The organism is Pseudoalteromonas sp. S558, assembly GCF_005886635.1.
In the GTDB taxonomy this organism is placed as follows: Bacteria; Pseudomonadota; Gammaproteobacteria; order Enterobacterales; family Alteromonadaceae; genus Pseudoalteromonas; species Pseudoalteromonas aliena.
Genome location: NZ_PNDU01000018.1, coordinates 1 through 57,671, shown reverse-complemented (window position 1 = coordinate 57,671; position 57,671 = coordinate 1). Strand labels below are relative to the sequence as shown.

The window sequence follows — 57,671 nt, the reverse complement described above, 5'->3', positions numbered from 1 at the left end:
GTGATGGCAGTCATCAATTTTCAACCACGTTAAAACAGCACAATGCAGCAGTTAAAACGTATATATTAAATAAAAAGAATTAATTTTTTATGAAACCAAAATTTATCGTCATTGAAGGCCTAGAAGGCGCTGGTAAATCTACGGCAATTTCATTATGCCAAGATTTCTTAAACAAAAAAGAGATCGACTTTATAAACGTACGCGAACCAGGTGGTACACCGCTAGCTGAGTCACTACGCACCCTTGTAAAAGCAGAACACACTGAAGAAATTGCATTTGAGACAGAGCTGTTAATTATGTATGCGGCACGTTCGCAGTTGATGCATAACGTAATTAATCCAGCGCTTGAGCAAGGCAAATGGATACTTGCGGATCGTCATGATTTATCGTCTCAAGCCTATCAAGGTGGCGGGCGTGGTATTAGCTCAAATACACTCGCGTCGTTATCGTCAATGGTATTAAAAGGGCTAAAACCTGATTTAACTATTTACCTTGATATTGACCCTGTTATTGGCCTTGAACGCGCGAAAGGGCGAGGTGAGTTAGATCGTATAGAACAAGAAGCGATTGAGTTTTTTCAACGTACACGTATGCGTTACCTTGAGCTTGCTAGTGACGATAGTTCAATTCAAACAGTTGATGCAAATCAAGATATTGACAAAGTGCATCGTGATATCACCAACGTATTACGTACATTTTTTGAAGGGTTAAAATAACATGGCATTGCCTTGGTTACACGATACACAGCAACGCTTAGCGCAAAGCTTTCGTGGCCATCGCTTTCATCATGCGCAATTATTTTGCGGCCCTATTGGTGTTGGTAAATTTGAGTTAAGTGATCAGTTAGCTAATGCACTATTGTGCCAAAATGTAGTGGCGCAATCAGCGGCTCCTAACAGCATTTTAGCCCCGTGCGGACATTGTAAGAGTTGTTCGTTAACGCTCGCGGGTACACATCCCGATAAACGTTTAACGCAGGTAGATGGGAAAAGTATAGGCGTAGATGATATTCGGGGTATTAGTGATTTTATGCATCACTCTGCAGCGCAAAATGGCAACAAAGTTGTTGTCATCGAAAACTGTGAAAAAATGACAACAGCCGCAGCAAATGCATTATTAAAAACATTAGAAGAGCCAAGTAATAGCCGATTTTTAATACTGACCACAAGCCAAGCTGCGCAACTTCCAGCGACTATATTGAGCCGTTGTGCTAAAACCGATGTAAAAGTAACAAACACACAGCTTGCCCAGCAATGGCTTGAAGCATTGCAAATTACCGGTTATAGCTGGTTGCCTCTTTTTTACAACCAGCCGTTACAAATAAAGCAGTGGCAAGAACAAAATCAGCTACAAAGTATTGATATGCTCTATAAATTTGCAACTGAGTTTAAACAAAGTCATAATTTCAAAGCGTTAGTCGATATTATAAATAAACAGCCTGAGCTTGTTCGTATATTTACTTTGTTCTTAAGTGAGCAATTAAAGCAGCAGCTGTTGCAAGGTATGAACTTTGAAGCGTATCAAGTTGCGCAACAAGCACTGAGCGAGTTTTTGCAAAATAATACAAAGATCCTTGGCCTTAATTTATCGCTGGCAGTATCGCGATTAGCGTACATATTACGTAATCAATAAACAGGACTAAACATGCAAGAGCTATTAGTTGATATAGATGACCTCGATGAGTTATATCGCTGTTATATGCCTTACCTAAACAAAGGGGGCTTGTTTGTACGAACGAATATGCGCTACGAAGCGGGTCATTCATTGGCGCTTAGAGTCACATTACCTGATGCACTAGAGGATGACGTAGTCACCGGTAAAGTATCGTGGATCACGCCTCAAGGCGCACAAAGTTCAAACCCGCCTGGCATAGGTATTAGCTTTTTAGATGATAAAACAAACCTAAATACCAAGATCGAAAAACTACTGGGGACTATGTTAAACTCCGGTAATCCAACTTACACCATGTAGTAATAACAGGCCCAATTTTGATAGTAGATTCACATTGCCATTTAGACCGTCTTGATTTTGATAAACTCGATTTAAACCTTGACCAAGTGCTTGATAAAGCGCGCGCAAAAAAGATTGAACATTTTTTATGTGTAAGCGTAACACTTGATCAGTTTCCAAGTATGCTCGATAAAATTAAGCATTATGCTGATGTATCAGCCTCTTGTGGTGTTCATCCGCTTGATCAAAAAGACGCGCTTAATAAACAATTATTAACCGAACTCGCATCTCATGAAAAAGTAGTTGCGATTGGCGAAACAGGCCTAGATTACTACTACGCAAAAGACACACACGCAGTGCAACAAGCTAGTTTTGTTGGGCATATTGAAGTGGCTAACGAATTGCAAAAGCCGTTAATTATTCATACTCGTGATGCACGCGACGACACCATTAATTTAATGCGTGAGCATAACGCTGAAAATTGCGGCGGTGTATTACATTGTTTTACAGAAGATTGGGATATGGCTAAAAAAGCTATAGACATGGGCTTTTACATTTCTATTTCAGGCATTGTTACGTTTAAAAATGCGGTAGAGCTAAAAGACGTTGTTAAAAAAATTCCACTCGATCGTTTATTAATAGAGACCGACTCGCCTTATTTAGCGCCAGTACCCCATCGCGGGCAAACTAATCAGCCAGCGTACGTAGAAGATGTCGCTTATTATATAAGTGAATTAAAGGGTATTAGTTTTAACGAGTTAGCTAAAGCGACGACTGACAATTTTTACTCTTTATTTAAATTAGCAGCTAAAGGCTAACCCTATGATGACTAAAACGGGGCAACTTCCTATTTTACTAATGGGGCCAATGGTGCGCCGTGCGGAGCAAGCGGGTGTGTGCATTCAGTTTGCTACATCCGAGCCTGCAAATTGTCGTATAGATCTTATAAATAATGAAAGCTACAGTGAACAGCAAAGTATTGCGCTAGGCGAACACTTATTTTTACACTTTGTTGTTATAAAACCTATAAACGAGCAGTTTCCTCTCGATACACAGCTCCCTTATGCGCTTTTTATCGATGGTAAGAGCATTGATTTATCTCCTTGGTGTTTTGAAAATCAGCCAACTCCCGCGTTTGTAATTCCCAATAAACTGACTGATATTTTGCATGGTTCGTGTCGTAACGCACATCACCCAGCAAAAGATAGTTTAGTATCGGCAAGTAAATGGCAAAACACTCAGCGCAGTAAGAATGAACAAGGCGCGCAGCTACTTTTGCTCAGCGGCGATCAGGTGTATGCCGATGATGTAGCAGGGCCTATGTTGTTGGTTATTTATCAATTAATAGATCAGCTTGGCATATATAAAGAGCAACCACTTGAGCTTGCTTTACCCAGCGATATAAACGAGCAGCTTTATAATAGGCATCATTTTTTACCTAAAATGCCTTGGCAAAATCGTTCTAAGTTAGGCGTAGGTTATTGGTTAAAAAAAGACGAACCGCACTTTTCAAGCGTCAAGGCTTACAATCACCTTATTTATTTTGAAGAATATATCGCGCTCTATTTGCTGAATTTTAGTGCGGCAGCTTGGGCATGTGTTGATCTAGAGAAGACGCAATATACAGAGCAAAATAATAAAAATCAGACTATTTTCAATGCTGAAAAAACGGCTCTAATTGATTATGCAGAAGGTTTGAGTGAGGTAGAGCGGTTATTTGCCAATGTATCTACGTTGATGATGTTTGACGATCACGATGTCACTGACGACTGGAATCTTACTGCTGGGTGGGAGCAAGCAATAAGTCAAAATAAAAGTAGTAAACGTATTGTGAGCAATGGCTTAGCCAGTTATTGGTTGTTTCAAGGAATAGGTAATGATGCACTCACTAAAACAAGTGCATTAATACAACCGTTCAAAGATAGCTTAGTTGATGAGGATGTTTGGCAATTTAAAGCATTTGACAAGTCCTTACATGAGTTTAACTACTGGCATTACGAACTAACTACAACACCTAAAGTTGTTGTGCTAGACACCCGTACACATCGCTGGCGCAACGAGTCAAACTTTAACGAACCGTCTGGTTTACTGGATTGGGCGCGTTTAACTGATCTTGAAGAAAGCCTGTTAAGCCACGAACAAGTTATTATTGTATCGCCCGCCCCCGTGTTTGGTGTTAAATCAATAGAAGCGATTCAAGCCATGTTTAATATTTGTGGGCAACCGCTTATGGTTGACGTAGAAAATTGGATGGCACACGAAGGCTCGGCTAAAAAATTACTTGATACGTTTAGACGCACAGACACACCAAACGAAACACTTATTCTATCTGGAGACGTACATTACTCGTTCTGTTTTTCGGTGCAAAAGCGTTTTGGTGATCACCCCAACCGAATTTGGCAACTCACTGCCAGTGGCATTAAAAATGAGTTCCCTCGTAAACTTATAAACGTACTTGATAAGCTCGACTCCATTTTATACGGTCCAAAAAGTCCATTAAACTTTTTTACAAAGCGCTGGCATATGGAAGTAGATAAACACCAAACTATAGACGAAGGGCAAAAATATTTAGTGAGTGATTCGGCTATTAGTTTAATAACCTTAGAGCAGGGGAATTTATCCCGCTATCAGCTTATCCATGGCGACGGGCATTTAACTGAGTTTGATTTAGAGCATAACTAATAAGTATCCATGAACGTAAAAGCGTAGATTTTAAACGCCAGCAAGCTGTGCGTCTACAAGTGAGTTTAACCACAGTGTTAAACTTTACCGGTAGACGTTGAGCTTGCTCACGTTAGAAGTGAAGCTTCTCATTACTTAAAAAATTGGTCTCACCACCGAGAGTACAGAGGCGCCTTGCGCTACACAGAGAAAAGCTAAGTTAAATTTGTTTGCAGTTACTAGCTCCTAAAATTACTTCTCTTTTTCTTCTCCGTGTCCTCAGTGGTTAATTTATTATTGATATACCAGCGAGTTCGATTAAATATAAAAGCGTTGCTTTTAGACGCAAGTAAATTGAACCTTAGCGGTAGACGCAGAGCTTGCTCGCGTTAGAAGCGCAGCTTCTAATCACTCTATGTTAGGTAATTACTTGGCTTTGTATTTAACCATGCTCTTTTCGGTTTCGCTTGGGTGCAGGTAATTTATTGGTTAATATCGCTAAGCATAAAATAGTGATAAATAGCATTGAATTTGCGCCGGCCTGCAGTGAATAGTCAACCGATGAGTGTAGTAGCATCGCGACTATGGCTGTGGCGCAAGCAAAGGCCACTCCCTGAAATAGCGCCGTTTTACGCTTTCGCATCGTCGTAATACACAACCATAAACAATAAAGCACAAGCAAACCAAGTAGTGATGTAGCGGGTATGCCAAGTTCGGCTGCAAACTGAACATAATCATTGTGAGCGTTATCATAGTAGCCAGAGTAGGGCTCAGATTGATACTTAGGGAACGCGGTATAAAACGTACCACCGCCGGCGCCTAAAAACGGATGATCTAATATAAGCGGAATTGAGTCGCGAACTACTTCGTCACGAGTTTCTGAATGCAAGCTAGTTTCAGTGATCCGCTGCTTTACTTTTTCTACATCAAATATGGCACCAATAATAATTAAATCAATAATAAAAAAGCTAACAATGAGTAATTTGAATGATCGAGGTTTTTGTTTGTATATAAATAAAGCGAGTGCGCTTATTATCATCAGAGCAATAAAAAAGGCCGAGTTACCCATGCGGCTGCGGGTTAAAATAAGTGCAACAATAATTATAATTAAAGACACTCGCAATATAATTTTGGAACTTAATAATATTTCAGCCCAAGCTCGCATGGTTTGCTCAAAAGTTTGTTTATAATCACTATTACTTCTTTTTAACTCGCTGATCAAAACACCAATACCTAAACATAAGCACAGAGATAAATAGTTTGCTAAAAAGTTAGAGTATGTAAATGTCCCAATTGCACGATCAGTATGCTTATAACTAAACAAAGGGCTAACGATATCGGGTGATAGGTTTAAGTAACTGGCATATAAGGCTTGGAATACACCCGCACAAATAATGGCATAAATGAGTTTTCTGATGCGAAGAGCATTATTACAGTAGATAAATATTAACCAGCAAAACAGTATCATAAAGCCAGTTTTAAGAAGCATTTGCTTTGTTTGAAAAGCATCTACACTGGTGCCTAATAACTGTATGCCACACACCAAAACAACAACGCCAAGCACACTAAATAAAGGCCAAGAGTATAACGGAGGATAAAGCGCCTGCTTGTCGTTCATAACACTATTAACTAAGTGAGTGCAAAACGTAGCAGCAATTAAAATGCCCATAGCTAAAATAGCCCAAGGCCTATAACTGCCTAAAGGGAGGGGAAGTAAAAATAGTATGGTGCAGATACAAAAGAATATGAAACGATTCAAAATAAACTCTAAAGCAAAAACGCAGCCTCAAGGCTGCGTTTATATTATTATTTAAGTAACGATTAGTTACCGACTTCAGAAATCCCAGTATCGCCACCTGTACCGCCTGCGCCAGGAGACACAGGTAATGTTGGTAAAGCTACAATCACTGGAGGTGCAGGTTGAGTGCCTACAGGACCTGCAGCAGTTGCTTCAGAGGCTACGGTTGCATCTATACCCGCTGTTATTGCTGCTATGGTAATAGTATCAGAGTCAACACCGTAGGCAGACAGTGCAGCTAAAAAGTTAGAAATTAATGGGCTATCTACCCCAAAAGAGGCAATAACAGCCGAAATCATCCCGTCAATATTTGCAGGAGAACAGCTTCCGTAAGGGATTGTTTCATCTAGCTGATTTTTTTCGTTGTTTTTACAAATACGTGTAATGGCTTCTAGTAAGTCTTTTTCTAATTGTTCAGGAGACGTTTGCGCCGTAACGTTGCTTAAAATGTTTATTAAGCTATTCATACTTTCGTTTTGAACCTTTGCAGCAGTATCCGTTTGTGCATAGGTAGGTAAGCTTATAAATGCCGAAGCACTGGCAACTAGGCCGGCTAAAATAATTGATTTCATTTCTCATCCATTGATTTACTGACTAATTGCAAAATTTTATCGCATCCGAACAGAAAGTAAACTTTTTATTTTCACTTTCGCCATTTAATTTAATGATTTTTGACGGGGGCATAATTAAATTACCCTGCAACCCGTCACAACCCAAGCTTTCTAATATTTTTAAGGTTTCTGGCTTTTCGATTAAACAGGTTATTACTTTGATACCAAAACCATGACAAATGTTATTAACGGTTTGAATAAAAAATTGGCTCTGGGTATTCGTAATTAAGTCTTGTATATAACTGCCGTCAATTTTTACATATTCAACATCAAGACCTTGTAGATACCTAAACGAGGTTAAACTAGTGCCAAAGTGCTCAATACATACATTGATACCAATTTCTTTTATCGCATCAATATGCAAAGACGCGACGTGTACATTGTAAAGTAAACTAATTTCATGCAGTTCAAATAATAGGTTGTTTTTGAGTACAGCTTTGGTTTGCGCATACAGTGTTAGCCACTGAATGAAATCGGTTGAGTACAATGATGCCTTGCTGATATTCAGGGCAAATATATCATCAGGGTGTTGCTCTTTAACATTAACAAAGTTACGGATTATTTTTTTATCTAGTTCTTCAGTGAGATTCAATTTTTCAGCCATGGCGAATAAATGGCCATTATTTACTTTCTCACCCTCGTGCGTAAAGTGAGCAAACACTTCAAAGTAACATTGCTTGTCATTCGAGTTTGCTCGCTTAACAGGTTGTACTGAAAAACTGACTTCGCCAGAATTAATAATAGATTTAATAAGTGCGCGCCATTGATTTACGCTTAATAAAGTATCTTTATCGATTTTATTAACGTTAGTGCCTTCACCAATCGTGCAGCCAGTATCGAGTGACGATAAAACGTCACCCATAGAAGAGCCATTATCAACTTGAATAAGTGCTAAATTAGCAAATCCATTAATGTGTAAGCTATTTTCTTTTTGACCAAATGCATCGGTTAACTCTAAACGGGCTTTATTTAAGAATAAAGTGTCGTAGGGAGCGAGTACAATAAAGGTACTTCCGTTTAACCTAAATACTCGTGTATTCGATAAGTCAGTAACAAGAGTTTTAAGCGTTGCGGCTGCATCAAGTACATGTTCGTCACCGTCTTGATAGCTTACAGCTTGATTTATATTAGCCAGCGAGGGTAGTGTAAGCATCATCGCTGTAATTGGCGTGTCTTCACTAATACTCCCAACAACAGAGTTAAAGTGATTTTCAAACGACTTTCGATTACCAAAACCAGTTAACTGATCAATGTAGACCTCTTCAGTAAGCGCTTGGGTTTGTTTTGTTAAAGAGTCAAATGTACTTTGTAAATTAATAACCATGTTATTAATGGCTTTAGTTACTGTACGAAGTTCTCTGGCAACTGGTATCTCGTTATTTAATGTAAAACGCTTGCGAGTAACTAACTTTGCTTGGTCTTCTACCGCTTTTAAAGGTTTGAACACAGCACGTAAGATTAAAAATGCGATGGCAAGTGATGCCATTAACAATAAAAATGAGCCATATAAGCTACGTTTAGTGTGCTGCCAAAGTGTTAAGTAAGATTGCCCCGTATGGCTTGTTACTTCAAGCACACCTGCCATTAGCCAACCATTATTGATTTCAGACTGCATAGTCGGGGCATTTAATTCACACATAGCTATAAACCAATCAGGCACCGATTCGACCCGTTTAGGATTAGCAAGCTCAAAAACAATATTGTTTTGCGCGTCAGTAAATTTAATATGATTATAATACCCAGAGTCAAAAATAGCCGTTGCCATTGTTTGGGCAATCATGATGCTATCTTCTTCTAAGTAGGGTGATATAGAAAGCCCTAAGCTCGTTGCGGTATCTTGAGCATGGCTTGCCATTTGAGTTTGTAAATAATTACGGGTGGTATCAACGTCTGTAATAATACGTATAAAAAATGAAATAAACGAGATCGCTACTATAAGCCCATAAACTTGGGTTTTTAAGCTTAATCCATTTTTAGTAAGCAGAGACATAACTGGTAGTTCCTTTATAGTTATTTTTAACAGGAGAAAGCTGGCCTTGCTCAATTCTCTCTAGCATAGTGTTCCAAGCCGATACGCCACGACTATTCTTAACCTTATTACCCAACCCTTTTGATTTAGCTAACCATAACCCTTGACCATTAAAACTATAAATAGGGGTTAAATCGTTGCGCTTATTTGCGGGTAATAATTTTGTGTTGAAATTGCCTAATACATAAGGAATTTGATTTGGCTTTTCAAAATAGATAAGCACCATATGAGGCTGATTCACTGTACGTTGACGCACGTACATAAACCTGATTTTATCTTCAGGTATTCCCAAGGCAATTAAAGTAAAGTACTTTGCAATGACATAATCTTCGCAATCGCCCATACCCACACCTAAACTCTCAAGTGGTGTTGCCCAATAATCTTTTTGCAGCCAAAGTTCATCATCGGTTTTATATTTAATATTTTCATTAAAAAAGTCATTAACTAAATGAATTTTTTGCCACTCACTTTCAGTTTTCGATTCATCAATAAAAGCGAGCCATTGTTGTATACGACGATGGCCTTGTTCACCATAGTGTTGCTTAGCAAGGGCGATTATATCACTGTTGCGTAAATACAAAAGCATATCTTGTGCGCAAGCCAAAAATGACACTAATATAAAAATGCAAAGTCCAAAGCGCACAAGCAAATCCCTAATAAGCAAACGATGCCATTATAGTAGCATTAGTTTTAGAAAGGTAGTTCATAAAAGCGCTAAAACTCAACACTGAAACATTTTTGCAACATAAAACAATCGTAAAGGGTGTTATTTTTATTGAGCGAATTAGTGTGTTGTGTATAATGCACGCCCACAAGGTTGTGGTGCTCGTAAAGTAGATAGTATTTATCTTTTACGCGGCCTAAGTTATTTACTGTCTAAAGTAACTAAAAAGGAATTAAAGTGAGTGTATTAAAAGCAGTATTACCAGTTGCAGGCCTAGGTACAAGAATGTTACCAGCAACAAAAGCAACGCCTAAAGAAATGCTTCCCCTCGTTGATAAACCTTTAATTCAATATGTTGTAAATGAAGCCGTACAAGCTGGAATTAAAGAAATAATACTTGTTACACATGCTTCAAAAAATTCAATAGAGAACCACTTTGATACTAGTTTTGAACTAGAGGCCACGTTAGAAGCGCGTGTAAAACGAAGCTTATTAGATGAAGTGCGATCAATAGTCCCTAGGGGCGTTACTATTATATCTGTTCGTCAATCAGCCCCATTAGGATTAGGCCACGCAATTTTAGAAGCTCGTCCTATAGTTGGTAATAATCCATTCGCAATTTTATTACCCGACGTGATTATAGACCAATATAAGTCGAACCTAAAAACTGATAATTTAGCGCAAATGATCACTCGCTTCGAAACAACAGGCCATAACCAAATAATGGTTGAAAAAGTGCCTGCTGAACAAGTTCATAATTATGGTGTTGTTGATCTAGCTGGCAAAACAATAATGCCTGGTGAAAACGCAATAATTAAAAATATGATAGAGAAACCTACTGGCGACGATGCCCCTAGCAATTTAGCTATTACAGGTCGCTACGTAGTCTCTCCAGCTATTTGGGATTTACTCGAATATACTCCCCCAGGTGCTGGTAATGAGATACAACTTACTGATGCGCTACTTCAACTTCGCCACCTAGAACCATTAGAAGCTTACCACTTAAAAGGTAAGTCACATGATTGTGGTTCAAAATTGGGTTATATGCTTGCAAATGTTGAGTATGCAATGCAATCGAGCGTTATGGGTGAAGAATTTACCAAACAAGTTAAAAGCTTAATGGCTGCAAGCATTAGTTAAAACAACAATGAATTCGTTAAAATTAAGGAATAACATGGCTATTAAAGTATTAAGTATTTTTGGTACACGTCCCGAAGCTATTAAAATGGCACCATTGGTTAAAGCATTAAAACTAGCTGACGGCATCGAAGCAAAAGTATGCGTAACAGCGCAGCACAGAGAAATGCTTGATCAGGTGTTAGACTTATTTGAAATTACCCCTGAATATGATTTAGATATCATGAAACCGGGGCAAAGCCTGTACGACGTAACAACAAATATTCTTTTAGGCTTAAAGCCAATACTTGAAGAGTTTAAGCCTGATTTAATTCTCGTTCATGGCGATACAAGTACAACACTTTCGGCAAGCCTAGCTGCCTTTTATCAACAAATTCCTGTCGGGCATGTAGAAGCAGGATTACGTACAGGCAATTTAGCATCTCCGTGGCCTGAAGAAGGCAACCGTAAATTAACGGGAGCAATTACCAAACTACACTTTGCGCCTACAGATACCTCCGAGCAAAATTTATTAAACGAAGGCGTAAACGCTGATGACATCATTGTCACCGGAAACACGGTTATAGACGCATTATTACAAGTAGTTGATAAAGTAAAAACGGACGAAACATTAATTCAGACTCTTCAAGCTAAATTTCCAGAATTAGATGAAAGTAAAAAACTAATTCTAGTAACCGGACACCGACGTGAAAGTTTTGGTGGTGGATTTGAGCGTATTTGTGAAGCCCTTGCTGAAATAGCCACAGCTCACCCAGAAGCGCAAGTTCTCTATCCAATGCATTTAAACCCAAATGTACGTGAACCGGTAAACCGTATCTTAAAAAATGTTAAAAACGTACAACTTATCGAGCCTCAAGACTACTTACCATTTGTGTACCTTATGAGCAAAGCACACATAATTGTAACCGATTCCGGCGGTGTTCAAGAAGAAGCGCCAAGCTTAGGCAAACCTGTATTAGTAATGCGTGACACAACCGAACGCCCAGAGGCCGTAGCTGCTGGCACTGTTAAACTTGTTGGAACAGATAAAAACCGCATTATTAATGAGGTTAAAAACTTACTAACAAACCAAGCTGATTATGAAACGATGAGTCGCGCACATAATCCTTACGGTGATGGTAAAGCGTGTGAACGTATTATTTTAAAAATTAAACAGCACTTTAACGTGTAATAGACGTTTTACAGACTTATTTATATAGGATTTATTATGACGATTAAAACAGTATCAGTAGTAGGTTTAGGGTATATAGGATTACCAACAGCAGCCGTAATTGCATCAAGAGGGGTTAACGTTATTGGTTTGGATGTAAACCAAAAAGCAGTTGACACAATAAATGCAGGTGAAATCCATATTGTAGAACCTGATCTAGATATAATCGTAAGAGGGGTTGTGTCTACCGGTAATTTACGTGCAACGACCACACCAGAAAAAGCAGATGTGTTTATGGTAGCAGTACCTACACCATTTATACATAGCGAAAGTGGCGATCATAAAGCTGACTTAAGTTATATAGAGTCAGCAGCAAAAACAATTGCACCAGTGCTCGAAAAGGGCAACTTAGTTATTTTAGAATCGACTTCACCAGTAGGCGCAACCGAACAACTAGCTCAGTGGTTAAGCGAAGCCCGCCCCGATCTAACATTCCCACAAGACAAAGGCGATGCCGCCGATATTAATATTGCACATTGCCCTGAACGTGTATTACCAGGTTATGTCTTACAAGAACTTGTTTCAAACGACCGTGTAATTGGTGGAATGAGCAAAGCATGTAGTGAAAAAGCCGTAAAATTATACGAACTTTTTGTACGTGGTGAATGCATTGTTACTAATGCAAGAACAGCCGAAATGGCAAAACTAACTGAAAACTCATTTCGTGATGTAAACATCGCATTTGCTAATGAGCTATCTGTAATATGTGACAAACTTAAAATTAATGTTTGGGAACTGGTAAAGTTAGCTAATCGTCATCCTCGCGTAAACATTTTAAACCCAGGTCCTGGTGTAGGCGGGCATTGCATCGCGGTTGATCCTTGGTTTATTGTTGCGAGTTGCCCAGATGAAGCCAACATTATAAAGCAAGCGCGCCTGACTAATGACGCTAAACCGTATTATGTTATTAGCAAAATAACTAAAGCGGCCGACGAGTTTAAACGTCCTGTTATTGCATGCTTAGGTTTAGCATTTAAAGCAGATATAGACGATCTTCGCGAAAGTCCTGCACTTCAAATCGTACAAGAATTAGCTTCAAAAAATGTTGGTAAAATATTAGCGGTAGAGCCTAATATACATGAGCTTCCTGAAAAATTAGCGTCAAAAGGTGTCGAACTTACCTCTCTTGATTCAGCGTTAGAGCAAGCAAATATTATTGTCGTGCTTGTTGATCATAAACAATTTAAAGCAGCGGATAAAACGCAATTTGCTTCAAAAGTTGTCATTGATACTCGCGGTATAATTTAAGAGATTCAGATGATTACCTTTAAATCGATTAAAAGTGATGTATGTAAAGGTGCTTTATGCACCTTACATTTAGCATTATTAAATAATTTAGCCGTATGTTTTATTAAGAATAACTATTATGCCTAAGCAACATATAGTACTAATTATGCCTCTCTCAACTTACGAATGGGGCACTGAAAACTGCGGTGGGGTAGACAGTGTTTGCCAGATGTTTGGAGAATACTTGGTTAGCCAAGTAAACCCCGAGTTTAAATACACTATTATTGGTTTAGATCCGCAAAGTAAAACACCTTACACAGGCGAAGTTATTAGCCTAGCTGAGCATGTCGATTTTATTTGGTTACCTTGTTCTAGCAAGCATACGGGTTTTAAAATACCTGGAATAGTATGGCAAAATTGGCATATTCGAAAGCTGTTAAAAAAGCTAAAACCTGATTTAGTTCATACACATTTCTGGAGTTCTTTGCTAGGTTGTGGACACAATGGAAGATCGGTTGTAACAATCCACAGCTATAAAAAAATTGGCCGTCATAGCTTTGGTTTTTTGAACAACCTCTTGTATGAAAAAATAATTCCTCTTCTGACAAAATCACTAGGGGATAAAAAAATTGTTGTAGGAAAAATACTTAAAGATGCCTTACTTAAAGATGGTATTGAATCTGAAATAATATATAACCCTATTGATGAAAGTTTTTTTTACGCTTCAAAAAAACCACCTAGATCAAGCAATAACTCGCTACAGTTTATTACTTGTTCTTTAATTAATCCTAAAAAAAATATTGAGCAAGCGATTTTTTTAATCGCTAAATTAAAAAATAGTGGCTTTCACTGCCATTTAAATATTGTGGGCGGGGTATCCAACGCACTTTATTCACAAAAACTTATAAATACTGTTGAAGAACAGGGGCTTTGTAGTGAAATAAGCTTTTTAGGTAAAAAAAATAAGCGAGAACTTGTTGAACTTTATAGTCATGCGGATTGCGGTATTTTTACTTCAAAAGAAGAAACGTTTGGCTTAGTTCCATTGGAGATAATTGCTTCGGGGCTTCCTTTATTGTGCACTGAGGTCGGTATTTTAAGTGAAAAAAAATCTTTTTTTGAGTCATTGGGGATTTTGTATTTAAGCGAAAATACGACCGTTGACCAAATCAATAAATGTATCAATGAACATGATTCTGAATTTTCAGTAGATGTACTCAAAAATGAGTTTAATTTATCTGAAATAATTAAAAAATATCATTTTCTTTATAACCAACTGCTTGAAAAAAAGTAACAGGATAAATGATGTTTAAAGCTCTACTAAAATATGCACCAGTTCAAGTTTTTGCTGCAATCAGTGTTTTTGCTTTAATAAGCATTCACACTAAGCTATTAACCACTACAGAATACGGTATGTTGGCATTAATGCTGCTTACCGTCGAAATTGTCAGAGCCGTTGCTGCTCAGTGGATTAATTCGAGCATGCTGCGTTTACTCCCAAGTAAAAGTAGCGATCAACATTCGTATTTTGCTGCTATCGCGTGTTCAATAATACTGTGTTGCACACTACCCGCATTTGCGTTAGTTATTGTAGGTTTACACTTAACAGAACTATTAAGTATTAATACATCAATAGCGACATTTTTGCTTTTTTTAACTAAAGCATTGTATTTATTTTATCTTGAATTAGCGCGTGTTATGGAACGTTTAAATCAATATAGGATAGCGGTACTAACTCAATCGATAATGTCGATTGTATTCACCGGTGCTTTGTTGTTTATACATACTGATATTTTACTTGCACTATACGCATTATCTTTTAGTTATGTTGTTGCGGGTATTAGCGTTTTTAAACGTTTAAGTGTAGGCTTCTCTAAGCTTAAAACAGTGGATGCTAAAGCTGTTTTTGCTTACGGTTTACCGCTAATGGCAAGCGGCTTAGTTGCTGCAATATCAAGCCGTTTAGACCGATATTTTATCGCAGATTACCTAGATTTAGCACAAACAGGTATTTACGCTGCTATATCAAATATTCTTCTTGGTATCGGTGCGCTTATTTTTATGGTTGTCGCTCTACCAAGTTATCCTGAGCTAACAAAAAAAATCAACGACAAAACAGCGCTTTATAAAGCTCATGGCGAGTACTTAACTTTACTTACTTGTGTCGCAATGCCTGCTTTAGTTGGTTTTTGTATTCTGGCAGAGCCCATCACTCAGCTATTATTAAGTGACGAGTATTTGGCGCAAGGTCCTACAATTATTTATATTTTGTGCGCAGGTGTATTTGTTATAAATTTAAAGGCGCATTATATAGATCATGGTTTACAGTTTTCTTTAAATACTAAATATTTGCCAAGAATCAGTGTTTTTTCTTTAATTATTAATCTTTTCTTATTAGTTACTTTGATCCCTCTTTATGGCTTGATAGGCGCAGCAAGTGCTTTTTTAAGCGCAAGTTTGGTCTCATTCGGGCTAGCGTTATGGTTATCTATTAAAAAAGGATATAAATACCCTATACCAAATCAAGTATATAAAATTATTTTTTCAACAGTATGTATGGCTATTTTGCTACCTGAGCTTCGTGTTTATAATTTTATCTCAATTGACTTACCCATTTTAAATATTATTTTTGATGTAATGATAGGTGTATGCATATTTATATTGGTGCTTGCCCTACTAAATCATAAAAAATGTAAAACATGGATTTTAAATAAATGAGAAGTGAAAATATTTATAAAATAATGTTTTTTACTTTTTTATGCTCTTTTATTTTTGGGGGGTATGTACTTGAAAGCTTGGGTATTCAATATGTATCTGAAGGAGGTAATCCATTAGTAAAAATACACATCTCTACTTATATTTTGATGCTTACTGTTGGTTTGCTTACCTTAAAGCAGGGTATAAATGCACCTTTAATTAATCTTAAAGATCTTCGAGGGACATGGATACTAAGCTTATTATGTATTGTTGGAGTAATACTTTATGGCTTATTTCGATTTGGTACATCAGGAATGGCTTACATAGTAGATACTATGGTTTCGGGTTTATTAGCTATTTATTTATTAAGTCAGTTAAAGTTAGAACATAAAAAAAAGTTATTGCGACTGTTAGCGTACTTATTATTTATTAATGCAGTGATTGCTATTTTAGAGTTTATTTCGGGTAATACTTTAGTCGATGTTGATTTTTCTAGCTTTAGTCATTTTCGCTCAACGGCGTTGTTAACTCATCCATTAAATAATGCATTAATTACGGCTGCTTTAGCGCCACTTTTAATGAATCAAACTCGTTTTCCTGCCTCGCTATATTTTACAGTGATTTTTTTAGCCTTGTTTGCTTTTGGCGGCAGGGCAGCGGTCGGGGTTTTTCTTTTCGGCACATTTATACTCGTCGCTCCTAAAATACCTGCATTTTTAACGAAGGGTATTAAAATGACAAAAATGCGATTTGCCGCGTTACAAGCTCTCACTTTTTGCGCGGTCATTTTTACTTCGCTGATTATTATTTTTACACCTATAGGGTCACGTATTTTAAGTAAGTTACACGTTGATGGCAGTGCACAAGCGCGGTTTGATGTGTTTATTATACTGGAGCAATTAAGCCCACTAGAATGGATATTTGGTGCATCACAAGAGCTAATTAATAATATCGCGTTTTATATTGAAATAGATGTTATCGAAAATTATTTAATTGGTTGGATTGTGAGCTTTGGATCGATTTGTACATTTCTGCTTATTTACAGCTGCTATAAACTTCCAATGAAGCTAGTTAGAAATAGTCATATAAGGGTTAGTGTTGCACTCATTGTATTTATTATTGTTTCACTAACAAATAACGCGTTAACAACCAAAACACCTGCTTTACTCCTATTGTTCAGTGCTTTATACCTTAGTCGCTCTTTAGAGGATAAGGCATGAGAGGTTTTAGTGTTGTTGCTTTAATCAATAAATATAAGGCAACTTTGTCGTTAACACTTTTTCTAAGTATTTTTTTCAAGGTTAACATTAGAACATTTCGTTTCTTATTTACTGAGATACCGCGTAATAGCGACGTTGCAGAAGGTTCATGGAAATTTATTAAATTAAATATTGCGTCAAAGGATTATTTTTAATGTTTACAAATAAAGTATATAAATTGAGTCCAGTTTTTATTCAGAATATTCTACTAAGTTCAAGAGCATTTATACGCAAAAAACTTAGAGAAAATAAAGAGTGTGAGCAGCTCACCAAAGAGTTAATCTCCCATGATTATGACTCAGAGGCGCTAAAGCAATATCAAAGTAAAACCCTTAAAAACGTACTTACAGAAGCGCAACGTAACATCGCTTTTTATCAACGCTTTGCCGATGATATAAATAGGTTTCCTTACATTGATAAGGCTGAGGTAAATAGCAATAAAGATAAGTTTTTGTCGCCTAATAAATCAGGTGTGATTATTAAAGGGTCAACCAGTGGCACCACAGGCGCTCCATTATCTATTCCACAAAATATGCAATCGGTAATTACAGAGCAAGCTTTTATAAATAGAATGATGCACTGGGCTGGAATTCAGCATAACGACAAACGAGCGTGGTTGCGCGGCGATATGATTGTCCCACAAGAGCAAAAAAAAGGCCCTTTTTGGCGTTACTCGTATTTTGAGAATATGATTTTATTATCTTCATTTCATCTGGCACAAAAAAACCTAGATGGTTATTTAAATGCAATGCAAAACTATGGGGTCCAAGCGATTCAAGCGTATCCATCGTCTATTGTTACGCTGGCAAAGCATTTAGAGAGTAATGACACCTATTATCAAGGTACTTTAAAGTCAATCATTACCTCGTCAGAGTCTCTTAGCAAAGAAGACAAAGCATTAGTCGAGAGAAGATTTAAATGCACCGTATTTGATTGGTATGGGTTATTTGAGCGTGTAGCTGCAATTGCCAGTTGTGAACATGGCCGATATCACATATTAACAGACTACGCTCACGTAGAATTATTGCCTGCAGGGAAAGCTGAAAATGGACGAGATAGAGCTGAAATTGTCGGTACTAATTTTAACAATTCTCTTTACCCCTTAGTCCGCTATAAAACAGGCGACCACGTTTTATTATCAGATGAAATATCGTGTCCATGCGGGCGTGTATTTCCAATTATTGATTCTATTGAAGGGCGAATGGGAGATTATTTAATTGCTGAAGATGGTCAAAAAGTTCATATATTAAATCACATACCTAAAGGTGTCAGTGGTTTGTTAGGTGTGCAGTTTCATCAAGAAGAGTATATGAAAATCAGAGTTTTAGTAACGTGTAATAATGACTTTACAGCAGACCAAAAGTTGAAATTAGTTTGCAATGTTAAAGAGCGTTTAGGTAGCAAAATTGATATCACTATTGCGATTGTTGACGATTTAGTCAGAACTAAAAATGGCAAGGTAAGACAAGCTATTTGTACTCTATAAGAGGTGTTTCAATGAGTTATTTTATTTTATTTAAGCACAAGCTTATAGAAAAAATCAGGTGTTTATATTTAATAAATTTTAATTATAGATATAAAGACAATCTACGTCGTTATAAGTTATCAAAAAACAAGAAAAATAAAGCATTAATAAAGTCTGAAATGAAAGAGCTGAGAGATTACTGGGGTTGCTACCCGCTTCAGTACTTTAATCATGACTTTTATTCAAAGAGTTGCACGCTTAGCATCGAGGATATGAAGCGTTTCATCCCAAGTTATTATTTTTACCGGATTATATTCCCACAATACGATAACTCAAAAGCATTACTTAGTATTGTTGAAGACAAAATAGTCATGGATACTTTATTCAAAGGAATGGGGTTTCCAAGTGCTAATGTGATAGTAAGAAAGAGATCTAAGCATATTTTTAGTTCTTTAGGAGCCGCTTTAACTGTGCAAACTTTTGAGGAGCTATTAAAAGCACATTGTTGTAGTAAATTATTCATCAAGCCAGTGAATGGACGCGGTGGGAGCGGGATTTTAGTTGCAAAAAAGAAAGATAGTGTTTTTTACATAAATGATGATGAATTTAACTATGCGTATCTGACTAATCTAAAAGATGATTACGTAGTAGAAGAAGCAATAATACAACATGATTCAATAACGAAAGTTTACCCACATAGTGTCAACACTTTAAGGGCTATTACAAAAAGAAATCTGGAAGGGAAAATTGAAATTGTAGCTATTACTTTAAGAATGGGATCAAAAGGCAGTGAAATTGATAATACTTCTGCAGGAGGGTTAGTTATTGGTATTAATATTTCTGATGGGCACGCGTTAAGAAATTATGCCACCTATGAGTATGGGGCAGAAAAATTTTATGAACATCCCGATTCAGGTTTTAAATTTGAAGAGTTAAGAATTCCAAACTGGTCTGAAATTAAGAATAAACTTATTGAGTTAGCAAATAAAAATATAATTATGAACCTGACAGGTTGGGACATAGCAGTAACTGAAGATGGTATTGTGATCATTGAGGTTAACACTTTATTTGGTATCGATGGGTTACAGTCTGCTTTAGGTGGGTTGGAAGGTAAGTTTAAAGAAAACAAAACAGTTAAAATGTAAGGGACTAAATTGAAGAATAAAGTATTAGTTATTAGTGTATCGAATAAAGGTGCAGGCGGGGTGGCTAGCGTTGTTAGCACCTTTATGGCGAGTAAATATTTAAACTCTAAATATTTAATTAGCTACTTCTTTACGAATAAGCCTGAAGGCCGAATTACTAAGTATACAAGTTCGCTTTATGCGTTTATTTCATTTCCTTTTTTATTGCTATTCAATGATTACAAAGTGGCTCACATTCATGGTGGTAGTGTATTGCGTAAAAGTTACTACGCACTTTGGTTAAAGCTCTTCAGAATACCAATAATTTACCAAAATCACGCAGCAAATTTAGATTCGTATTATAAAAATGCATCCGGTATAAAAAAAAGGTATATAGATTATATTTTTAGTTTTTATAATCTCAGGTTATGTCTGGGTAGCTATTGGACAGATGTATTGCAAAACGCTACAGGGGAAAAATGGGATATTTTACATAACCCTGTTCCCGAGTTAGTGCTCAATAAATTGCAGCATACTACATGCAACTTTACCTTTATGGGGGAGCTTAGTGAACGAAAAGGCATTAAAGATTTAATACATGCTTTTGCAATATCTAAAAATGAGAATGCACGGTTATTAATTGCTGGTAATGGTGATGTGGATAGCTTAATTAGTTTGTGCGAAGAGTTAGATGTGTTGAATAAAGTAGAGTTTTTAGGTTGGATAAACAAAACACAAAAGCTCGATTTATTAGCTCGTACTGACGTTGTTGTATTACCAAGTTACGCAGAAGGATTACCTATGAGCATTCTTGAAGCTATGTCAGTAGGTTTACCTGTTGTAACTACGCCGGTTGGGGCTGTAGAGGATGCTATAACGGATGATGTACAAGGTTTATTGGTGCAACCAGGTAATATAGAGCAAATAGCTATAGCACTTAGCGAACTTGCACAAAATACAGATAAACGACAGCAACTAGGTGAAATGGCCAAGCTAAAATTTTTAGAATGCTTTAAAGAAGACGTAGTGGCTGAAACATTATCTAATTATTATCAAAAATTAATAAACGAGAACGTAAAGTGAATAACCAAGTTGATTTGATCGCTGAAAAAATAATTTCTGCAGCGAAAAAGCATGACTACGCGGGTCAAGATCCATTTGATGGATTAAACAGTCGCTTTTTCAATTGGTTTCCAGGTTTAAAAAAAGGCATTTTTGGTCTTGCATGGATTCAATTACATAAGCGTTTAGCCATCAATTTACGTCCGTTATTTGGTGTACCTAAAAAGCGTAATCCGAAGGGGATTGGCTTATTTATTTTAGGCTTATTAGAAGACTATAAAGCAACGAATGAGCAAGTATATTTAGATGAAGCAATACAGCTAGCCGATTGGTTGTTAACTCAACAAAGTGATCGAGAATTATGGCAGCATAGCTGCTGGGGTTATCATTTTGATTGGAATGCACGCGCATTCTTTGTTCCCAAAGGTAAACCAAACGTTATTACCACCATTTATGTAGCGCAGGCTCTATATGCATTAAGTGAAATAACAGGGGAAGCCAAATATAGTGAGCCGGCACTCGATAGCGCGCATTTTATTGTTAAAACTTTATACACCAAGCTTGAGGGGAGGCAATTTTTTGGTTACATACCGGGTGAAACTGCATTTGTTCATAATGCTAATCTTTGGGGAGCTGCTTGGGTGGCTAAAGTCGCTGCACTTACAGATAATCAAGAGTATAAAAAGCTAGCACTTAGTGCGGCTAGACAAACAGTATCAGAACAAGGCACTGATGGGTCTTGGGTTTACGGCGCAAGACACCACCACCAATTTATTGATGGTTTTCATACCGGATATAATCTAGAAGCCTTGACTTTATTAAGTGATGCTCTAGTTACAGACGAATTTAAAACGGCTATCGACCTTGGTTTGCAATACTATAAAGTGCATCTTTTTGAAGAAGATGGTACGGCTAAATACTACAACAATAATAGATATCCACTAGACATGCACTGTGTGTCCCAAGCTATTTTTACCCTTTTAAAAGTAGGTAAAACAGCAGAAGATTTCGCAATGACAGAAAAGATAATTAATCGCTCTATTGAAACTTTGTATTTACCAACACACCAGCGCTTTATTTATCAAAAAAATAAACACTTCACCAATAAAGTAGATTATGTGCGTTGGACTCAGGCATGGGTATATTATTCATTTGCCTTTTTTAATCGCAATAAATCTAACAAGTAGCACGTAACTGTTTAAGCTAAGCACTATTTAAGAATGGATTATATTAATGAAACGCATTGAATTTTTAAAGGCCCCGATGGACATTGCTACAATGCAAGAAACCGTGTCTTTTATCGAAAATAGAATAGAAAAAAAAGAGTTTTTACAACACGTTGTGGTAAATGTTGCAAAAATAGTAAACATGCAAAAAGATCCAACGTTAGCCGATTCGGTTAAAGCATGTGATTTAATTAATATTGATGGTATGGGGGTTGTTTTTGGTGCACGTTTTTTAGGACACGATGTGCCAGAACGCGTTGCAGGCGTTGACTTATTTCATGAGCTATTAGCGATGAGTGCAAAACGAGACTTCCCTGTTTTTTTATTGGGTGCCACCGAAGAAGTGGTGAGCAAAACAGTGGAAGTAGTTAAAGCACAAAACCCTAATTTAAATATTGCTGGTTATCATGATGGTTATTTCTTTGGCAATAAAGAGGGGGAAGATGAAGAGGCCGTAGTCACTAAAATAAGAGAATCGGGCGCTAAGTTGTTATTTGTTGCTATCACATCACCTAAAAAAGAAAATTTTATTAATAAATGGCAAGATAAACTAGGTGTTGATTTTGTAATGGGCGTAGGTGGCACGTTTGATGTAGTCGCTGGTAAAGTTAAACGCGCACCGCTATGGATGCAAAAAGCAGGCTTAGAATGGCTATACAGAGTTATGCAAGAACCAGGTCGGATGTGGAAACGTTATTTAGTAACTAACACTAAATTTATAATATTATTACTAAGTGAAAAATTTAAATAAGGAAGTTGATGTGTTCAATATTATTAACAAAAGTAGAGTCACTTATTTTTATAATGAATTTATAATTAAAATGTTCCGTGACAAAGAAAGAAAACCACTATTACAACAAATTAAAGAGCTCTATTTATTAGCGCGAGCGATAAAATATTGGCCCCATAACTATTTTAAATATGATGGCTACAAAAAAAATAAAAGCTTAGATGAAGTCAAGCTATATTCAACTGGTTTGCTTTTCGGTGACTTTAGACAAAAATGTTTAAATGATAGCAGGTATGCAGTTTTTGCTGATGATAAGTTTTTGTTCCATAAATTGATGTCTGATTCTAATATACCTACAGCTAAACTAATAAATGTTATTTCACATAACATCTATACAAATGAGTCAACAGGCCTAAATGGTATAAGTGCTGAAGCAATTTTAGACTCTATTACTGTAAATGCTATTGTTATTAAACCTGTGATTGATTCATCCCAAGGGGTTGGTGTGAATGTAATTAATGTTAATGTTGATGCAGTTAAAAAATTTGAAATTTCGGGTGTCAGTTATACTTCAGCAGAGTTATTAAATAAAATATTTGCTGAATCACCTTGTGGTTATTTAATTGAAGAAAAAATACAACAGCATTCATTTAATCAACACCTTTATCCAGAGTCTGTAAATACAATCAGAGTTGATTCGTTACTTTCAAAAACAAGTGAAGTAATTATAAATTCAGCCTACTTACGAATTGGTAGGAATGGTCGTAAAGTTGACAATTGGTCAGGGAAAGCGGGTGGAATAGGTGTAAATGTTAATATTCAAACTGGAGCCTTAAGTTCACAAGGTATCGACTATTGTAAGAATTTATATTCAGAGCATCCTGACTCAGGTGTTTCTTTTTCTGGCCTAGAGGTTCCATATTGGGACGAGATCATTAATATTGTAAAAGAAGCGGCTTTACAGCTTCCAAATCTTAAATCACTGGGTTGGGATATTGCTTTAACTGAAAATGGCCCACTTATATTAGAGGTAAATGCTGATTATGATATTTTAGCTCAGCAAACATGTACACAAGCCTTTGGTAAAAACAATTTATTTTACTCTGAGTTAATTGGTTACTCTGAAAATACTGAATATTTTAAACACTACGCAATAAACCATCAACGCTTATAGCACTATAAGGTAATAACAAATGGAGTTTTTATATTATCTTTGAATAATATGGGACGAGAGTGGTTATATTTAAAAACAAATACTTACACTCTCCGCTCTAAGGAATACTGAAATGTTACGTATAAACTATATTGATCATATGAAAGCACTAGGAATTATTCTTGTTGTTTTAGATCATGTTATTTGATTAAAAGAGAGTATTTATGTACTTATTTACTCTTTTCATATCTGGTTATTTAGTTGCTTGGCAGCAATCCGCAAAGGTGCATTAATTAAATCACTAGCTAGTAATGCCATTTTTTCTTTTTTTGTTTACCACTATATTTTTTGGAAGTGAGCAGGTAAATAATATGCCTAAGCTTGATTTATTATATCGCCGTATTACAGAGCGTTCATGTTGATATACGTGAATTGGGCTTCGGTGCCACTCATTTTTATACTCTTTTTAATCTGGAGCCTTTTAAAAACATCTTCTACGTCTCTAGCTTTATCTATAATTGCCATATTTCCAGTGTATTTAATTTTTGAAAAAAGGGTCTTAGAGCTGTTTTTTAGGGGCTTAAATAGCTTAATTAATTTATATTGTGTAGAACCGTTCCGTATATTCGCTGTCAACTTATCTTGATGTATTGCGATTTATGAATTCGTAAATATGTTTTAGTTTAAAGGCTGTAGTGAAAAAATACATTTCAAGTTATTGCTAGTCCCACCTCCCTCAAATAGTGATGCATTATTAAATCAGTAAATAGCCTCATTCTGCGTATTATTTACAGTAATATAATTTACCATTACGACTGAATCACATAATCCTTTTTTATTTGATGCTAGTTTTTAGCTCGTGCTTTGTTCCCAGAGAGAAAATTACTATTATTTTTTATTTAAATCTAAATTCGAATTTAAAACTTTATAACTAGTTGATTTTAAATTAAATAAACATTTAATTAACATAAAGCCAGTACTTTTGTTGTATTTTGTGTTTCTTTTGATTTTATTTGTATATATAATCTTCAGCACAGGTTAAGCGGCTTTTTAATTTTTTATTAAGCGCAGTGTTACAAATTTTAGTGCCGGATAATGCACTTTTTCATTTTCGAGGGAAGAAATGACTAAATCATTAAGAAAATATAAAAAACTGAGTGCAATGATTGCACTAACTTTAGCGAGTACATCAACGTTGGCTGGTGACTTAGGTGTTGCTAATAATTTTTCTGCATTTGTATTTGAAGAATTTGAGTCGTATTTAGGGCGTGCTGATGGTGCAATTGCAGCGGGTGACATAAGTATTAAAGGTGGCTATAGCGTAGGTTACAATCGCCGTTCTAACCCGAGTGAATACTACTTAATTAGTGAGACGGGGATTAAATTTAGAATCGGTCGTCAATATGTGGGTAGCATGATTGCTGGCGGTGGCACAGATGTACACTGGAGCGTACGTTGGGGTATGGAACGTGGCTCAAGTGTTTATGCAAATCAAGATCAAGCTTCACTCCCGTTTAACTTTGACGAACAAGAAACATTTTATAAAGACTTAAGCACCGAACTTGCGCAGCTTGATTCAACCGGTACGGTTCAATGGAAGTGGGGCGGGCTGTATTTGCAAGGCGATAATACCTCTGCAACGCAAGTGTTTAATATTGATGCACAGCAATTTGCTAGAGCACATACATTTAAAGTTCAAGGCATGCCAGCTGGCGCTACTATGATTTTTAATATAAGTGGTGACTCAACATTATTAGTAAGAGGCAAAAGTTTTGCTCGCCTTAAAAGCCATGTAACTAAAACCGTTTTTAATTTTGTTGACGCGCGCGACCTTAATATAAAAGGAAATCGCTGGGAAGGCGTAGTTTTAGCCCCTCATGCTGATATTAGTGGCCTTTACGGTGCAGCCGTTATGCCTGTTATAGGTAAAAGCTTTCAAGGTTCAATGACACTGTTAGGTAATGAGTTTACTGGTGACCTGCCAGATATGGCAAAAACAATTAAACCATTTGCGATGCAGCAAAAATGGCAGTGGAACGCCAGCACGTTTATGCCTGAATACAACCAAGTAATAGCAACTCCAGTTGTTGTACAGTTAAATGACGATAATGGCGATAGTGTTATTGATAACAACGATGTTGCTGATGTTGTAGTGGTTGCCTTTAGAAAAGGTGGTTATAATAATGGGGTAGTGAGAGCCTTAAGTGGTATTGATGGCAGCGAGCTTTGGGATTATTCCTCGGGTGCAATCATGGCTGATGCCTCATACTCAGTTGCCGCAGCAGACTTTAACAATGATGGTATAGTTGAAATTGTTGCCTCAAGTAGGTTTGAAAACTTTGTATCTGTTATAGATCACAAAGGTGTAACAATAAAACAAATAGCTAAAGTTAATTCTGGCTGGAAAACTGCTAGTAATATTGCTATTGCTGATATTAACAATGATGGTTCTTTAGAGTTTACGCTTGGTGATGCTGTTTATAATTATGAAACTGGCTCATTATTTAATGTTAATTGGTCACCAACATATACAATTTTTGATTCAAATAATGATGATGCTCAGGAAATTTTAACTAGAGGTCAATTGTTAGATAGTAATGGCGCTATTCTTTGGTCATATACTGGTGAGAGTGACGTATGGTTCTCCTCTATAGCTGATATAGACAATGATCAAAAACCTGAAGTTATTTTATCTATTCCGTCAGGACCAACATCGGGTAACAGCCGCATTGTAGCACTTGAAGACGACGGTAACGTTAAATGGGTAGTTGATACTAATTCAGCTCCAGGTGGTGGCGCTCAGGCAATATCGAACTTTTTAGGGGCTAACAGTATTGGGATCGTAAATGCAGGTTATACTTCAGTAACTATGTATGATGAATATGGTCAGCTGGCATGGTCTGTACCTAATAACGATGATTGGAGCGGTAAGGTCGGGGTGAGCGCCTTTGATTTTAATGGTGACGGTATTGATGAAGTATTAGTGCAAGATCATCTCAAGGTAAGAGTACTTAACGGACTTGATGGTTCAGTTTTATCATCTGTAGACAACTCATCAGGCACGCTTTGGGAATACCCAATTGTTGTCGACTTAGCTGGCGATAATAATGCAGAGCTGATTACTGTTTCTAATAATTTTGACGGTCGTTATAGCATTAATAATGGTGTAACTGTTTATGGTGCTGCTGATAGTAGTAAACCATGGAAAAATGCAACGCGCATTTGGAATCAACATTCATTCCATCAAACGAATGTGACTCAAGATGGTAAAATACCAACGGTTGAAAAACAAAGTTGGTTAAATAACAATACTTATCGCTCAAGCACAATAAAATAAGCTAAGCGTTGTTGAAAAAAGCCAATTATTTATAATTGGCTTTTTTTATTGTTTAACTAAAACATATGTTTATTTTTATAGAGGTTATTTAATGGAGTGTGTATTTGTCTGATTTAAGATCTGACCCCGCAGTAAGAAGTTTATTAGAGCGTATGCCCGAAACGATACAAGATAGTTTTTCTGATGAACAACTTACTCATTTAAAAGTGGCTATAGGTGCAAGGCAATGGGGAAATCACGCGCTTGACTGTCGTGGTGTAATAAAAATTTTAAAGTATAGATATTATTTTGTTGTACTCGCTGGCAGAAATAGGCGAGGACTCAGTGCTAAAGAGCAAAAAATGGCAAAAATTGCACAAGCAGCAATTGTTACTTTTTTTATTTTAATTGCGAGTTTAACCGTGATTTTGGCGCTGTATCTGATTAAGTCGGCTTTAGGGATTGATATATTTGAAGGATATTCGTTTGGGGTATGGGATTGGTTTAAAAATTTATTTAAATAAATAACAATCCCGTTTTTTGCAATTGTTAATGTATTTTGTAGTACTTATTTGTTAGGACACTTGTCTATGGAGTGTTGTATAAAAGTCACTAATGCTATATTATGCCCTGAAATTTAGTTAGCTGAATTAACTTCAATTAGATCGCTACAAGGATTAGCAAAATGACATCTTCAAGGACATTTAAACCTTCGGGCTCTTCTGATGCCAATTTTTACAGGCTATTTGATATTTTTGCGCTATTTTTAGCTTTTCAATGCGCTGCTTTAATGTACGGTTTTCAGTTGTCTCCTTTTTATATTATCTCGGTATTATGTGTCGCCTTGAGTTTTTTATACAGCGCAGAGCTGTTTGCCACGTATCGCTCTTGGCGTGCGGGTAAGTTTAAAACCATGGTAATGTGCGCTTGGGCTTCATTGCTTATTGCTTTTGCTGTGCTGTTTTTTATATCGTTTATATTTAAATTTACCGATTCGCTTTCTCGTTTAGGGTTAGGGATATGGTTTTTATTGAGCTTCACTTTTTTATATGCGTGGCGTCTTGCTGTGCATTTATACAAACGAAATCGCCGCAAGCTAGGACTTAATTTACGCAATGTAGCAATTGTAGGGGCAACTGAGTCAGCCGCTTATTTACATGAAGAAATCATTAAAAATGAAGAACTAGGTTTTAAATTTTTAGGCTTTTTTGATGATCGTAAACCTGAGCGCTTATTTAGTAAATTAGCATCGCATGACGTTGAAGGCGCTATACAACAAGCGGTTGATGCAGCACGTGAAGGTAAAATTGATATTTTATACATTGCCTTACCATTAAAAGCTGAAAGGCGCATCGCTGACATATTGTTACAGTTAGGCGATACAACGGTTGATGTCCATGTTATCCCCGATTTTTTATTGTCGAACCTTATTCATGCGCGTATTGAACATGTAGGTGCAGTAGATACGTTAAGTGTGTTTGAGTCACCGTGTATTGGTGCTCACGAGTTTATTAAGCGTACCGAGGATGTGGTTGTATCGGCTATTATATTGACGTTAATTACACCCGTTTTACTCGCAATAGCAGCCGCAATAAAACTAACATCAAAAGGGCCTATTATCTTTAAGCAAGATCGCTATGGGCTTGATGGTAGAAAGATAAAAGTTTGGAAATTTCGCTCCATGACGGTGACCGAAAATAGCGATGTTGTTACGCAAGCGACAAAAAACGATGTGCGAATAACTAAGTTAGGTGCTTTTTTACGCCGGACTAGCCTTGATGAATTACCACAGTTTATAAACGTGATTAAAGGCGATATGTCGATTGTAGGCCCTCGGCCCCATGCTGTCGCACACAACGAAGAGTATCGAAAAAAGGTCGAGTTTTATATGTTTAGACATAAAACTAAACCTGGGATTACAGGCTGGGCGCAAATTAATGGCTGGCGTGGCGAAACAGATACATTAGATAAAATGACTAAACGAGTAGAGTTTGATTTGCATTATATTAAGCACTGGTCGTTATGGTTTGATATTAAAATAATATTTATGACAATTTTTAAGGGATTTAAGAATGAAAATGCCTACTAATACAATTACTCCATTACTTGTTGCTTTAAGTGTGGTTGTATCAACACCCGCTTTAGCAAATATAAAGCCAGGCAGCTTTATGACAAAAGACGGTGCAGAAATTACGCCTACACTACAAACGGGTTTACGCAGTAACGACAACTTTTTTAGCACCCCAGATAACTCAGAATCAAGATTGATTTGGAGTATTACACCTAAAATAAGCGCTTTGATTGATGATGGCCCTGATAGCTATAAGCTTGATTTAGGCAGCAGTACGTCGTTCCATAATAAAGATACAATTGATAACTTTACTCAAGTTAATGTAGGTGCTTTGGTACATAAAGAATTCACAAGTAAGCATCGTTTAGATATTACCGGTAACGCTGATTGGTTGTACGAACCACGAGGCAGTGGCTTAACCGAAGGCTTAGGTAATACTGTTAATGAGTTAGTGAATTATCAGCAGCAAGATATTGCAATGCGTTATGAATATGGCGCAATGAGTTCTAAAGCACAAATTGCTTTAATTACTGGCTTTTACAATAAAAAATATCAAAATTTTAGATCTGTATCGCAGTTTCGTGATTACGATAAATCTTTAATTGGTGTTATTGGCTATTATGATACTAAAGCTGCAACGCGCGCTTTTCTAGAAGTAAAACAAGAAAACTACCGATACGATGCAATACAAATAAATGGTATATCGCGTGATTCTAATGATGTAAAAGTATTGTTGGGTATGGAATGGGATGCCACAGCGGTGACTATGGGATCGTTTAAAGTAGGTTACCAAAATAAAGATTTCGCATCTAACCGTCGTCAAAACTTTAGTGGTTTAAGCTGGGAAGCCGCGCTTACTTGGCAGCCATTAACTTATTCTACACTACAACTTGCGACTAGCCGTGCTGCTAAAGATCCTCTTGTTCAAGGCGATTACATTAGAGAAAGTGTTTACGGTGCTAACTGGAATCACAATTGGAGTGAACACCTTAGTTCGTTAGTGGGTTTAAGCTATATTGATGAGCAATACACAGGCAGTATTAACCGTAAAGACAAAACTAAAAATGCACGTTTAGGATTAAACTATTTAGTGAGCAGTTTTGGTATGGTTTCTAGTTATGTTGATTTTATAGACCGTAATTCAACACAAAGCACAATCGAGTTTGATCGTGTTGTTGTAGGTATTAACTTTACCTTTGCGTTGAAGGCTAATAAATGAATTTTAAATTACTGATTTTTAGTCTTTTAATTTTTAGCTTTAGTTGTTACGCGCAAAACTCACAAAGTTACATTATTGGCCCTGGCGATAAAGTAGAAATTAAAGTATTTGGTCAACCCGATTTAGATGTAACGGCTTTGTTAGGTAATAGCGGTGAAATTAACTACCCATTTTTGGGTAAAGTTAAACTGGTTGGCTTGAATCCTTCACAAGTTGAAAACGTAATAAGTGACGGTTTACATCCTGATTATTTAGTTACCCCTAATGTATACGCACAGGTAATAGAGTATCGACCTTTTTATATTCATGGCGAAGTAAAAGAACCTGGTGCCTATCCTTATCAACCTGCTATGACGGTTAACCAAGCAATTGCGTTAGCCGGAGGCTTAACTGAGCGTGCTTCGGTTGATAAAATATACATTTTTAAAGAACAAACTAAAGAGCAGCAACAAAAAGGCAGCTTGAATAGCCAAATTGCAGCGGGCGATACCATAAAAATAGAACAACGCTTGTTTTAAAGCAGTTTAAAGGCAATTACAAAATGAATCATATATCCGATAAGCCTAGCAATAACGATGAAGTTATTGATTTAGGTGCATACCTTAATGTTATTAAACGCGCTAAATGGCGTATTTTAGGTTTTGCGACAGTTGTTACGCTTTTGACTATTATGGTTACTTTAACTTTAATACCTAAGTATACGGCAACTGCCACACTATTAATTGAGGCAGAGCAGACCAAAGCAGTTAGCTTTGATGAAATTTACGGCTTAGACTCCACAAAAAAAGAATATTACTTAACGCAATTTGAAGTTATTAAATCAAATAGTATTGCACGTGAAGTAATAACTAAGTTGGACTTACAGTCACACACAGACTTTATTGCAAAACCCTCTGTGTTAGGTGAGCTTAAAAGTTCGATTAAAAGTGTCTTACCTTTTTTAAATAAAAAAGAAACAGTGCTTCTTTCACCTGAGGAACAAGCTCAAAGAAAGATGCTTGATTTGCTTGCTGGCTTTAAGTCAAGACTCAGTGTGTCGCCAATAAATAAAACTCAGCTAGTTAGAGTTAGTTTTGAGTCGAGCGATCCTAAACTTGCAGCACTTGTCGCTAATACCGTGGGGGAAGTTTATATTGAAAGCCAAATGCGCGCCAAGATGGGCATTACTCAGCAGGCATCGAGCTGGTTAAATACGCGTTTATCAGAGCTGCGTATTCAATTAGATAGCTCTGAAGTGCGCTTACAAGCTTATCGAGAAGAACAAAAACTTGTTGATATTGAAGGTATTGCGGGGTTGGTAACGCAAGAACTTGAACAAATGTCTAAGCAGTTGGTAGAAACACGTGCCACAAAAAATAACTTAGAAAGTATTAATCGCGTTATCAATGAATACGGTAACGATAATATTGAGCTTTTAGGTAGTATGCCTGAAATTACATCACACCGCGTAGTACAAGATGTAAAACGTGAGGTCGTTTTAGTTGAGCGAAAAGTAAGTGAGCTTGCTGAAGTTTATGGTGTAAAACACCCTAAAATGATATCAGCAAAGGCTGAGCTTGCGACGGTTAAAGCTAATTTAAATAAGCAAATTAAAGGCCTTATTACGGGCATTGAAAAAGAGCTTAACAGGACTACCCGCACAGTAAACGCGCTTGAACGCGATTTAGCAAAAATTCGTGCCGAATATCAAGATATTACCCGCAAAGAAACGCAGTACAATCAGCTTAAGCGTGAAGTAGAAACGAATCGTAATATTTTCAATACTTTTTTATCGCGCTCTAAAGAAACGGAAGTAACGAGTGACTTTAGTTCAGCGGCAGCCCGTTTTACTGACCGTGCTTATGCACCTAAAGATCCCAGTAAACCAAATAAAAAACTAATTGTTATATTAGCATTTGTTGCAAGTTTTGGCTTTGCAGTAGTAATGAGTTTTATATTTGATGCACTCAACGATACGATTAAAACAAAAAGTGATGTTGAAAGTAAGTTAGCGCAGCGCATGCTGGGACTGCTTCCGCATGTCAATATCCCTAAAAATAGTTACTTTCCGATCCATGCGTATTTAGAAGATCACTATAGACGCTTCGCTGAATCGGTACGCACATTCCGTACTAGCTTGTTACTTACTCATTTAGACCGTGCGCATAAAGTAATTGCTGTTACTTCAACGTCGCCAGGGGAAGGTAAAACAACAACATCTGCTAATTTAGCAATGTCGCTTGCCCAGATGGGCAAAGTATTATTGATTGATGCTGATTTACGCAAACCAAGCTTAGCAAAACGTTTTGATATTCCTGTTTTTCATCCTGGTTTAAGTAATTTAATGATGGGTACAGAGCAGTTTGCAGAGTGTGTGCACATGGATGAAAAGTCAGGTGTTGCTATTATGCCAAGTGGTCAAATTCCGAGTAATCCGTTGGAATTACTCTCTAACTCACGGTTTGATGATTTATTAACGGTATTAAAAGCGAAGTACGATCATATTATTATCGATACACCGCCTACTCAAGCAGTAAGTGACGCTTTGGTTATTGCACAAAGTGTCGATTCGGTAGTTTATGTTGTTAAATCAGATATAACACGTATTAAGCCTATTACGGCAGGGCTTGAGCGTTTGTTTGAAGTAAAAGCCCACGTTGCTGGCGTTGTTCTTAACAAGGTTGATATGAGCAAAAGTAAAGATGAGCATAGCCACGGTTACTACGATTACTATGACTACTCTCAACAACCAGAGCAACCGCAAAAAGATAGCTAACTTATGATTGATATACACTCTCATATTTTGCCTGGAATTGATGATGGCGCTAAAGATTTAGATGAAGCTTTAGCGTTATTAAAAATAGCGCAAAGCGATGGTATAACGCATATGGTAGCTACCCCGCACATTCATATAGGACGCTTTAATAATGCGAGTTCTCATATATATGATGATCTCGCTAATTTAAAAACGCATGCTATAAATGCGGGGATCACGATTAAGTTAGCAGTCGCTGCTGAGGTTCGTTTAGATGTAGAGCTTATGGCATTAATAATGGCGAATAAACTCCCTTTTATTGGTCACATTGAAGGTGTGAACTATTTATTATTAGAGTTACCCCATTCGCATGTACCTCAAGGTTACGATAAGTTTATTTCGTGGTTAGCAAAACAAAATATTAAAGTAATAATTCCTCATCCTGAGCGTAACCGTGATATTCAAGAAAAACCGTTTTATATAGAACATTTAAAACAACTCGGTTGTGAGTTTCAATTAACGGCATCAAGCCTAGAAGGGCACTGGGGCGATAAAGCTAAGCAAATTTGCGAAGATATGCTTAAAGCCGATTTAGTCAGATATGTGGCAACCGATGCACATTCAGTAAAGCGCAGGCCACCAATATTAAGTAATGCAAAGCAAATTGTTAGTGATTTAATTGGCTCTGAAAAAGCAACTAAGTTATTTTTAACTAACCCTTGGCATTTAACTGAGTCTTTATTTAGTGATTAACTTTAAATTTAATCGGACGATGCAAGCCGCTATTTTGGCTATGGTTACTTTATGCATCATTTATCTTAGTGTTCAGAGTATGCGTGCTAATTCTTGGTACTTCAGTGCACGTAATACTGTGCAGCATATGACTGCTGATCCAGCCGATTACTCGCGGCTACCTGATGCAAAACATGCTATTGCCTTGGCAACTCAGTTAGAACCTTCGCACCCACATTATTGGCAGTTAAGTGCGCATATAAATATGTTAACTATTAATGCCTTTAAAGATTCAACTGAAGCTACGCAAGCCAATAATATGCAAATTTATAAAGAGGCTGAACAAGCGCTTTTAAAGTCAGTTGAGTTAAGGCAAAGCTGGGCTGAAACATGGATTGCATTAGCGCAAGTTGTTAGTTATCAAGAAGGGGCCAGTGAACGTGTTTATGAGTATATTCAACAAGCAAAGTCCGTTGGGCCAAATAAATTAAGTGTTCATTTAGGGATCATTCAACTTGCTTTAATAAATTGGCCAAATTTATCGCCTAAGTTTAAAGCGCTATACGTTGCTGAATTAAATTTGGCAGTTAAACACGGATACCATTTTTTTGAAGTGTTTAATTTAGCTAAACAAGTTAATAGACTCCCTACATTGTGCTTGTCACTTCAATTTGGTAATGCGTTTGAAGACGTTAGAGCGGCCCACCTGTATAAAGTACACTGTAAATAAAAGCAAAAAAAATGCCCAGAGACTTATAAGCACTCTGGGCTTTAAAGTGACTCAAATTTGAGTCTAGCGTTAACTAAAAAAACTTTCTAGATTCTTTAGGGAGAAGAAGAAAGTACTTGAAAGTGTAGTAAAGCTGCTCAATAAAGCATAACTAATTTTTCGATATAACTGTATTTAATTAAAAAGTATTACTTTAAATCCAGCTGATTAATTGTGTATTTTGTACCAGATCTCGTGGTAATGAATTTTTAATCTTATTTTTTTGCCATTTGCCCAGCCCAATAGGGCACCCACACAGTGTTAAAACTACTTCACCAATTGTTTGAGTTGCCTCAGTTAAGCGTATATCTTTACCCTGAAAATAATCATTTGCTTGCTCGTTACTTAAAGCAAATACATTAATTTTGCACTCATTGCCAAATACAGTTGCAAACTCATGTGTTAGCCTCACCCCATTTTTATGAATAATGCCAATTTGAATGCCTAAACGTGCGTACTTAATTTTATTCTGTAGGCCTTTAAACCCTTGTGGAAATAACCACAGTTCTTTGTCGCGTTGCATTAAGCTGCCAGGCAGGTTAGTTAACCCAAAATGCTTTTTAAGCGATTGCATAAACGCGACGCTTTGCTTTTTATCAAACTCGTTAAACGGAAACGCGCCTTTTTTAACAGTTTGATTTGGGTTATCGCAACTTGCGTGTTTTTTAAATTTAGCGATAAAAAAGCCTTCGCTATCGAATGTTTGCGGCCATACATGCAAATAGCCCTCACTAGTTGTGGCTTTGCTTGCACCTTCAAATAAATCACTTAGTGACTCAGGCGCTATATAGTCACCAAACTCACTGAGTAAATAATCGCACACTTGTTGGTTTTCGAGCGGGGTAAGTGTGCAGGTTGAATACACTAAGGTGCCACCAGGCTTTAATGCGTAAAATGCGCTTTTAATTAAGTCTTTTTGGACTTGGGCTATTTGTATGTTTGATTCTATTGACCAATTTTTAAGTGCGTCGGCGTCTTTACGCACAGTACCTTCGCCAGAGCAGGGCGCGTCTAGCAATATGCTATCAAAGCATTCAAACATGTAGTTGCCAAATATAACGCCATCAAAGTGCGAGAGCGCACAGTTACCAACCCCCATACGTTTGAGCGTTGCGCTAAGTACCTTTAAACGAGACGATGAAAGCTCGTTTGCAACTAGTACGCCTTGGTTATTCATAAGCGCAGCCAGTTGCGAGGTTTTAGAGCCTGGTGCTGATGCCATATCAAGTACGGTGTTATTTTGAGTGCCTGTGAGTTCAATACTTTGTTTTAAGGCAATAGGCGGCAGCATTGAACTTGCTTCTTGTACGTACATCGCACCGCTTAAATGTAAGTCAGTATTACCAAGAGCGAGGTTTTGCTCTTCATCGCTTGGGCGTTCTAACCAAAAGCCTTCACTGCACCAAGGGACGGGGGTTAGCAGCCAATTTTTTTCAGTTGCACGTTCTACAAATTCTTCAATGCTAATTTTTAATGTATTAACGCGGATAGATTTTCTGAGTGGCCTGCGACACGCATTTAAAAAGTCATCTAAGTTTAGATGCGCTGGTAAATAGGTTTTTACGTCATCAATAAAGTGCTCAGGAATAAAAGTGTTGGCGTTCACGCGTTGGCTCATACTATAAAAATAAAGCGCGATAATAGCATTTATATAACGCATTTTCAGCGCTAAAAAACGTAACATCAGTTTTATTGCAGTGTCGACACTTTCCTGGTTTAGTCTATTTTAAAAGCGTTTTCATAAGGCTTTAGATTAATAGTGTCGACAATGAGTGCGTTTTTTAGTCTTTTTGTTGGGTTTAAGGGTTGACATGGTTTTTTAATAAGCACATAGTAGCGGCATTAATTGTCGACAATCTAAAAAATAAATTATGACACATACATTTTTAAACGAAGCGCCTATTACTACCGCATCAGATCAGGTATTTGTAGATATGCGCCGTGAGATTGTTGAAGGCAGTATAGTTCAAGGCAGTAAAATATCAGAGCCTGAACTTGCAAAGCGTTATGGTGTAAGCCGTGCAACGCTTAGAGAAGCGTTAAATCGCTTAGAGAGTTGCTACCTTGTTGAGCGTAAAGCTAACGTAGGTTGCCGAGTAGTTGCCCTTACCGCTGAGCGTTTGATTGAAGTATACCAAGTTCGCAGCTCACTTGAAGGTTTGGCATGTAGGTTGGCTGCCGACAATATGGAACCCGAAGAAATAAAAGGCTTAAAGCAATTACTTAATCAGCACCTACAAACACAACGTGTTAAAGAAGGTGAATCTTACTATCAAGAAGCCGGCGATTTAGATTTTCATTACCGTATTATTCAAGGCAGTAAAAACGCGCATTTAATTCATTTGCTGTGTAATGAGCTTTATCAACTAATTAGAATGTACCGTGTGCAAATGGGCATGGTGGGGCCGCGTGTATCAAAAGCGTTTGATGAGCATTTAGCAATTATTAACGCCATTGAAAACCACGACGGCGAACTGGCCGAAATGCTTATGAAGCGCCATATAAGCGCATCGCAAGCCAATATTCAAACCAAATTTGAAGTATACCAATCAATATGAGTATTCGAACAATTTAACGGATTAAATAGCTCCGTAACGTCGTTAATAATTTTTTATTTAGAACCACTAAACATAAAAATTATTGCCTAGTTACAGAACGATTTTCTTATCGTTAAATAGACCTCATACCCATACAGATTGGTATGAGCAGCTCAAAACGATTTAGCCGCTAAAAATAAGTAAAACAGTTAAACAGTCATAATTACAGATTAAAACTATAAGTTACTCCACGTAGCAACCGTTCAAAGTGAGGAGAAAGTAATGTCAGCAGGATTAAAATTTAAACACGCTATTGCTAATAACCGCCCGTTACAAGTGGTAGGTACTATTAATGCCTACACAGCGATGATGGCAGAAAAAATGGGCCACCAAGCTATTTACCTATCAGGTGCGGGTGTTGCAAACGCCTCGTTTGGTATGCCAGATTTAGGCATGACGAGCCTTGATAACGTGCTTGAAGATATTCGTCGTATTACGGGTGCTAGCGACTTACCGCTACTTGTTGATGCCGATACCGGTTGGGGTGGGGCGTTTAACATTGCACGCACAGTAAAAGAAATGACTAAAGCCGGTGCGGCGGGTTTTCATATAGAAGATCAAGTAGCGCAAAAGCGTTGCGGGCATCGCCCAAATAAAGAAATTGTCAGCCAAGGTGAGATGGTTGACCGCATTAAAGCGGCGGTTGATGCAAAAACCGACAGCGATTTTTACATTATGGCCCGTACCGATGCGTTTCAAAAAGAAGGTTTAAATGCCGCTATTGACCGTGCAGCTGCCTGTGTTGAAGCCGGTGCTGATGCTATTTTTGCAGAAGCCGTGCACGACCTTGCTGATTATCAAGCATTTGCAAAAGCGATTAATGTACCAATTTTGGCAAATATTACTGAGTTTGGTCAAACACCTATTTACACTAAAGAGCAGTTAAGCGATGTAGGCGTTGAAATGGTGCTTTACCCACTCAGTGCATTTAGAGCAATGAACAAAGCCGCACTAAACGTGTATTCAGCAATTTTAAATGAAGGCTCGCAACAAAGCCAAATTGAAAATATGCAAACGCGCGCAGAGCTTTACGACTTTTTAGATTATCACACGTACGAGAACACACTCGATACTCTTTTTTCAGCAAAATCTGACAAATAATAATTATTAAAATAGATACCACACACAAATTATAGACAGGAGAAGATCATGGTAGATAAAGCATTAGGCGGCGCAGGTTTACGCGGACAAGTGGCTGGTCAAACAGCATTGTGTACTGTTGGACAAAGTGGTTCTGGTTTAACGTATTGTGGTTACGATATTAGCGAACTTGCCGAAAAAGCGCAGTTTGAAGAAGTATCGTTTTTACTCTCACGCGGTGAGTTACCAACAACTAGCGAATTGGCAGAATATAAAGCAAAGCTAAAAAGCTTACGCGGCTTACCAGATGCACTTAAAACCGTGCTTGAAAATATTCCTAAAGACGCGCATCCAATGGATGTAATGCGCACAGGTTGCTCAATGTTGGGTAACCTTGAAATGGAAAATGATTTTAGCCAAGCCAACGATGCAATTGATCGTATGGTTGCCGTGTTCCCAAGTATTATTTGTTACTGGTACCGCTTTACACACGATGGTGTACGCATTGAAACACAAACAGATGACGACTCTGTTGGCGCACATTTTTTAACACTGTTACATGACAAAGCACCTAGTGATTTATTTGCACAAGTGATGAACGTATCACTAATTTTATACGCAGAGCATGAATTTAACGCCTCTACCTTTACGGGTCGTGTGTGTGCATCAACACTCTCGGATATTCATTCTTGTGTAACTGGTGCGATTGGTACGCTGCGTGGTCCACTTCATGGTGGTGCTAACGAAGCAGCTATGGATATGATCCAAGGTTTCACAAGCGCTGAACATGCCGAACAAGAAGTCATGGGCATGCTTGCACGTAAAGACAAAATTATGGGCTTTGGCCATGCCATTTATCGTGAATCGGATCCACGTAATGTAATTATTAAAAAATGGTCTGAAAAACTAGCGGCAGAGGTGGGCGATACCGTGCTTTACCCTGTGTCGGTTCGTTGTGAAGAGATTATGTGGCGCGAGAAAAAACTGTTTTGTAATGCCGATTTTTTCCATGCATCTGCTTATCACTTTATGGATATTCCGACTAAGTTATTTACGCCAATATTTGTAATGAGCCGTGTTACTGGTTGGACTGCGCATGTAAAAGAGCAACGCGCTAACAACCGTATTATTCGCCCAAGTGCCGATTACACAGGGCCCGATGCACGTAGTTACACACCAATAGAGTCACGTTAAAAAATGAGTGAGCACGCATGTGCTCACTTTTCACTTTTTTATTGCACATAGCCACTAGCGAGCAGTTTTTCTCAAACTTTTCATTAAACACGCTAGCTGTGAGCAAACACCGTCACCAATTAGCGAATTTATTATGACCATAATTAATAACACCCAATACCGTAAACCCTTACCAGGCTCAAATGTCGACTACTACGATACGCAAGAAGCCGTAGATGCAATTAAGCCAGGTGCATACGCCACGCTACCTTATTCATCACGTGTATTTGCCGAAAACCTAGTACGCCGATGCGACCCTGCCATGTTAACCGATGCACTTAATCAGCTAATTGAGCGCAAGCAAGATTTAGATTTTCCGTGGTATCCGGCGCGCGTAGTATGCCACGATATTTTAGGGCAAACAGCACTTGTTGATTTAGCAGGGCTTCGTGATGCAATTGCAGCCAAAGGCGGTGACCCAGCAAAAGTGAACCCAGTGGTACCCACTCAGTTAATAGTTGATCATTCACTAGCGGTAGAGCATGCCGGTTTTGATCCTGATGCATTTGAAAAAAACCGCGCCATTGAAGACAGACGCAATGATGACCGCTTTCACTTTATAAACTGGACTAAAACTGCGTTTAAAAATATTGATGTTATTCCACCGGGTAACGGCATTATGCATCAAATTAATCTTGAAAAAATGTCGCCGGTTATTCAAAACCGAGATGGCATTGCGTTCCCAGATACACTAGTAGGTACCGACAGCCACACGCCACATGTCGATGCGCTGGGCGTTATTGCTGTGGGTGTAGGCGGGCTTGAAGCTGAAAGTGTTATGCTTGGCCGTGCTTCTTATATTCGCTTACCTGATATTGTCGGTGTAGAACTAACAGGTAAGCGCCAACCCGGTATTACCGCGACCGATATTGTGCTGGCTATTACTGAATTCTTACGCGAACAACGTGTTGTATCTACTTATTTAGAGTTTTACGGTGAAGGTGCCGATGCGCTTACACTTGGCGACAGAGCAACTATTTCGAACATGACACCTGAATTTGGCGCAACTGCAGCCATGTTTTATATCGATGATAAAACTATAGATTACTTGCGTTTAACAGGTCGCGAAGAAGAACAAATTGCCCTTGTAGAAAACTACGCAAAAACGGCAGGCCTTTGGAGCGATAGCTTAAAAACCGCAAAATACGAGCGTGTGCTTACGTTTGATTTATCAAGCGTGGGGCGCAATATTGCCGGTCCATCTAATCCACACCGCCGTGTATCGACAAGCGATTTAGCAAAAGAAGGTATTTCGGGTGTCGTTGAAAATGAAGAGGGCTTAATGCCAGACGGCGCATGTATTATTGCGGCTATTACTAGCTGTACCAATACCAGTAATCCGCGCAATGTAATTGCCGCTGCACTCCTTGCCCGTAACGCAAATGTAAAAGGCTTAACGCGCAAACCTTGGGTTAAAACCTCATTAGCACCGGGCTCAAAAGCGGTGCAATCATACCTTGAAGATGCAAACCTATTAACAGAGCTTGAGCAACTTGGCTTTGGCATTGTTGGTTTTGCGTGTACAACGTGTAACGGTATGAGCGGTGCCCTTGACCCTGTTATTCAAAAAGAAGTCATCGATCGCGATTTATACACGACAGCGGTGCTTTCGGGCAATCGTAACTTTGATGGGCGTATTCATCCTTATGCTAAGCAAGCATTTTTAGCGTCACCTCCTTTAGTTGTTGCGTACGCCATTGCAGGTACTATTCGCTTTGATATTGAAAAAGGGATACTAGGGCAAGATCAACAAGGCAACGATATTACGCTTAAAGATTTATGGCCGTCTGACGAAGAGATTGATGCAGTAATTAAGCAAAGCGTTAAGCCAGAGCAATTTAGGAAAGTATACGAGCCGATGTTTAATTTAACCGTAGATTACGGTGAAGATAACGACCCACTTTACGACTGGCGCCCAGAAAGTACGTACATTCGTCGCCCTCCTTATTGGGAAGGTGCACTTGCGGGTGAGCGCACAATGACCGGTATGCGTGCGCTTGCAGTTCTTGGCGATAACATTACAACGGATCATTTATCGCCATCAAACGCAATTATGGCAAGTAGTGCTGCTGGCGAATACCTGACCAAAATGAACGTCCCAGAGGAAGACTACAACTCGTACGCAACGCACCGGGGCGATCATTTAACAGCGCAGCGTGCAACCTTTGCAAACCCAAAACTACTTAATGAAATGGTGCTTGATGAAAACGGCAATGTTAAGCAAGGTTCGTACGCACGATTAGAGCCACAAGGCACTAATACACGTATGTGGGAAGCAATCGAAGCGTATATGGAGCGTAAACAACCGCTTATTATTGTAGCCGGTGCCGATTACGGCCAAGGTTCGTCGCGCGATTGGGCAGCAAAAGGTGTAAGGCTTGCCGGCGTTGAAGTAATAGCAGCAGAAGGTTTTGAGCGTATTCACCGTACTAACTTAATTGGTATGGGGGTTTTACCGCTTGAGTTTAAAGCAGGCACAACGCGTAAAACTCTAGAGCTAGATGGTAGTGAAACGTACGATGTAGCGGGTGATTTAAAACCAGGTGCTACCGTTAATTTAAGTATTACCCGTAAAGAGGGTGAAGTACTCACTGTGCCTATGAAGTGCCGTATCGACACCCAAGAAGAGCTTTCTATTTACGCAGCTGGCGGTGTGTTACAACGCTTTGCACAAGACTTTTTAGAAGCAACACAATCTGCATAAGGGCAAGCATTATGTTTAAACCGCAAATTAAAGTGCCTGCAACCTATATGCGTGGCGGCACCAGTAAAGGTGTATTTTTTAATTTAACTGATTTGCCAAAGCCTGCTCAAGTAGCAGGCGAGGCGCGCGATAATTTATTACTGCGCGTTATTGGCAGCCCCGATCCGTATGCTAAGCAAACAGATGGCATGGGCGGTGCTACATCAAGTACCAGTAAAACCGTCATTTTAAGTAAAAGTGAGCAAGCCGAACACGATGTTGATTACTTGTTTGGTCAAGTGGCTATAGATAAACCTTTTGTAGATTGGAGCGGTAACTGCGGCAACTTAACGTCAGCAGTCGGTGCTTTTGCCATTAGTAATGGTTTGGTCGATAAAAACCGAGTACCTAATAACGGTGTTGCTATTGTGCGCGTGTGGCAGGCTAATATTAAAAAAAGCATATTAGTGCATGTCCCTATGACAAATGGCGAAGTACAAGAAACCGGCGACTTTGAGCTCGATGGCGTTACATTTGCAGCAGCTGAAGTAAAACTTGAATTTATTGACCCTGCTGATGGCGATGGCGCGTTATTTCCAACAGGCAACGTAGTTGATGACTTAGAAGTACCGGGTGTTGGTACTTTAAAAGCAACCATGATAAATGCAGGTATTCCTACCATATTTATTAACGCCGCTGATATTAATTATACTGGCACAGAGCTGCAAGACGATATAAATAACGATGTTGCAGCGCTTAAAAAGCTCGAAACCATTCGTGCTTATGGCGCCGTTAAAATGGGCTTAATTACTAATATAAATGAAGCGCAAGCTCGCCAACATACACCAAAGGTTGCGTTTGTTGCAGCGCCTTTACATTACAAAGCGTCTAGCGGTAAAATTATTGAGGCTGCCAATATCAACTTATTAGTACGCGCAATGTCGATGGGTAAACTACATCATGCCATGATGGGCACAGCCGCTGTAGCTATTGGCACTGCCGCAGCAATTGAAGGCACACTCGTAAATATAGCCGCTGGTGGCGGCGCATTGAGTGAAGTTAACTTTGGTCACCCGTCGGGCACCCTAAAAGTAGGTGCTGAAGCTAAAAATACTGCAGGTAATTGGCTAGTTACTAAGGCAAGCATGAGCCGCAGTGCACGAGTATTAATGGAAGGGGTTGTAAGGGTTCCCGAATAATATTGTGATCAGACGCCATTACTTTTTGTTCCCTACACGGATGTAGGCAAGAGGCGTGATATCTGCTCAAACTAGGTGACCTTAATATGTTTTTGCTAAATATACGGTATTAAATGGCTATATTAAAAAATTGATTACATTTAAAAGTATTGAATAGAAAAAACGTTGCTGGTAATATTTTACTGATTTTTAAATATATTATTACTAAAAATCAGTTTTATACGAAATTTAATCACGGAAATTTAATTACATAGGATGTCATTATGAAAGCCCTTCTCCCATTATTACTTATTACAGCTCCAACCTTGGTATTTGCAACAGATTCAACGACAGAAGAAACGTGCAAAATAAGAGATATTGCGTCACTTAGCTATATGGAAAATATCAAGTCGTTGGAGGATGTCGATGTAGGTACTTTATATAAAGAAAAAACGGAACAGTTATTAGCTTTTGCTAAAACTCATAAATTGGAAGACTTTAAAATTGTCAATCAGGATGCATCAGTAAGTGCAAATTGTTGTGGTAATTATGGTTCACAATTAAATATGAACTATTCTGTCTCTTATAAACCAAGCTACAAAGCTTTTACTGCGCTTCACAAGCACAGTGGTTCTGGTATCGTATCAACTTATAGGGTTGGTTTAGAATCTTGTGAAAATGATTAAGTGAAAAATTGATTTAATAGTTTACTGAGTAAATCGGTAAACTATAATCTATTTTAGCATCACGTTATAATACGGTGACTTTTTTAGGCTAGCTAAAATGTTTTTATTGTGTGGAGTTGTTAACTGTTCCTGCACTACTCTAATGGCCTACGTCCCTGTGCAAGTAAGTAAAATTGAGTAACAGGATGTAACTTGCCTCTATAAAGAACTCGTAGGTAGAGTGTATTTGGAGTTTGTGCTTTTCGGGAGTAATCACACTTTCGTCAAGACGCGAGTTTTTATTTTCAAAGAACTCTCATACTTATGTAAATTGTATAATGTTAATGAAAAAACTAATTAAAAAAAGAAGTTCAATTGATAAAACTATTTTATCTGTTGCTCTAATTTTTGCGTTACTCCCGTTATCGGCTTTAATAACCGGTGTTTCTCTTGGGATAAAAAGCCATCCGAGTGTAACGCTTTCGGATAACCCAGAGCAATATTGGTTCCGAGTCAAGCTTGAAATATACCTTATATTATTTATTTTATTTCGTTCAAAATTCACATTTCCGTTATTAGACTCGATTTTTCAAAGTACTATCCGTTTTAGAGAAAAATATAAAGTTTTGACTAATATTTTATTCTATTTAGTCACGCCTATAGTGATAGTATTTTTGCTTATTTTTTTACTTTATATTTTTGATTTATAATTCATATGTGTTTTTAACCCGAATATGGTTTTTCATACTGTGATATTTTTATTTATAAACGGTCAAGGTAGTGCTTTACATGAATAACCGTAAAGATCGATTTGGTATAAAAACCTTTAAAAAGAGAGCTATTTTATTCTAGTTAAATAAATCCCATATTTAAGTTGGTTAGTACAAAACAAGCTTGTTTATTGAGTTACGTCTTATTAAAAATCGTAGCTTTATTGATAAGTGAGATATTAGAAATTTAAGGATGAATATGACAACTTCAGTAGACAGTGTTGAAAAAAGGTTTTTGGTAAACTTATCGGGCATTATAGATATATTATCGAAGCATTTATACAGCGGCCCCCATGTTTTTATTCGAGAGTTATTACAAAATAGCACGGATGCAATTTCAGCAAGATATAATTACGGTGAGTCACAAAATAATCTAGAGGGTAAAATTAGTATAACGTTACTCCCAAAAACGTTAACACACAGTCAACCACAACTCGTTATAGAAGATAATGGAAGTGGTTTAACTGAAGCTGAAATACATCAGTTTTTAGCTGTTATAGGCGAATCATCTAAGAAAGAATTATTAAATAAAAAAGCTCATGACTATATTGGTCAGTTTGGTATTGGCTTGCTGGCCTGTTTTATGGTTTCAAATAACATTTGCCTACAAACACGAAGTATAAAGCAAAAAGATAGAGTGTTTCAGTGGCAAGGAAATCCGGATGGCACTTATCAATTAGATGAAATTGAACAACAGATGGAAATAGGGACTCGTGTAATATTAACAGCTAAGACAGAAGGGGAAGACTATTTTACTGATGCTTCACTGCGGCATTGGATGCAATATTATGCAAGCTACTTACCTTATGAGATTACATTGAATACTACTTTACAAAGTAATGTTCGAATAAATCCTTTAGAGCCACCTTGGCATTGGGGGAGTTTATCAAAAAATGAATTTGTTGATAGAGCAATATTAATAGGTGAAAAATATTTTCGAGGTCCTTTTTTTGACACTCTCGCGTTGAAAACGAAAGCAGGCAAGGTGCGAGGACTGGGTTATATTATTTCGCATGCGACCACAGAGCACCAACAGAAGCACATGATTCACTTGAAAGGGATGCGACTAACTAAAAGTGCTCAAAATATTTTACCTGATTGGGCTTTTTTTGTGCGTACGATAATTAATGCAGATGATTTGAGGCCAACAGCCTCTCGAGAGGCTTTGTATGAGGATGCAACATTACTCGAAGCCAAAGAAGAGCTTGGCGAGCAATTAATAAGTTACCTTGTGAATATAGCTGAAAATGAACCCAATAAGTTTCAGCATTTTGTTAGTTGTCACCAAATGGCGTTAAAATCACTCGTTTTAGACAATCATTATTTTTGTTTGAAAATATCTCCCTTTCTTAAGTTCGAAACAAATTTAGGAAGCATGACTTTAGGTCAATACATTGAAAAATATAAAAATATCACCTACGTTGAAAGTGTAGATAGTTTCCGTCAGTTTGCTCAAATATCGGGTGCAAAGCAAGAGTGTTTGATCAATGCTGGATATTCTTATTGTACTGAAATACTAAATTTATATGCACACCTCAGTAAAATCAAAATAGAGATATTAGATCCGCAAAGTTTAGTTGGGCAACTTGAGGAGACTGAGATAGATCCTTATCAGTTAGCTGATTTCATAAATAAGGCAAAAACGGCCATGAGTGAGATTTGTCCTAATATAAGTGTTAAAAAATTCCAACCAGAGCAAGTACCCTCACTTTATATTAGTTGTGAAAAGCAATACTTTGTAAAAAGTGCAAAAATAAATCAAGTTGAAAGTGATGAATTATGGTCTGACATTATTGATACTGTAACAAAACCAATAGAAAGCTACATGTTTTCTGAATTATGTTTAAATGCAAACCATGAGCTAATTACATCACTAATTCATTGTAAAGATTTATCTAAGTTGCAGCAGTGCTTAAAAATAATTTATGTACAATCTCTTTTAATGGGGCATTTTCCATTAAACGAAAATGAAATGGATATTTTGAACTCGGGTCTGATATCGATGATGACAACCAGTTTAACTTTTCAAGATAATAGTTACACTCAACATTAAGCCATTATTTAAGGAAAATGATATGAGCACTGTAAATGAATTAATGCTCGAAGCTAGCCGTTTAAAAGACGGTGATCCCATTAAGATCAAGCTAGGTGAGCAAGCTATTTTGTTGGCAGATAAGAGTAATGACATTGAGCTGAAATATAAATCTCGTGTTTCTTTAATTGAAGATGCCGCTTTTGCGGGACATCCAGAAAAGGCATTGGTAAATTTCGGTTGGTGTATTGCGCAATGTGAAAAATTTCCAGAGCAGTTCCCTTTGGCTAATATGTTGTGGAAATATAAATATGTAATTGACTGTGCAATTGGTTTTCATTCTATCAGTCGTTCGAAGTTAGAGCTGTTAATGGATAATATGCAGCGGCATTATACGCAAGCTGGGTATAGTTTAAGGCCTGTACATTATATGAATGCTCAACTGTATTTAAGTACAGGTGAACTCGAAAAAAGCCTTCAACAGCTGCAAGTTAGCCAAGGATTAGAAAATGATCGCTTTGCTGATTGCGCAGCCTGTGAAGTTCACTTTATGGTGGTGTTGCTTGTAGCTTTAAATAGAGATTCAGAAGCTGTGAATGCTGCGCTCCCACTGCTCCAAGGCAGTCAAAGCTGTGCCGAAGTACCCCATCTAACTTTACCTGAGCTGCTTATTAGTGCAAGTCGATTAGGCAACGCTGATTTAGGGAAAATGCTTCTAACATCTGGATATCAATTAGTTCGTGATAACTCAAAGTTTTTGCATCAAATTGGCTTACAAATACAATACTGTGCTATTCATCAGTTGATTGAAACTGGCATGGATAGAGTACTTAATCATTACGATTGGCTTTTTAAAAATATAGACCAACGAGGCCACTATCAATATTTTATTGGTGTTTCTATGTTGTTAAAATCAGTACACTTAGATGGTAAAACGTCATTACTATTAGCTATGCCTAAAAGTTTTGAGCTATTTAATGAAAGTGGGAATTATAATCCTCAAGCTCTTTTTGATTATTTTTATAGTAAAGCGCTAGAGATTGCAGAGGCTTTTGATAGGCGCAATGACAATAAGTTTTACCAAGATCAGATAGAAAAAAAATTAGCAATGATCAAAGCTTAAGTTGAACTTATACATACAGTCTAGCTTCGTTTAGAACATATTTCGTAAGGCTGCGGGTTTTAATATTATTTATTGAAAGCATGATCATTTTAAATAAGTAAATCACCAACTCATATTATTAAAGTTATTTATAGCGGCTGTATGTAAAGGGTAGAGCAATGCAGAAGCAATTAGTGATAACAACTAAATAACGAAATTCTTGCATTGCTATCGACACGATTTTCTTACCTAAAAATAGAACACTTAATTGAGCGAATTAGTATCATAAATAAATTCAATACAGTTAGTGCTGAAACTAGCAACTTGAAATAGATTTATTATCTAGGGTACAGGTCAAATTAATACCCCGCCTAGCAAAAAAAGTAATGCCTGCTATACCTAATACTTAGACATGTTTATCTTTCTGGGTTGAATTTACAGCATAATGTTTGGTTTTTAGACAAGGTAGCGCCTATCGGGTGATTTCTTATAAATTGGTGATAAGGCAGCACATATGCCAAACATGTGCTGCCTTTTGGGCTCACCCTAGACAGAACAAGTTTTAATCCGTAAAGGCCAACAGACCCCAAAAAGCGATGATAAATATGATGTCATAGCAGTAAACCATCGACTAATAATTAAAATAGGTTTAGTAATTCATGAATATTTCTAACAAGCTGATGCTAATTGTGCTGTTGACTACGTTTGAAATAAGCATTACGGTTTTTTCTGCTTTTGAGATAGCGAAAGGGGCTAAGTTTCATCAGCTTAATTTTCTTCATTTAAAGTATATTAATCAGTTAACAAAATCCGTTAGAAAAATAGCAAGTGATGCCCCTGTAGATATACAAACCATAGAATCAGATATATTAGCAATTAAGCAGCAACCTATTGATTGCTTAAATGAAATAAATCATTTGAATCGCATTATAATGAAAGTAATTAAAACCGATCAAGCAATAACGATTTGCGAAGATGACATTAAAATTGCTGATAGTGCATTACTGCTTGTTCAGCAGTATAAAAACGACAGGCTTAATAAAGACGATTTTTTAATCAGTATGAATGCGGCACTTGATGGTTTTAATCAACATTCGGAGGTGTTTGAGGAACCAATCAGAAAGACGGTGTCGTTTATATTAATGACTTTAATACCACTGGTTTTAATAATATCTCTTTTTAATATTATTTTTATAAGTTATCTATCGCGCACCATATCAAGTTCTATTCGTAATTTAACCAAGCTTTTATTAAGTAAACCTGAAGATAATATTAATTTGGATGATGAGCTTGATAAGAAGACGAGTGGAGAATTAAAAGCACTAGTCATTGCGGCTAGGCACCGAATCAAAAGTGAGATTTTAAACATCGAGAGCAGTCTTGAGCTAAAAGCGATTGTAAATAGCCAGACAGCCTCACTCCAACAAGCAAATGATGAGCTTGCACAGTTTGCTTATCGGGCATCTCATGATCTTAAATCACCGTTATCGGGCGCTAAATCGTTGGCTCAATTTGTAATTCAAGATATCAAAGCAGGGGACATTGAGGAAGCAAGCAATAACGCACGCATTATTTATCAGCAGATGGAAAAATTAGAAACTCTGGTTGTTGATATTTTATTATTAGCCAAGGCCGAAATAGGCAATGAAGAAAAAGATTTCATTGATTTTGAGCAAATATTTATTGATATGAAAGAGCGGTTAACTTGGTTGATGAAGGATAATCCATGTACTCTAAATACCAGTGTTAATCTATCAACACCAATTAGGTCAGAAAAGGCGCGCTTTGCCCAAATTATTGAAAACTTAATATCAAACGGATTGAAATATTACGACCGAGATAACGCTTCACCCTTCGTTAACTGTGATATACACGATGAGCTGCAACAGCTTATTATTATTGTAACTGATAATGGGATCGGAATACCGAAGAAGCATCAGAGTGAAGTGTTTGATATGTTTAAACGATTTCATGTTGAAACCAGTAGCGGTTCAGGGCTTGGGATGGCACTTGTAAAAAAACATGTTGAGTACTTAAACGGAGAAATTTCATTACAAAGTTCTAATAAAGGGACTACATTTAAAATAATAATACCGATGGATACACTAAAATGAAAAAAACCAAACCACCTATATTAATTATTGATGACAACGAGGTCGACCGCTATATCCTTAAAAGACTAATAAAAGAAGCTAATTTGGAACTCACTATTTTTGAGAAAAATGATGGACAAGAAGCGTTAGAATTTTTAGAAAATTATGAAGCTAACAGACAAGAATATCCAGGCGATTTTCCTCCCATTTTAATTTTTTTAGATATCAATATGCCAAGAGTTAACGGGATGCAATTTTTAGAAGAGTTTGCTGAACTGAGAAAAATAATAGAAATAAGCTCCTGTGTGGTTATGATGTTTAGCTCATCTGAAAGAGAAGAAGAAAAAGAGATAATCATGGCATATGATTTTGTTAAAGGCTATTTAGTCAAAGGAGATTTTCAAGCTGAAGATCTAAAAGAAAAAGTATTGACCGTTATCGGTAACCATTTAGTTGAAAGTTGAATGAGTTTTTATCAATAATTCGTTACTTTAATTTTATGAAGTTACTAAGTTTGATTGACCTATTGACCTATTGACCTATTGACCTTGAAGCAACAGGTTTATTTCGTGTGCAGGCATCGGCCTTGCAAATAAAAACCCTTGTAAGTAATCAATTCCCAATGTATTGCAAAGTGCATGTTGCGTTGGGGTTTCAATACCTTCAGCCACAACAGAAAAATCCAGTGCTTTGAGCATTAACGATAATCCTTCAATTATTTTTAATCGTTTATCATTATTATCATCCAATGGTTGTATGCTTTTATCTAATTTTACTATGTCAATTGGGTAGGACATCAGGTGAGATATGGATGAGTAGCCCATGCCAAAATCATCCAAAGCAATTCTAAAGCCATTATTCGACAGCGTATTTAATATATCAATAACCTCTTTGCTGTCCTCCATAAAAGCAGTTTCAGTTATTTCAAGAATAACATTAGATACTTTTATATCGTTTTTTTCTACGGCGGCTAATAAATACGTTAATAGTGTGTCTTTTTGTAACTGCACCGGTGATATGTTGATTGATAGCGTTAATGGCATTTGGTAACTTTGTTGCCAAGCTGATAGCTGCTCTAAAGCAGTAGAAATAATCCATTCGCCAAGGGCTTCTATTAGTCGACATTCCTCAGCGATAGGAATAAACTCGTCAGGGGTATAACTAACCTCGGTGTCTGGCCAGCGGATCAGCGCTTCAACTCCTGATATTCTTTGAGTTTTTGAACAAAAAACAGGTTGATAGAATAGCCGAAAATTCTTTTTCTCTAGATTATGTTTAATACTATTTTGAATATCGACGCGGCGGCTAAATTCGTATTGAAATTGTGCTTTGTAAAAACTAATTTTACTTTTCCCGCTTTGTTTTGAACGATACATAGCAATGTCAGCGCACTTTAGTAATTCGTGTGCTTCAATTGCGTCATTTGGGTATACTGCACTGCCAATACTGACACTACAGTTAATAGCTATACCATTATATACAAAAGGCTCAGAGACTTTAGCCAGTATTCTGTTTGCTATCATACCAATTTGATTTATATTGCAAATACCGCCGATTATAACGGCAAATTCATCTCCCCCGAGTCTAGCAAAGCCTTCATCGCGTCGCAGGCAATTATTTATTCTAGTTACCGTTTGTATTAATATTTCATCGCCAATGTTGTGCCCTAATGTATCGTTTATATTTTTGAAGTTATCTAAATCTAAAGCTAATAGCGCAACACAGTTTTTAGTTCGTTTATTATTCGCGATCATTACTTTTAAAACTTCTTCAAAATGGTATCGGTTGGATAGCCCCGTAAGCTGATCTCTTTCTGCCATATATTTTACAGCGAGGTAGCTGTCGTGCATACGTTGCTCCGCTTCAAAACGTTTTTTTGCGTATATAAGTGCTTTATTTAAGCTGCTTCGCGTTATATCACCTTTGGGTAAAAAGTCTTGAGCTCCGGCCTCTATACATTCAATTGCTACGCTTGAGTTTTCAGAGGAGCTGATCATAATAATTGCAGTATTGCCAAGTTTAGGTTTTGCTCGCATTTCGATAAGCATTTCAATACCGTCTTCTTTAGGCATATTGTAGTCGAGTAGTATTACATCAAAATAAGTTTTTTCAATGGCTTGAAAGCCATCAAGCACACACGTTACCTCAGTAATGTCATGAAGTTGAGCACCATCGGAAATCAGCATTTTTCTAATTAATTTTCGATCTACTAAGTCGTCATCAACTATTAATATATACATAAGTACCTCAATGTGCTCTAAATAAAATCATTTTTTAGGCCAGTAAACAGTAAATGTACTGCCAAGTTTTCCATCAGAAGTTACTTCGATTTTGCCGCCGTAATTCATAATATGCTTTTTTGCGATACACAGCCCAATACCGCTGCCCTCTACGTCATCACGAGATTGTAAAGTTTGAAATAATTTAAAAATGAGAGAAAAGTATTTAGGTTCTATTCCTGGGCCATTATCTTTTATTTCAATAACATAGTAATTTTCATCGGGGAGTAACGAAATATCAATAATAGGATTTTTTTTATCATTATGCTTAACGGCATTACCTATAAGATTTGAAATTACGATTTTAAAAGGGATAACAGGTATGGTTATTAATTGATTATTCGCGTTAATATTAACGGTGAGTGTTTTTGGGAGGTCCAATAACTCTTTGATATCAAAGTAGATAGCGTCTAAAGATATATTTGCCAGCGTACCATCACAACCATTTATTCTCGAATAGCTCAGTAGATCTTCTAATAACACCTGCATTCTATTAGTACGATTTATGACTAGCTGAAAGTTTTCAAGGTGCTCTTTGGGAAGCATGTCTTTGCAATCATCTGAAATCCACTCTAGTAAACGTTTTATTGCATTTAATGGCGATCTTAAGTCATGAGAAGCAATACTTGTAAACTCATCGAGTTCACTCTGTGCTGCTTCTATTTTATTGATTAACTGCTCTTTTTTAGTTATGTCTTTACTGACCGTAAGAATATATAAATTGCCTAATCTATCCTCAAAACGCCGCTTGACTGTGTCAGCGGTAAAGCTTGAACCGTTTGGCCTACAGAGGTTTTCGACTATTTGGCTAAAACCGCAATGCAGAGCTATTTTGTCTTGGGCTAAAAAATTTTTAGCTTTATCATCTTCATAATTTTCAACAGTAGTGCAGTCGATGATGTTGTTTTGCATATTCTCAGGGTACATATTCTTAAATGCATCATTTGCATACACTATTTTAAAATGTTCATCTTTTATGCAGACTAAATCTTTATTTAGCTCGGAAATCATTAATTGAAGTTCGACATTATCCGTTGCCTCAAGTAGGCGACGTCGCTGAGCTAATTGATTTATTAAGCCATTTTTTAACGTAGAGAATATTGATTTTTCTTTTTCTGTAAAGGCGATATCACTTTGACGCTCAAATACTATCCAGCCAAATTGAACATGTGAGGGCAAATTAATAGGCGTAACAACTCTTAATATATTGGAGTTTATATTTACTGTGGTATTTGAACTGTTTTTTAAGTCGTCTTTAGTTAACGTTATTTTTGAGCCACGTTGGCATAATTCTATTGGGGTTTGAATTGGGCTTGCTAGGACAGAGCATGCTGTAGCGTCAAAAATTTTAATAACTAGCTCTATGAAATTATCTAAGCTTTTTTGAATCTCACTATCAAAAAAAACACTCTTTTGCTTGTCATTTAATAATGGCGTTGTTTCAATATAGCTTTTTGTATTAGGCATCTAAATTCCTTTAAATGTAATAAGGCGTATTGATTTTTAGCATTTAAGCTTAAAGCTAATTGCGGCACCAAAGGATGGTTTTTACATTCGTGCTTGTTTATCTTTCGGGGTTGCATTTGCAGCCGTCTGTTTGGCCTTTAGGTAAGACTGAGCCTATATAGAACAAATATTAATCCTCAAAGGTCAACAGGCCTTAGTATAACTTCGGTTAAATCATCTTCTTACGCCAAATTTTACATAACAAGCCATTAACTGATTGTAGTTGATTATTTTTATAATGCAGAAATAATTTACTTTTCATAAATTAACTTTAGATAGGGGTTTTGGGATCAAATTAACGATCTGTTTTACAGGTTATTCGTGAGGTGCTTTGGTACAGGGGAGCAGCACTACAAGTTTAACTGCAAACGATAACCCCCCTTTATGTATTATTTTAAAATTACGATGGGTACATCGCTATTTTCAAGCATTTTGGTGGTGTTACTGCCTACAAAAAATTGCCTTAGTTTAGAATGCCCAAATGCGCCCATTACAATTAAACCTACATTATTTTGCTCTTTGTATCGTATTAACGAGTCAAAAATATTGCCTTCTAAAAAGCTGGCCGACACCTCAAAACCCATACTGGTGAGTGTGTACTGCGCGTTAACAAACTTTTCTTCAAGGTCTTTTTCGTTATTTTTAATACTCACTAAATGACAATGTAAGCCATGCAATAAGCCGCCCTCAATTACTTGTTGCAGCGCTTTATCGGCAGTTTCACGGCCATCGTAAGCAATCATAAATGACCTAGGCTGTTTAAATGTTTCAGGAATAAGCAAAATAGGTTGAGTTGCATTGCGCACTAAGGTTTCTATGTGTGAGCCAAGTACCGCTAGGCTATTACTATGCCCCGCACCATTTTGGCCAATAACAATAAGGCGCGTATCATCTGTAAAGTCTATAACGGCATCGAGTAAATCACCGTGGCGCTTAATTAATTCAAAATCGGTGATACCTGCCGATTTTGCATGCTCGCTTACAAAGTGCAATAATTCGTCAGCCATTTTTAAACTCACTTTGCAGCGCTGTTCGTCAAGCTTGGTCATTTCTTCAAGTAAAATTGAATGGGCACCTAAGCCAATGCTACCAGAGTAGTCGCCAATATTAGTTTGCTGTTTTTTTTCAATTGTATGAACAAAACTAATGGGTTTATTTAACTTTTTTGAAGCCCAAATAGCGGCTTCAGTTACATTTTTAGTTATGGCTGAGCCATCCACGTAGGTAATTATTTTAGTCATTACATGCTCCTTAATGTCCGCCAAGTAGTTTTTCAACTTCTTCAGGGTTGTTATGTACACCAAATTTATCGATAACGGTTTCGGTTGCGCTATTCATCCCAATAATGTTAACCGTTGCACCTTCTCGCCTAAACTTAATAACCACTTTATCAAGAGACGATACCCCCGTTATGTCCCAAAAGTGGGCATGGGTTAAATCAATAATCACGTTGGTAACCGCATTTTTAAAATCGAACGACGCAATGAATTGCTCAGCGGAGGCAAAAAATACTTGGCCAACGACTTCATAGATTATTTGATCGCTGCTTTCATCATGCTTGGTTTTAACGAGCATAAAACGGCCAATTTTATTGGCAAAAAACAAGGTGGCTAGCAACACGCCAACTAAAACACCAATCGCTAAATTATGCGTAGCAACAACCACAATAACAGTGGAAATCATCACTACATTTGACGAAAGGGGGGTCTTTTTTAAATCTTTAACCGATGCCCACGAGAATGTACCAATCGATACCATAATCATTACCGCAACTAATGCTGCCATAGGGATTAAGCGCAGCCATTCATCTAAAAATACCACCATGATGATTAAAAACAAACCGGCAGTAAAAGTTGAGAGTCGCCCACGTCCGCCGGACTTAACATTAATAATTGATTGACCAATCATAGCGCAACCGGCCATACCGCCAAATAAACCGGCACCAATGTTTGCAATACCTTGACCTTTACACTCTTTATTACGATCACTCGTTGTATCGGTTAAATCATCGACAATAGTTGCGGTCATCATCGACTCAAGTAAGCCCACAACGGCAAGACCAATTGAATAGGGTAAAACAATTTGCAGCGTTTCAAGTGTTAGCGGTACATCTGGCCATAAAAATATAGGGAGAGTGTCGGGTAAATCGCCCATGTCGCCCACGGTTCTTATATCAAGCCCTAAAAACAGTGAAACCAATGTAATAACAACAATACAGACCAAAGGAGAGGGGATAATTTTACCAATAGCTGGAATGTGCGGGAAGAGGTAAATAATACCTAAGCCCGCCGCCGTCATTGCATACACATGCCACGTAACATTAGTAAGCTCAGGTAATTGCGCCATAAATATTAAAATAGCCAATGCGTTTACAAAACCTGTTACAACAGAGCGCGATACAAACCGCATTAATTCACCGAGCTTTAAAAAGCCTGCAAATATTTGTAGTACGCCGGTGAGTAAGGTAGCAACAAGTAAGTATTCAAGGCCATGATCTTTCACCAGCGTCACCATTAATAGCGCCATTGCGCCGGTTGCGGCCGATATCATGCCTGGTCGTCCGCCTACAAAGGCAATAATGACCGCGATGCAAAATGAGGCGTATAAGCCAACTTTTGGATCAACGCCTGCAATAATAGAAAAGGCAATTGCTTCAGGTATTAAGGCTAGCGCCACAACAATACCAGCGAGTACATCGCCACGAATATTACAAAGCCAGTCTCTTTTTATGTGTTCGAGCATATAAATAACCTACTTAGTTTCCCCCAAATAAAGGGAGTGTGTATAGAATCAGAGCAAATATAGTGTAGCGGGCGATAACGTATCATGCTTACTTGAATGAAGCAGGAGTGATTGGATTTATAGTATTATAGATAGGTGCTATCTATTTTTATGAACGGCTGTCGATCATTAGCACATCGAGTTTAATTTGTGCTCTAGTTTGGTTTTTTATATCAATAGGCTCAATCATTTCGCACTCATCGCGAATCATTTCGGAAATTAGGCTAGGGTAATGACGGCAATCTTCTGGTCTGTCTAGATAGATACTGCATGTGTACATATTTCTAGCGAGTGGGTCTTTTTTAGGCGCAAGTTCTAAAAAAGGGCATGTGGTTAATCTTACCCCTGATTTAGGATCGAACCAAATCTCGTTGTTTTTAACGTATTCAAAAATTTCAGGATTAAAAAGCTCCCATAAATCAATTTCTTCTTTTGATGCACTTAAATCACCACCGCCGTATTTAGTACAGCATTTACCACATTGATTGCATTGTTTCATAATTGACTAATTTAGTTGGCTGTTAACGGGCTTAGAATAGCTATGAGTGTAGCACTGAATTTATTTTTAGATGTCAGTTGAGTATATAATTACTCTGTAAGCTTACAGGAGTCGCAATTTAGTTAACCTGAGCTCTGGTTAAGAGATTTACTAACGTATTGAATCATGATGATATTTAAATTTATTTTCTTTAGCCAGAGATTTTCAGTGAAAACAAGGCGAATTTACGCGTCAATAGCGGGCCTATTGCAAGTAAATTCAACGCAGTTAGCGCTGAAAATAGCTGCTCGAGATAGATTTATTATTCAGAGTTCAGGTTAATTAGATTG

At 37.4% G+C, this 57,671-nt stretch carries 47 protein-coding genes (1 of these 47 running past the window's edge); 37 read left to right on the top strand and 10 right to left on the bottom strand.

Features of this window, described 5'->3' with window-relative positions; all coding sequences use genetic code 11:
- The 6 genes in view from mltG to CWB66_RS01640 are tightly spaced (at most 17 nt apart) and all read left to right on the top strand, a layout consistent with a single transcriptional unit that may run on beyond the window.
- Window positions 1-83, top strand: the 3' portion of a protein-coding gene (gene mltG / locus CWB66_RS01665; protein WP_077538261.1) for an endolytic transglycosylase MltG. Its footprint begins 904 nt before the window's first position; 83 of the gene's 987 nt are visible here — the last part of the coding sequence; its start codon lies off the left edge, out of view; its stop codon occupies window positions 81-83.
- A 6-nt stretch (window positions 84-89) separates the two neighbouring features.
- Window positions 90-716 (top strand): dTMP kinase, encoded by a 627-nt coding sequence (gene tmk, locus CWB66_RS01660; RefSeq protein WP_138584094.1) that lies wholly within the window; start codon window positions 90-92, stop codon window positions 714-716.
- Between the two features lies 1 nt (window position 717).
- Window positions 718-1,632, top strand: coding sequence for a DNA polymerase III subunit (locus CWB66_RS01655; protein WP_138584093.1), 915 nt, complete (start codon window positions 718-720; stop codon window positions 1,630-1,632).
- A 12-nt stretch (window positions 1,633-1,644) separates the two neighbouring features.
- Window positions 1,645-1,971: a PilZ domain-containing protein gene (locus CWB66_RS01650; RefSeq protein ID WP_138584092.1), complete on the top strand. Its 327-nt coding sequence runs from the start codon at window positions 1,645-1,647 to the stop codon at window positions 1,969-1,971.
- Between the two features lie 17 nt (window positions 1,972-1,988).
- The gene (locus CWB66_RS01645; RefSeq protein ID WP_138584091.1) at window positions 1,989-2,768 is read left to right on the top strand and encodes a TatD family hydrolase; all 780 of its coding nucleotides are present in this window, start codon (window positions 1,989-1,991) and stop codon (window positions 2,766-2,768) included.
- Window positions 2,769-2,772: 4 nt separating this feature from the next.
- On the top strand, window positions 2,773-4,632 hold the full coding sequence (locus CWB66_RS01640) for an alkaline phosphatase D family protein (RefSeq protein WP_138584090.1): 1,860 nt from the start codon (window positions 2,773-2,775) through the stop codon (window positions 4,630-4,632).
- A gap of 421 nt (window positions 4,633-5,053) precedes the next feature.
- Here the strand turns inward: CWB66_RS01640 and CWB66_RS01635 are convergent, their stop codons facing one another.
- The 4 genes from CWB66_RS01635 to CWB66_RS01620 form a co-directional block, all read right to left on the bottom strand.
- Window positions 5,054-6,370 carry an O-antigen ligase family protein gene (locus CWB66_RS01635; RefSeq protein WP_077538255.1) on the bottom strand — a complete coding sequence of 439 codons (1,317 nt, stop codon included), beginning with the start codon at window positions 6,368-6,370 and terminating at the stop codon, window positions 5,054-5,056.
- 62 nt (window positions 6,371-6,432) lie between these two features.
- On the bottom strand, window positions 6,433-6,981 hold the full coding sequence (locus tag CWB66_RS01630; protein WP_138584089.1) for a hypothetical protein: 549 nt from the start codon (window positions 6,979-6,981) through the stop codon (window positions 6,433-6,435).
- A gap of 22 nt (window positions 6,982-7,003) precedes the next feature.
- A complete protein-coding gene (locus CWB66_RS01625; RefSeq protein ID WP_138584088.1) occupies window positions 7,004-9,010 on the bottom strand; it encodes a bifunctional diguanylate cyclase/phosphodiesterase in 2,007 nt (668 codons plus the stop codon).
- Window positions 8,994-9,692: a transglutaminase-like cysteine peptidase gene (locus CWB66_RS01620; protein WP_077538252.1), complete on the bottom strand. Its 699-nt coding sequence runs from the start codon at window positions 9,690-9,692 to the stop codon at window positions 8,994-8,996. Before CWB66_RS01620 ends, CWB66_RS01625 begins: the two co-directional genes overlap by 17 nt.
- A 258-nt stretch (window positions 9,693-9,950) precedes the next feature.
- Here CWB66_RS01620 and galU point away from each other — a divergent pair, with 258 nt between their 5' ends.
- The 20 genes from galU (at window position 9,951) to CWB66_RS01520 (ending at window position 34,805) form a co-directional block, all read left to right on the top strand.
- The gene (galU, locus tag CWB66_RS01615) at window positions 9,951-10,853 is read left to right on the top strand and encodes a UTP--glucose-1-phosphate uridylyltransferase GalU (protein ID WP_138584087.1); all 903 of its coding nucleotides are present in this window, start codon (window positions 9,951-9,953) and stop codon (window positions 10,851-10,853) included.
- A gap of 34 nt (window positions 10,854-10,887) precedes the next feature.
- On the top strand, window positions 10,888-12,021 hold the full coding sequence (wecB, locus tag CWB66_RS01610; RefSeq protein ID WP_077538250.1) for a non-hydrolyzing UDP-N-acetylglucosamine 2-epimerase: 1,134 nt from the start codon (window positions 10,888-10,890) through the stop codon (window positions 12,019-12,021).
- Between the two features lie 36 nt (window positions 12,022-12,057).
- Entirely contained in the window at window positions 12,058-13,308 is a 1,251-nt protein-coding gene (gene wecC / locus CWB66_RS01605; protein WP_138584086.1) for a UDP-N-acetyl-D-mannosamine dehydrogenase, read from the top strand.
- Window positions 13,309-13,426: 118 nt separating this feature from the next.
- Window positions 13,427-14,581 (top strand): VpsD family glycosyltransferase, encoded by a 1,155-nt coding sequence (locus tag CWB66_RS01600; protein ID WP_138584085.1) that lies wholly within the window; start codon window positions 13,427-13,429, stop codon window positions 14,579-14,581.
- Window positions 14,582-14,589: 8 nt separating this feature from the next.
- Window positions 14,590-16,005 carry an oligosaccharide flippase family protein gene (locus CWB66_RS01595; RefSeq protein ID WP_252371700.1) on the top strand — a complete coding sequence of 472 codons (1,416 nt, stop codon included), beginning with the start codon at window positions 14,590-14,592 and terminating at the stop codon, window positions 16,003-16,005.
- Window positions 16,002-17,204, top strand: coding sequence for a VpsF family polysaccharide biosynthesis protein (locus tag CWB66_RS01590; RefSeq protein WP_138584084.1), 1,203 nt, complete (start codon window positions 16,002-16,004; stop codon window positions 17,202-17,204). Before CWB66_RS01595 ends, CWB66_RS01590 begins: the two co-directional genes overlap by 4 nt.
- A 193-nt stretch (window positions 17,205-17,397) precedes the next feature.
- Window positions 17,398-18,729, top strand: a complete 1,332-nt coding sequence (locus tag CWB66_RS01585) for a phenylacetate--CoA ligase family protein (protein ID WP_138584083.1) — start codon at window positions 17,398-17,400, stop codon at window positions 18,727-18,729.
- An 11-nt stretch (window positions 18,730-18,740) separates the two neighbouring features.
- A complete protein-coding gene (locus CWB66_RS01580; protein ID WP_138584082.1) occupies window positions 18,741-19,853 on the top strand; it encodes a sugar-transfer associated ATP-grasp domain-containing protein in 1,113 nt (370 codons plus the stop codon).
- A 9-nt stretch (window positions 19,854-19,862) separates the two neighbouring features.
- On the top strand, window positions 19,863-20,915 hold the full coding sequence (locus CWB66_RS01575) for a glycosyltransferase family 4 protein (protein ID WP_138584081.1): 1,053 nt from the start codon (window positions 19,863-19,865) through the stop codon (window positions 20,913-20,915).
- Window positions 20,912-22,081: a glycoside hydrolase family protein gene (locus tag CWB66_RS01570; protein WP_138584080.1), complete on the top strand. Its 1,170-nt coding sequence runs from the start codon at window positions 20,912-20,914 to the stop codon at window positions 22,079-22,081. Before CWB66_RS01575 ends, CWB66_RS01570 begins: the two co-directional genes overlap by 4 nt.
- A gap of 46 nt (window positions 22,082-22,127) precedes the next feature.
- Entirely contained in the window at window positions 22,128-22,871 is a 744-nt protein-coding gene (locus tag CWB66_RS01565; RefSeq protein ID WP_138584079.1) for a WecB/TagA/CpsF family glycosyltransferase, read from the top strand.
- Window positions 22,855-24,024, top strand: a complete 1,170-nt coding sequence (locus CWB66_RS01560) for a sugar-transfer associated ATP-grasp domain-containing protein (RefSeq protein WP_171037445.1) — start codon at window positions 22,855-22,857, stop codon at window positions 24,022-24,024. Before CWB66_RS01565 ends, CWB66_RS01560 begins: the two co-directional genes overlap by 17 nt.
- Window positions 24,025-25,126: 1,102 nt before the next feature.
- Window positions 25,127-27,340, top strand: a complete 2,214-nt coding sequence (locus CWB66_RS01555; protein ID WP_138584077.1) for a choice-of-anchor A family protein — start codon at window positions 25,127-25,129, stop codon at window positions 27,338-27,340.
- A 98-nt stretch (window positions 27,341-27,438) separates the two neighbouring features.
- Window positions 27,439-27,843, top strand: coding sequence for a 3-phosphoshikimate 1-carboxyvinyltransferase (locus CWB66_RS01550; RefSeq protein ID WP_418312568.1), 405 nt, complete (start codon window positions 27,439-27,441; stop codon window positions 27,841-27,843).
- Between the two features lie 161 nt (window positions 27,844-28,004).
- Window positions 28,005-29,408, top strand: a complete 1,404-nt coding sequence (locus tag CWB66_RS01545; RefSeq protein WP_077538236.1) for an undecaprenyl-phosphate glucose phosphotransferase — start codon at window positions 28,005-28,007, stop codon at window positions 29,406-29,408.
- Window positions 29,392-30,609, top strand: a complete 1,218-nt coding sequence (locus CWB66_RS01540; protein WP_138584076.1) for an outer membrane beta-barrel protein — start codon at window positions 29,392-29,394, stop codon at window positions 30,607-30,609. Before CWB66_RS01545 ends, CWB66_RS01540 begins: the two co-directional genes overlap by 17 nt.
- Window positions 30,606-31,127 carry a polysaccharide biosynthesis/export family protein gene (locus CWB66_RS01535; RefSeq protein WP_077538234.1) on the top strand — a complete coding sequence of 174 codons (522 nt, stop codon included), beginning with the start codon at window positions 30,606-30,608 and terminating at the stop codon, window positions 31,125-31,127. Before CWB66_RS01540 ends, CWB66_RS01535 begins: the two co-directional genes overlap by 4 nt.
- Before the next feature lie 23 nt (window positions 31,128-31,150).
- Window positions 31,151-33,364: a GumC family protein gene (locus CWB66_RS01530; protein ID WP_138584075.1), complete on the top strand. Its 2,214-nt coding sequence runs from the start codon at window positions 31,151-31,153 to the stop codon at window positions 33,362-33,364.
- A 3-nt stretch (window positions 33,365-33,367) separates the two neighbouring features.
- A complete protein-coding gene (locus CWB66_RS01525; protein WP_077538232.1) occupies window positions 33,368-34,096 on the top strand; it encodes a tyrosine-protein phosphatase in 729 nt (242 codons plus the stop codon).
- Entirely contained in the window at window positions 34,089-34,805 is a 717-nt protein-coding gene (locus CWB66_RS01520) for a VpsP family polysaccharide biosynthesis protein (protein ID WP_252371699.1), read from the top strand. Before CWB66_RS01525 ends, CWB66_RS01520 begins: the two co-directional genes overlap by 8 nt.
- A 193-nt stretch (window positions 34,806-34,998) precedes the next feature.
- On the opposite strand, the gene rsmF is transcribed toward CWB66_RS01520, so the two are convergent.
- The gene (gene rsmF, locus CWB66_RS01515) at window positions 34,999-36,450 is read right to left on the bottom strand and encodes a 16S rRNA (cytosine(1407)-C(5))-methyltransferase RsmF (RefSeq protein WP_138584074.1); all 1,452 of its coding nucleotides are present in this window, start codon (window positions 36,448-36,450) and stop codon (window positions 34,999-35,001) included.
- Between the two features lie 265 nt (window positions 36,451-36,715).
- Between rsmF and CWB66_RS01510 the strand changes: the two genes are divergently transcribed.
- The 11 genes from CWB66_RS01510 to CWB66_RS01460 all read left to right on the top strand — a co-directional run bounded on the left by CWB66_RS01510 (window position 36,716) and on the right by CWB66_RS01460 (window position 50,741).
- A complete protein-coding gene (locus CWB66_RS01510; protein ID WP_077538230.1) occupies window positions 36,716-37,402 on the top strand; it encodes a GntR family transcriptional regulator in 687 nt (228 codons plus the stop codon).
- A 261-nt stretch (window positions 37,403-37,663) separates the two neighbouring features.
- Window positions 37,664-38,542, top strand: a complete 879-nt coding sequence (prpB, locus tag CWB66_RS01505) for a methylisocitrate lyase (RefSeq protein WP_138584073.1) — start codon at window positions 37,664-37,666, stop codon at window positions 38,540-38,542.
- Between the two features lie 48 nt (window positions 38,543-38,590).
- Window positions 38,591-39,715, top strand: a complete 1,125-nt coding sequence (gene prpC / locus CWB66_RS01500) for a bifunctional 2-methylcitrate synthase/citrate synthase (protein WP_138584072.1) — start codon at window positions 38,591-38,593, stop codon at window positions 39,713-39,715.
- Between the two features lie 133 nt (window positions 39,716-39,848).
- Window positions 39,849-42,458: a Fe/S-dependent 2-methylisocitrate dehydratase AcnD gene (gene acnD / locus CWB66_RS01495; protein WP_138584071.1), complete on the top strand. Its 2,610-nt coding sequence runs from the start codon at window positions 39,849-39,851 to the stop codon at window positions 42,456-42,458.
- 11 nt (window positions 42,459-42,469) lie between these two features.
- Window positions 42,470-43,636, top strand: a complete 1,167-nt coding sequence (gene prpF, locus CWB66_RS01490) for a 2-methylaconitate cis-trans isomerase PrpF (protein ID WP_138584070.1) — start codon at window positions 42,470-42,472, stop codon at window positions 43,634-43,636.
- Window positions 43,637-43,899: 263 nt separating this feature from the next.
- Window positions 43,900-44,301 (top strand): hypothetical protein, encoded by a 402-nt coding sequence (locus CWB66_RS01485; RefSeq protein ID WP_138584069.1) that lies wholly within the window; start codon window positions 43,900-43,902, stop codon window positions 44,299-44,301.
- Between the two features lie 323 nt (window positions 44,302-44,624).
- The gene (locus tag CWB66_RS01480; protein WP_138584068.1) at window positions 44,625-44,990 is read left to right on the top strand and encodes a hypothetical protein; all 366 of its coding nucleotides are present in this window, start codon (window positions 44,625-44,627) and stop codon (window positions 44,988-44,990) included.
- A 253-nt stretch (window positions 44,991-45,243) separates the two neighbouring features.
- Window positions 45,244-47,103 carry an HSP90 family protein gene (locus CWB66_RS01475; RefSeq protein WP_138584067.1) on the top strand — a complete coding sequence of 620 codons (1,860 nt, stop codon included), beginning with the start codon at window positions 45,244-45,246 and terminating at the stop codon, window positions 47,101-47,103.
- A 22-nt stretch (window positions 47,104-47,125) separates the two neighbouring features.
- The gene (locus tag CWB66_RS01470) at window positions 47,126-48,205 is read left to right on the top strand and encodes a hypothetical protein (RefSeq protein ID WP_138584066.1); all 1,080 of its coding nucleotides are present in this window, start codon (window positions 47,126-47,128) and stop codon (window positions 48,203-48,205) included.
- Window positions 48,206-48,843: 638 nt separating this feature from the next.
- A complete protein-coding gene (locus CWB66_RS01465) occupies window positions 48,844-50,298 on the top strand; it encodes a sensor histidine kinase (RefSeq protein WP_138584065.1) in 1,455 nt (484 codons plus the stop codon).
- Window positions 50,295-50,741, top strand: coding sequence for a response regulator (locus CWB66_RS01460; protein WP_138584064.1), 447 nt, complete (start codon window positions 50,295-50,297; stop codon window positions 50,739-50,741). The genes CWB66_RS01465 and CWB66_RS01460 overlap by 4 nt, the downstream gene beginning before the upstream one ends.
- 75 nt (window positions 50,742-50,816) lie before the next feature.
- On the opposite strand, the gene CWB66_RS01455 is transcribed toward CWB66_RS01460, so the two are convergent.
- From CWB66_RS01455 to CWB66_RS01435, 5 genes are all read right to left on the bottom strand, one after another.
- Window positions 50,817-52,517, bottom strand: coding sequence for a two-component system response regulator (locus tag CWB66_RS01455; RefSeq protein WP_138584063.1), 1,701 nt, complete (start codon window positions 52,515-52,517; stop codon window positions 50,817-50,819).
- 27 nt (window positions 52,518-52,544) lie between these two features.
- Entirely contained in the window at window positions 52,545-54,023 is a 1,479-nt protein-coding gene (locus tag CWB66_RS01450) for a PAS domain-containing sensor histidine kinase (RefSeq protein ID WP_138584062.1), read from the bottom strand.
- A gap of 428 nt (window positions 54,024-54,451) precedes the next feature.
- Window positions 54,452-55,303 (bottom strand): universal stress protein, encoded by an 852-nt coding sequence (locus CWB66_RS01445; RefSeq protein WP_138584061.1) that lies wholly within the window; start codon window positions 55,301-55,303, stop codon window positions 54,452-54,454.
- Between the two features lie 10 nt (window positions 55,304-55,313).
- Window positions 55,314-56,804, bottom strand: a complete 1,491-nt coding sequence (locus CWB66_RS01440; RefSeq protein WP_138584060.1) for a SulP family inorganic anion transporter — start codon at window positions 56,802-56,804, stop codon at window positions 55,314-55,316.
- A 148-nt stretch (window positions 56,805-56,952) separates the two neighbouring features.
- The gene (locus CWB66_RS01435; protein WP_138584059.1) at window positions 56,953-57,342 is read right to left on the bottom strand and encodes a YkgJ family cysteine cluster protein; all 390 of its coding nucleotides are present in this window, start codon (window positions 57,340-57,342) and stop codon (window positions 56,953-56,955) included.
- Window positions 57,343-57,671 lie beyond the last annotated feature (329 nt).

What these genes read in the sequence shown, in the direction of transcription:
- tmk (WP_138584094.1), top strand. Translation starts at nt 90, where the DNA reads ATGAAACCAAAATTTATCGTCATTGAAGGCCTAGAAGGCGCTGGTAAA.
- CWB66_RS01655 (WP_138584093.1), top strand. Translation starts at nt 718, where the DNA reads ATGGCATTGCCTTGGTTACACGATACACAGCAACGCTTAGCGCAAAGC.
- CWB66_RS01650 (WP_138584092.1), top strand. Translation starts at nt 1,645, where the DNA reads ATGCAAGAGCTATTAGTTGATATAGATGACCTCGATGAGTTATATCGC.
- CWB66_RS01640 (WP_138584090.1), top strand. Translation starts at nt 2,773, where the DNA reads ATGATGACTAAAACGGGGCAACTTCCTATTTTACTAATGGGGCCAATG.
- CWB66_RS01630 (WP_138584089.1), bottom strand. Translation starts at nt 6,981, where the DNA reads ATGAAATCAATTATTTTAGCCGGCCTAGTTGCCAGTGCTTCGGCATTT.
- CWB66_RS01625 (WP_138584088.1), bottom strand. Translation starts at nt 9,010, where the DNA reads ATGTCTCTGCTTACTAAAAATGGATTAAGCTTAAAAACCCAAGTTTAT.
- wecB (WP_077538250.1), top strand. Translation starts at nt 10,888, where the DNA reads ATGGCTATTAAAGTATTAAGTATTTTTGGTACACGTCCCGAAGCTATT.
- wecC (WP_138584086.1), top strand. Translation starts at nt 12,058, where the DNA reads ATGACGATTAAAACAGTATCAGTAGTAGGTTTAGGGTATATAGGATTA.
- CWB66_RS01600 (WP_138584085.1), top strand. Translation starts at nt 13,427, where the DNA reads ATGCCTAAGCAACATATAGTACTAATTATGCCTCTCTCAACTTACGAA.
- CWB66_RS01595 (WP_252371700.1), top strand. Translation starts at nt 14,590, where the DNA reads ATGATGTTTAAAGCTCTACTAAAATATGCACCAGTTCAAGTTTTTGCT.
- CWB66_RS01590 (WP_138584084.1), top strand. Translation starts at nt 16,002, where the DNA reads ATGAGAAGTGAAAATATTTATAAAATAATGTTTTTTACTTTTTTATGC.
- CWB66_RS01585 (WP_138584083.1), top strand. Translation starts at nt 17,398, where the DNA reads ATGTTTACAAATAAAGTATATAAATTGAGTCCAGTTTTTATTCAGAAT.
- CWB66_RS01580 (WP_138584082.1), top strand. Translation starts at nt 18,741, where the DNA reads ATGAGTTATTTTATTTTATTTAAGCACAAGCTTATAGAAAAAATCAGG.
- CWB66_RS01565 (WP_138584079.1), top strand. Translation starts at nt 22,128, where the DNA reads ATGAAACGCATTGAATTTTTAAAGGCCCCGATGGACATTGCTACAATG.
- CWB66_RS01555 (WP_138584077.1), top strand. Translation starts at nt 25,127, where the DNA reads ATGACTAAATCATTAAGAAAATATAAAAAACTGAGTGCAATGATTGCA.
- CWB66_RS01545 (WP_077538236.1), top strand. Translation starts at nt 28,005, where the DNA reads ATGACATCTTCAAGGACATTTAAACCTTCGGGCTCTTCTGATGCCAAT.
- CWB66_RS01540 (WP_138584076.1), top strand. Translation starts at nt 29,392, where the DNA reads ATGAAAATGCCTACTAATACAATTACTCCATTACTTGTTGCTTTAAGT.
- CWB66_RS01535 (WP_077538234.1), top strand. Translation starts at nt 30,606, where the DNA reads ATGAATTTTAAATTACTGATTTTTAGTCTTTTAATTTTTAGCTTTAGT.
- CWB66_RS01530 (WP_138584075.1), top strand. Translation starts at nt 31,151, where the DNA reads ATGAATCATATATCCGATAAGCCTAGCAATAACGATGAAGTTATTGAT.
- CWB66_RS01525 (WP_077538232.1), top strand. Translation starts at nt 33,368, where the DNA reads ATGATTGATATACACTCTCATATTTTGCCTGGAATTGATGATGGCGCT.
- CWB66_RS01510 (WP_077538230.1), top strand. Translation starts at nt 36,716, where the DNA reads ATGACACATACATTTTTAAACGAAGCGCCTATTACTACCGCATCAGAT.
- prpB (WP_138584073.1), top strand. Translation starts at nt 37,664, where the DNA reads ATGTCAGCAGGATTAAAATTTAAACACGCTATTGCTAATAACCGCCCG.
- prpC (WP_138584072.1), top strand. Translation starts at nt 38,591, where the DNA reads ATGGTAGATAAAGCATTAGGCGGCGCAGGTTTACGCGGACAAGTGGCT.
- acnD (WP_138584071.1), top strand. Translation starts at nt 39,849, where the DNA reads ATGACCATAATTAATAACACCCAATACCGTAAACCCTTACCAGGCTCA.
- prpF (WP_138584070.1), top strand. Translation starts at nt 42,470, where the DNA reads ATGTTTAAACCGCAAATTAAAGTGCCTGCAACCTATATGCGTGGCGGC.
- CWB66_RS01485 (WP_138584069.1), top strand. Translation starts at nt 43,900, where the DNA reads ATGAAAGCCCTTCTCCCATTATTACTTATTACAGCTCCAACCTTGGTA.
- CWB66_RS01480 (WP_138584068.1), top strand. Translation starts at nt 44,625, where the DNA reads ATGAAAAAACTAATTAAAAAAAGAAGTTCAATTGATAAAACTATTTTA.
- CWB66_RS01475 (WP_138584067.1), top strand. Translation starts at nt 45,244, where the DNA reads ATGAATATGACAACTTCAGTAGACAGTGTTGAAAAAAGGTTTTTGGTA.
- CWB66_RS01470 (WP_138584066.1), top strand. Translation starts at nt 47,126, where the DNA reads ATGAGCACTGTAAATGAATTAATGCTCGAAGCTAGCCGTTTAAAAGAC.
- CWB66_RS01465 (WP_138584065.1), top strand. Translation starts at nt 48,844, where the DNA reads ATGAATATTTCTAACAAGCTGATGCTAATTGTGCTGTTGACTACGTTT.
- CWB66_RS01460 (WP_138584064.1), top strand. Translation starts at nt 50,295, where the DNA reads ATGAAAAAAACCAAACCACCTATATTAATTATTGATGACAACGAGGTC.
- CWB66_RS01455 (WP_138584063.1), bottom strand. Translation starts at nt 52,517, where the DNA reads ATGTATATATTAATAGTTGATGACGACTTAGTAGATCGAAAATTAATT.
- CWB66_RS01450 (WP_138584062.1), bottom strand. Translation starts at nt 54,023, where the DNA reads ATGCCTAATACAAAAAGCTATATTGAAACAACGCCATTATTAAATGAC.
- CWB66_RS01445 (WP_138584061.1), bottom strand. Translation starts at nt 55,303, where the DNA reads ATGACTAAAATAATTACCTACGTGGATGGCTCAGCCATAACTAAAAAT.
- CWB66_RS01440 (WP_138584060.1), bottom strand. Translation starts at nt 56,804, where the DNA reads ATGCTCGAACACATAAAAAGAGACTGGCTTTGTAATATTCGTGGCGAT.
- CWB66_RS01435 (WP_138584059.1), bottom strand. Translation starts at nt 57,342, where the DNA reads ATGAAACAATGCAATCAATGTGGTAAATGCTGTACTAAATACGGCGGT.